The organism is Mycolicibacter minnesotensis, from assembly GCF_010731755.1.
Taxonomy (GTDB): Bacteria; Actinomycetota; Actinomycetes; order Mycobacteriales; family Mycobacteriaceae; genus Mycobacterium; species Mycobacterium minnesotense.
On sequence record NZ_AP022589.1, the window covers coordinates 2,741,786 to 2,797,253 of the forward strand.

Below are 55,468 nucleotides of genomic sequence, written 5' to 3' on the forward strand. Positions count from 1 at the left end.
GTGAGGCGGCCTCCAAGGCCGGTCTGCCCGAGGGCGCGACGGTGACGGCGTTCGACAAGCGACCCATTGGCAGCGCCGATGCTCTGGTGGCCGCGGTGCGCTCCAAGGCACCCGGTGATCAGGTGACGCTGACCTATCTCGATGCCGCCGGAGCGTCTAAGACCGCGCAGGTCACGCTGGGCAAAGCGCAGCAGTAGGCGGGTTGGTGAGTCCGGTGTCGCAATCCGGATATACGGTTGCACCCATGGAGCAGTCCCGAGAACTGGCCGGCCGCGCACTCGTGGTCGTCGTTGACGACCGCACCGCCCACGGCGATGAAGACCATAACGGCCCTTTGGTGACCGAACTGTTGGCCGAAGGCGGATTCATGGTCGACGGTGTGGTCGCCGTGGCCGCCGACGAGGTGGAGATCCGCAATGCGCTGAACACCGCCGTGATCGGCGGGGTCGACCTGGTGGTTTCGGTCGGCGGCACCGGGGTCACCCCGCGCGACGTCGCACCCGAGGCCACCCGCGAGATTCTGGACCGTGAGCTGCTCGGCATCGCCGAGGCGTTGCGGGCGTCCGGCTTATCGGCCGGGATCGCCGAAGCCGGCCTGTCACGCGGTCTGGCCGGGGTCTCCGGCAGCACCCTGGTGGTCAACCTGGCCGGGTCCCGCGCGGCGGTGCGTGACGGGATGGCGACGCTCAATCCACTGGCGGCGGCGATCATCGGCCAGCTGTCCAGCCTGGAGATCTAGGGCGAGCATGCCCGGCCTCGAAGAGCATCAGGCGTCGTCCGACGAGCGTGACCCGGACGAGGCCCGCGAGGCCGCCGAACGCGACCGGTGGCTGCGCGACAACGTGCCGCCACATCACGGTTGAGATTCAACTTCTCGAAATCCCTCGTACGCACCCGACGGCGGCTACTACGGTTCGCCGTGAGCGGCGTGGCGCCGCTTCGCAGTGCATCCGTACGGAAGGGGAGTTGCGGTGCTCAAGGGGTTCAAGAATTTCCTGATGCGTGATGACGTCATCACCGTTGCCATTGGTCTGGTCGTCGCGCTGGCGTTCTCCAACCTGGTCGAAGCCTTCACCAAATCGGTGATCAACCCGTTGGTCTCGGCCACTCAGCCGAATACCGGCGGGCTCGGATTGGGCTATCAGTTGGGGGAGGCCGGCAATGAGGCGACGTTCGTCGACCTCGGCGCGTTTATCTCGGCGATCATCTACTTCATCGTGTTCATGGCGACCATCTATTTCTTCATCGTGTTGCCCTACAAGCACATCCAAAAGCGGCGCGGAAAGTCGGTGTTCGGCGACGAGCCGCCGACCAAGGCCTGCCCGGAGTGCACGTCCGAGATCGCCGCTGAAGCGACCAAGTGCAAGTTCTGCGCCAGCTCGCAGCCAGCCGCCTGAGGCCGTTCAGCGCAGGGTGAGTGTGATGGCCTGACCCAGCGTGGCGCCGGCCACCGCCACCGCGGCGGTGGCCGGCAACGCCACCAGCACCACCCGGTCGTCGTGATTGTGTTTGTCGGACACCAGAACCACGATTCCGCCGCTGGCCAGCACCTGCGCGGGCGGGGATGCACCGGCCGAATCATCTGGTCCGGCCGTCACCACATCCACCACATCGCCGGGCCGCACCAAGTCGATCAGGGCGGCGTCGGCAGGGTGCACGCCCACGATGCGGGCCCCAGGCCCGGCGGTTGCCTCGGTGAGTCGACTACCCAGCAGGCGAACGTCGGTAAGGATCTCTCCACGGCGGGCCGGACCCGCCAAGGTGGCCTGCGCCACCGCGGCCACCTCGGTGACGGCGCCGTCGGGAACTGTTTGGGCAGAGCGGCTTTCGAGTAAGACGTCGTCGCGGGTCACGGTGGTGCCGGGTGCTATGTCGCGAGCCGCCACCACGACGTCGACCCGGTCGCTGTGCGGGTCGGAGCGCAGTGCCGCGACTCCGGCCAGGACCACCAGCGCTCCCGCTGTCACCCGGCGTGCCCGCACCGTACGGGTCCAGTCCGGGTGCAGAGCCTGCGTGACCCGGCTGATCAGGGTGGGGTTGAGCGAGCCGGCCATGGCCTCACGCTAAGCGGCCGGTCCGCCGCGGATCGTCGGTCCGGGCGCCGGCCTGTGGATAACGGGTCAGCTGGCGGTGGTGGCCGTGGCTGGGGTGGTGCTGGCCTTGGTGCTGTCGCCGGACTTGCTACCACCGTCGCCGGCCGGTTTGGCGCTGCTGTCGCTCGACCCGCTGCTGGAGTCACTGGAGGACGTGGAGGCGGCGGCACTGCTGCTGGTTCCCGAGCCGTTCGACGTCGACTTGCCCGCTTCCCGGCTGTCGTTGCGGTAGAAGCCGCTGCCCTTGAAGACCACGCCGACCTTGCCGAAGATCTTGCGCAGCCGACCGTTGCACTGCTCGCACGTGGTCAGTGCATCGTCGGTGAAGGCCTGGACCACGTCGAAGCGGTTGCTGCACTCGGTGCAGGCATAGCTGTAGGTGGGCACGTGAACCTCCGTGGATCGAACAATCGGATTAGCACTCTACCGTGCTAAGTGCCAGAACCACTATGTGGCCTTCCTCATTCCTGGCCTCATTCCCGGCCGCGCCGGCTCAGCCCAGGTCCACCAGGCCCAGCCCCGGCGTGAGGGCGTGCGTCATCGGCACGTCGTGGGCCTGCGCGGGCACGGTGTCGAGCAGTTCAGCGTCGCGCACGACGGCGACCAGCGGGATCTGCGGCCGGCGCCAGGGCAACGAGCGGTCGTAGAAGCCGGCGCCGCGGCCCAGCCGCATCCCCCGGCGGTCGACGGCCACCGCCGGCACCACGATCAGGTCCGCCTCGGCCAGCGTCTGCGGCGGCAGCCACGGGGCGGGTGGTTCGAGTAGGCCGAACCGGGCGCTGGTGAGCGAATCCGGCTCGAATCGGCCCCACCACAGAGCCAGGGGAGTGCCGTCGTCCTCCGTGCGGACCACCGGAACCAGCACCCGTACGCCACGACGTGCCAGCGCGGCAAGCATCACGGGGGAGCCTGGCTCACTGCCCACCGGCACATAAGCGCAGACCGTGTCGCCGTCGCGCGCCAGCGCTTCGAGGTGTCCGGCCAGCGCCGCGGCCTCGGCGGCGTGCGCCTGCGGGTGCAGTGCTCGTCTTTCGGCGAGCAGTCGTGCCCGCAACGCAGACTTGGCAGCCACCACCGCGTCGTCGGTCACGGCAACCAGAGTGTCAGCTACGGCTCGCCCACCGCCAGCCGACGTCAAGTTGATTGCGGTTATCGTGTGAGCAATGCCCACGCCGAAGGTCCCCATTCCCCGCACCGCCATTGTGCCGGCGGCCGGTTTGGGGACCCGTTTCCTGCCCGCCACCAAGACGGTGCCCAAAGAGCTGCTGCCTGTCGTCGACACCCCCGGTATCGAGCTGGTGGCCGCCGAGGCGGCCGAGGCCGGCGCCGAGCGGCTGGTGATCGTCACCTCCGAAGGTAAGGACGGCGTGGTCGCGCACTTCGTCGAAGACTTGGTGCTGGAAGGCACGCTGGAGGCGCGCGGCAAGAAGGCGATGCTGGCGAAGGTCCGTCGCGCCCCGGAACTCATCAAGGTCGAGTCGGTGGTGCAGGCCGAGCCGCTGGGCCTCGGCCATGCCATCAGCTGTGTCGAGCCCACCCTGTCCCCGGACGAGGACGCGGTCGCGGTGCTGCTGCCCGACGATCTCGTGCTGCCCACCGGTGTGCTGGAGACCATGTCCAAGGTCCGGGCCCGCCGGGGCGGCACCGTGCTGTGCGCCATCGAGGTCACCCCCGAGGAGGTCAGTGCCTACGGGGTCTTCGATGTCGAGGCGCTGCCCGACGCCGACAACCCCGACGTGATGCGGGTCAAAGGGATGGTCGAGAAGCCCAAGACCGGCGATGCGCCGTCGATGTATGCCGCCGCTGGCCGCTATGTGCTGGACCGGGCGGTGTTCGACGCCTTGCGGCGCATCGACCGCGGCGCGGGTGGCGAGGTACAGCTCACCGATGCGATCGCGCTGATGATCTCCGAGGGGCATCCGGTACACGTGGTGGTGCACCGGGGCTCGCGACACGATCTGGGAAATCCGGGCGGCTACCTCAAAGCTGCGGTTGACTTTGCCCTGGACCGCGATGACTACGGTCCGGATCTGCGTCGGTGGTTGGTCGCGCGACTGGGCCTGGCGGAGAACTGAGCTGACGTCAGCCCGCATTGGACCGACGCTGCAACGGAGAAAGGCACACCGTGCGTTCGGTTGAGGAGCAGCAGGCCCGGGTCGCGGCTGCCGCGGTGGCGCCCCGCCCGGTCCGGGTGGCGATCGCCGAGGCGCAGGGATTGATGTGCGCCGAAGAGGTGGTTGCCGAGCGGCCCATGCCCGCCTTCGATCAGGCCGCCATCGACGGGTATGCGGTGCGCAGTGTCGACGTGCTGGGCGCGGACGCGATCGGTGAGAGTGCGGGCGGGCGCGATGACGCGGTCGTCACACTGCCGGTACTGGGTGTCATCGAGGCAGGAGCGCGGACCCCCACCCGGCTACAGCCGAAGCTGGCCACCCGGATTCAGACCGGAGCGCCCATGCCGATCCTGGCCGATGCGGTGCTGCCCCTGCGCTGGACCGATGGCGGCACCTCTCGGGTGCGGGTGCTCCGCGGCGTCCGTCCGGGCGACTATGTGCGGCGCGTAGGCGATGACGTGCAGCCCGGTGATGTCGCGGTGCGTGCCGGTACGGTCGTGGGCGCCGCCCAGGTGGGCTTGTTGGCGGCGGTGGGGCGTGACCGCGTGCTTGTGCACCCGCGCCCGCGCCTGTCGGTGTTGGCGGTGGGCGGCGAACTGGTCGACGTCAACCGGACGCCCGGCAATGGGCAGGTCTACGACGTCGACTCCTACGCGCTGGCCGCTGCCGGCCGGGACGCCGGCGCGGAGGTGAACCGCGTCGGCATCGTCAGCAATGACCCCAAGAAGCTGCGTGAGGTGGTCGAGGGCCAGCTCACTCGGTCCGAGGTGGTGGTGATCGCCGGTGGGGTCGGCGGTGCGGCGGCCGACGAGGTGCGTGCGGTGCTCTCTGACCTGGGGGACATGGAGGTCGCCCGGATCGCCATGCATCCCGGTTCGGTGCAGGGATTCGGTCAGCTCGGCCCCGAGGGGGTGCCGACCTTCCTGCTGCCCACCAACCCGGTCAGTGCGCTGGTGGTGTTCGAGGTGATGATCCGTCCGCTGATCCGGCTGTCGCTGGGCAAGCGTGAGCCGATGCGCCGGATGGTGCGGGCCCGCACCCTGGGCCCGATCGCGTCGATGCCCGGGCGCAAGGGCTTCCTGCGGGGCCAGCTGATGCGCGACGAGGACAGCGGCGATTACCTGGTGCAGGTGCTCGGGGCCACCGGCGGCACCTCGTCGCACCTGTTGGCCACGCTGGCCGAGGCGAACTGCTTGGTGGTGGTTCCCGAGGAGGTCGAGCAGATCGAGGCCGGCGAGCTGGTGGACGTCGCTTTCCTGGCCCAGCGCGGCTGAGCCCGGTTCCATGTTGGTCAATCTGTGGCCGTTCAAGGCCGTTGAGCGCCCCGGCTGGCCGAGTGTGCTCGGGCCGCTGCGGGTGGCGGCCGGGGTGATCCGGCTGCGGCCGGTGCGGATGCGCGACGGGGTGGCGTGGAGTCGGATCCGGATGGCCGACCGCGGCTATCTGGAGCAATGGGAGCCCAGTGTGGAGGTTGACTGGGTGACCCGGCACGGCAGCGCCTCCTGGCCGCCGTTGTGCTCCAGCCTGCGCACCGAGGCCCGCTACGGGCGGATGCTGCCGTATGTCGTCGAACTCGACGGCCGGTTCTGCGGCCAGCTGACCGTGGGCAACATCGCCCATGGCGCGCTGCGGTCGGCCTGGATCGGCTACTGGGTCTCCAGCGCGGTGGCCGGCGGAGGTGTGGCGACCGGGGCGGTGGCGCTCGGGCTGGATCACTGCTTCGGGCCGGTGGGCCTGCACCGCGTGGAGGCCACGGTGCGGCCCGAGAACGGGGCCAGTCGAGCCGTGTTGGAGAAGGTGGGATTCCGCCAGGAAGGCCTGCTGAAGCGTTACCTCGACGTCGACGGCGCGTGGCGGGATCACCTGCTGGTGGCGATGACGGTCGAGGAGGTTGCCGGGTCGGTGACCTCTCGGCTGATCCAGTCCGGCCGGGCCGGCCGGGTCTGACGCATTTTCGGGCAATTGTTACGCGTGTGATAGTTGTGACTTACGAGGTCAACGAGTAAATTACATCTGTGTAATTGGTTCGGCGCGTCGTCCGAGGCCGTGTCGCTTGCACGCCTAGCCTTGGCTCGGAAAGGAGCAGGCCAACCATGCCCAGCATCCCCCAATCTTTGCTCTGGATCTCCCTGGTCGTCCTCTGGCTGTTCGTTCTGGTGCCGATGCTGGTCAGCAAGCGTGACGCAGTGCGGCGGACCAGCGACGTGGCGTTGGCGACCCGGGTGTTGACCAGTGGGTCCAGCGCCCGCCTGCTCAAGCGCGGCGGCCCGGCCGCCGGTCACCGCAGCGACCCCGACTGGCGCCACAGTGCCGACGACCTCGACGACATCGATGAGGTCGACGAAGCCGAGGGCGAGCACGCCGAGGGCGGCTCGCGGGTGTTCGTCGCCGCCGCCGCGGTGTTCGTCGCCACCACCGAAGCGCAGGTGGGTGAGCAGGCCGAGCTTGACTACCTCGACGTCGACGTCGTCGCCGAGGACTCCGGCGAGCTGCTGTTGTCGGACGCCGGGCTGGCTGCCGAGGCTCAGGCGGCCCAGGCCCGAGCGCGAGCTTTGGCTCAAGCGCAGGCGCATGCCGCTGCCGAGGCGGAAGCACTCGCCGCGCAGGAGGCCGCCATGGCGGCCGAGGCTTTGGCGGCCAAGGCGGAGCCCGAACCGGCGTCGGACGAGGACGAGTACGAGGCTGCCGGTGAGGAACCACTTGCCGAAACCGAAACCGAAACCGAAACCGAAGCCGACGGCGAGACCGAGGCCGAGGCCTACGAGTACGAATACGTCGAAGACAGCTCAGGCCTGGAGCCCGAGGCGGAGTCCAGCCGGTCTCGGGTCTCTGGCGTCTCGGCGCGGGGCCGACGCCCGCGTGCCGACACCGCGGCCGTGGTCAGCGCGCGCAAGTACGAGTTCCGCAAGCGGGTGCTGATGTCGCTGGCGGTGGTCCTGGTGCTCTCGACGCTCACCGCCTTTACCGTGGCGCCTTCGGCCTGGTGGATCTGTGCCGGCGCGGCCGGCGCGACGGTGCTCTACCTGGGTTATCTGCGGCGTCAGACTCGCATCGAGCAGCAGGTGCGGGCGCGCCGCGCCCGGCGGACCGAGCGGCCGCGCACGCAGCGGCCCAGTGCCCACTCCGACGCCTTCGAGGTCGTTCCCTCACGGCTGCGCCGTCCGGGCGTGGCGGTGCTGGAGATCGACGACGAGGACCCCGAATTCGAACACCTGGAGTACACCTCGAGTGCCGGCCGCTACGGCTGGCGGGACAACCTGGCGCGCGCCGCCGGTCAGTAGGTCTCGGTTTCAGAGGGCCGGCCGGGGGCTGGTAATCTCTTTCCGGTCAGGGGCTATAGCGCAGTTGGTAGCGCGTCTCGTTCGCATCGAGAAGGTCAGGGGTTCGATTCCCCTTAGCTCCACAGGATAAAACCCCCTCTCACCGGCGTTGGGTTAGGTGAGGGGGGGTTTCGCGTTTCCGGCGTAGCGGCGCCAAGGCCTCGCCGAGGCCACCGGGTAGCGTGGAATCTCCTGCTCGGTTACTACCCTCATCGCGTATGCAACCTGAGCAGATGGCAGTGCCGGATGACCACCGTCAACGTTGGGTAGAGGCGACCTACAAAATCCGCGCAAATTCGTTGCTCTTGAGCCGGATGGTCGACCCACTACCTGAAAGTGGCCTCGCTAGCGCGGATGCGCACTACCCGTGGGAGAAGGCATCGGCATGGGCCAGTTCGTACCTCGATGCAGGCTTCGAGCATCTCAATCTGTGGGCCGACCGCGTCGCACCCTACAAATTTGACGAAAGCACCGTGCACAACGTCGCCTACCGTCCGTATCTCCTGTTGGCCCGAGCAGGACTTGAATCCGCAGCTCACGGCTTGTGGCTGCTCGACGTACCGGACTCCGCCGAGTGCGTTGGGCGACACGTCCGAATGATGTACCGGGATCTCGGCTACTTCATCAAGGCGCGAAAAGCGGGCGAGATGGATAGGTCGAAGATCGAGGCGCAGCGGCAGACTCTGGTGGATCGTGCTAAGGCAAAGCTGCCTGACGTAACCATCACAGAGAAGCTGCCGGGATACGAGGACATTGTTAGGTACGCCGCGACTGCGCAGGACCAAGACCCTGATCGGTGGGCCTACTTGTGGAATCTGGCAAGTGGAGCGGGACATGGCCAGAACTGGTTCTCACTGGAAGGTTATTTGCTGGAACTCGGCGAAGAATATGAACCCGGCTATCACCGAGCTGTGCGATTGCCCGATGTAGTTCCGCTGACTGAGATGATCGAGGCAGCCACAGCTACGCTGCAATATGCAACCTTTCGGTGGGCATATCTTGCCGGATACCCATATCGGGAAATGTCTATCCAAGCGGTATGCGAGGTCTTTGAACGCATGCCAAAGATCACCGATCAGCCTCCATCTGCCGAAACGTGAATCTGTTCCAGCGCAGCAGCGCGATGGCGGTTCAGTACATCCGCGCGACTTTCCGATCGTCGGGGAAAGGTCGGCGTAGTTGTCGAGGTTCATCGCTGATGATGCATGGCCGAGCATGGTTTGCAACGCTTTGACCGCCGCGACACCGCGGCCCCTTTACGGTTGCTTGTGGCCCGATAGACTCGTGTGAACTCAAGGGGGCGTGATGACCAAGCAAAGCATGTCAGTGGCCGCCCGCCGCAGGTTCGTCTCGCGCTCCACCAAGGCTTCGGCTCGGCTAGAGCAGCGCGTTGTGCCGGCCGACCACGTTCGCTCGATCAAGGTTGAAGAGTTCCTGGCGTCGTTGAGCGTTAAGGGCTGATGGCCTTCCAGGCCGACTACGGTGAAACGCTCGCCACCGAAGAAGAGCGCGAAGCGCTGACCGCTCGAGCGCGCGAAGTGCTCGGTGAACCGATTCGCAAGGCCGATCTCTACGATCTCGAACAACAGATTCAGGATGAGATCGCTGATGATCTCATGGGAAAGGTCTTCGCCGGCTCCCTGACGGTGTCCGATTTGCTCACGGACCACTTCGTCCGTGACCTTCATCGACGGCTTTACGCCCTGGTCTGGATGTGGGGTGGGCGTCAGCGTTCGCGCGAGACCAACATCGGCATTGCGCCCGAACGTATCGCGGTTGAATTGCGTAGCTCACTTGAGTCCTTGCTCTATCGATTTCGGCACCAAGGTGACCTGACCCCACGTGCCCTGGGTATCGCCGCGCATGCCGCCATCGTGCACATCCATCCCTTCATCGATGGGAACGGGCGCGTGACGCGACTACTTGCCGACCTCGTGTTCGTGGCTGCTCAAGAAGACGGCCCCATGTTGGGCTATGACTGGGATGTCGACCGTGAGATCTACATTCGTCTGCTCAGGCAGTACGACCGGACGCTTGACCCGACTGACCTGGTCGAGTTCATCCCGGTCTTCGAGCCAACAGACGAACGTTAGGTGCCCCGTTTGTGGCGCTACGACATTCGCAGTGGAGCAATCCAGGGGTTCGATTCCCCTTAGCTCCACAGAGTTCGTCTAGTTCAGTCGCACGCGCCCGTCAGTTCAGCCGCGAGGATTTGCGGATATGTTGTTCCGCCAGCGTCGCCGCAATTTCGTACAGCCGCAGCCGGCTCTGCGGGCGTAGCTCGTTCTGGGTGTCGATGATCCCGCCTTTGGCCAGGTAGGGATCGTAGGGCATGTACTCGGCACGAATCTCGGCCTCGGTGAACAGATCGATGAGATAGCTTCGCGCCAGCGGATTGGTGTGGTTGCGGCTGTTGTTGAGGATGACCATCGACCGCGACAACAGTTCGTCGTAGGCCATGGAACGCAGCACATCGATGGAACGGGCGACCGGCATGGAACTGTCGCCGGTGAGCCCGGAGACAAAGATCAAGGCGTCGCAGGAGTTGAACACCGCTTTCATCACCGGATGATCCAGATTGTCCGATGTGTCGATCAGGACGATCTGGTGAGTGCGGCGCAGACGGGTGAGTGCCTCGGTCAGCATCGACGGCACCAGCGGACGAGGCTGGTCGGAGGTCTGATTACCCGACAGCACATCCAAGCCGATGTTGTTGTGGCCAAGATGCTCTCGGATGTCGGTGTAGCCCGCAACAGGGGTCTTGGCGATGATGTCGGCGTAGCCGTCGGGGGAGCCGGCGTCGATCCGGTCGGCCAACGTTCCGAAGCCCGGTGCGGCGTCGATCGCCACGACGTTGTCAGACCGGCATTCCCGAAAAATGCCGCCGATGCAGGTGGTCAGCGTGGTCTTGCCTACGCCACCTTTGCCGGAGACCACGCCGATGACCAAGTGCCGGTGCATGTGCTGACGGATCTGCTCGCGCAGTGAGCGGTAATGCTGTTCGATCCGGGATTCCCCGGCGTTGATGCCGTGGAATGAGGCCTCATAGACGAGTTTTCGCCAGCCGGAGGCCGGTGCGGGTTTGCGCGGTGCGGGTGGATCCGGAATATGCAGGATTTCAGAGATCGGGTAATACCTTTGGGAACGCCGACCTGCCTCGCTTCGATTCCGCCGGGTGCCTGACTGATTCGAATGCCGATGCGAACCCGGTTCCGTGCTGGGAGTGCTCCACTCGGGCGGCATCGGTGACGATCGGTGCAGGTCGGTCACGATGAATTAGTAGCACGGCTGGTCAATTTCTCAGCCGTGGTTTATGGCAGTAAGACACAACTGTATGCCGGCCGTTACGGTCCTGCGGCCGATCCGGTACCGAGGCGCTCGCGGCGGCGGGCCGCTACACCCGGTGCCGGATTCGCCCGTTCATCATCGTCAAGGTGACGCGAGCAGTGTGGATGTCATGCGGATCGATCTCCAGAATGTTCTTGTCCAACACGATCAGATCGGCCAGCTTGCCCACTTCCACCGAGCCGACTGTGTCATCGAGGCGGATCTGATAAGCCGCGCCCATGGTGTTGGCGTACACCGCCTCCGCCACCGACAGCACCTGGTCGGCCGGCGCCAGAACCGCGGCCTCCGGGTCGCCCACGAGCTGGCGCGTGACGGCGATCTGGATGGAATCCAGCGGTTTGTAGGTGGAGTAATAGCCGGCCGCGGGCCAGTCGGTGCCCAGCGAAACCCGGCCGCCGGACTTCAGAACGTTCTGGATGCGATACAGGAGGTCTTGACGCGGTGGCCCGTAGCGGGCGGCCATGTTCGTGACGGTGTCGGGATCGGCTGACATCCAGTTGGCGGAGAACTGGGCGATGACATCGAGTTCGCCGAAACGCTGACTGTCGGGGTCTTGCACGTAGACCAGATGGGCAACGGTGTGCCGGCGATCGCGCAGTGGGTTGGCGGCGATAGCGTCGCCGATCGCATCGAGTGCGGTGCGCGCTGCACGCTCTCCGCACGCGTGCACGTGGACATCGAAACCCGCGGCATCGACGTCACCGACCACCTGTCGCCATTGGTCGTCGGTGAACGGCGATGAGCCTGTGCTGTCCGGCTTGTCGGCATAGGGGTCGATGAGCCAGGCCGTGTAGCCGCCCTGGGTGCCGTCGCCGATCAGTTTGACCACGTTGACGGTGACCAACTTGGAGGAGATCCGCTCGCGCAGCGCCAGAAGATTTTGCACGACGTCATCGACCGGGGGTGATTTGACCAGGTAGGAGGCGACGACGCGGAACGGCAGGAGGCCCTGGTCGTCGAGGTGCGTGTAGATCGCAAGGAGGTGGGCCTGCTTGCCGCCGACCGGCGGAACGCCGGCGTCGAAGATCGAGGTGATGCCGGCTTCGGAGGCCCGCGGGAGCCAGCCCTCCAGGAGCCGCATCATGCCGACGGGATTGATCGGATCGATGGCGTTGACGAGGCTCAGCACCGCATCGGTCTCAAGGATGTATCCGGTGGGCTCGCCCGCGTCGTCTCGCGCGTAATAGCTGAAACCAGGTACCGGGTCTTTGGTCTCGCGGTTGACGCCGGCAAGTTCCAGCGCCCTGCTGTTGGCCCATAGGCTGTGGCCGTCGATGGCGAAGAAGAAGCCTGGGCGGTCGGGCAGGATGGCGTCGAGCTCGTAGCGGTTCGGCCCGTTTGGGCCGAACATGTCGATCCGCCAACCGAAGCCGCGAACGGGCCCGTACGGATTCGCCGCCGCGTATTCGCCGATCGCGGCGAGTGCGTCTGCGCCGGTGGGCAATTGAAGGTCGACGCCGTGGCTCAGAAATGCCCCGAGAAAGGGATGGATGTGTCCCTCGACGAAGCCGGGCATCAGTAGTTGGCCGTCGAGGTCGATCATCGTGGTGTCCGGCCCGGCAAGTGCCAACGCGCCGGCGGTGTCACCCACGTAGCTGATCGTATCGCCGGTTACGGCAACGGCTTCCGCCCACGGAGCGGAATCGGAGACGGTGTAGACCCGGCCATTGTGGAACACGTAGTCCACCGGCGAGGTCGGCGAGCTGGGGGAGGATTCTCCGTCGAGCGGGGCCGGACCTGGCGTCGAACATGCACTGGCCGTTGCCCCGGCGACCACCAGCGCTGCGGTGGCCCGCAACACGGTTCGGCGGGTGGTCACGGTGTCGTACTTGGCGAAATGCGGTGCCCACTCGCACGCGCTACACATGTTGTCTCTTCTGGTCGGGGGCCAGGTCGCGTTCCAGTGTCGCATCGGCGCTTGCCGTTGGACGGGTATCCGCGCCGAAGCTTCCGCCCCGCGCCACCCGTTGACATACCCGCCGCACTATTTAGATACTGATTATCAAAATTCGTATCAGAACTTTGGGGAGGCCTCATGCTTCAGTGCGGTGCCGCGGGGCCGGCGTGAACACCGAGCTACCGATCCCCGCCGGGCCAGACGACGTCACCGCGTCGTGGCTGTCAGCGGTGCTGGCCCGCCCTGTGTCTGCCGCCGATGTCGTCCCGGTCGGGACAGGTCAGACGGGCGCGACGTATCGGGTGACGCCGCGTTACAGCGGTCCCGCCGGCGACGCGCCCGCGACCGTCGTCGTGAAGCTGCCGTCCCAGGACCCGGACGTCCGCCAGCGCGTAGCGTTGGGTTACGCGGCCGAGCACGCCTTCTACGAACACGTCGCGAACACCGTCGCTGTGCCGCTGCCCACCGTGTATCACTGCGCTGTCGCCAACGGCGGAGCCGACTTTGTCCTGGTGATGGCCGACCAGGCCCCGGCGGTCCAAGGCGATCAGATGGCGGGGTGCGAGGTGGCCGCCGCACGTGTCGCGGTGCAGGCCCTGGCCGGCCTGCACGGGCCGCGGTGGTGTGATCCAGCGTGGCTGGACTTCCCCGCAGCAACCATGCCGATGGCCGATGCGGGCTTTGCAGCGGGCATGGGACAGATCGCACGATCGGCGTTCGACATCATGGTGCAGCGGCTCGGGCCGAGGCTGGACTCGGCAGACCGCGACACCCTGCGCAGCGTCGGCGACGTCGTCGAACCGTGGCTGCTCACCGCGACAGAACGCTACTGCCTCTTGCACGGCGATTATCGCTGCGACAACCTGCTGTTCGATCCCACGACCGGAGCAGTCACCGTCGTCGACTGGCAGACCCTGTCGGTCGGGCTGCCGGCCCGCGACCTGGCCTACTTCCTGGCGACCAGCCTGCTGCCGGAGTACCGACGCGAACACGAACGCGACCTGGTGGCGGCCTATCACGCGGCCCTGATATCGCATGGCGTTGCCGGCTATTCCTTCGCGCAGTGCTGGTCCGACTATCGGCTTGGCCTGCTGCAGGCTCCATTGCTGACCGCTCTCGGTTTCGCCTACGCAGCGGTCACCGAACGGGGCGACACCATGGTGCTGACCATGCTCGCTCGCGGCGCCCAGGCGATCCGTGACCACGACACCCTCCAACTGATCGGGGAGCTCAACTGATGCTTGAGCCGATCAGCGCCGCAGCCCCGCCCCGCTTGCTCGACGAACTCGGCTACTACCTGATGGCCGGAGCAGGTGGCGAGGGTCCGGCAACCCTGGTACACGAAGCGCAACGCGGCGAGCAGTTGGGCTTCGGCACCGCGTTCCTGTCCGAACGGTGGAACATCAAAGAGGCTTCGTCGCTCAGCGGTGCGGCGTGCGCGGTCACGTCGCGCATGCAGATCGCCACGGCGGCGACCAACCACAACACCCGCCACCCGCTCATCACCGCATCCTGGGCCACCACCATGCACCGGATGTCCGGCGGCCGGTTCACCCTCGGAATAGGCCGCGGAATCGGCCCCATCTATGCGGGATTCGGCATACCCAAGGTCACCACCGCCCAGCTGGAGGATTTCGGGACGGTCATGCGGCGGCTGTGGCGCGGCGAGCTCATCGTCAACCACGACGGTCCCATCGGTGCCTACCCGCTGCTGTTCCTCGACGGGGATTTCCGGGAAGACATCCGACTCGCGCTGGTCGCGTTCGGCCCCAAGACGCTGGCGTTGGGTGGGCGCGCCTTCGACGACGTCATCCTGCACACCTACTTCACCCCGCAGACCATGCAACGCAGTGTCCGCACGGTCAAAGAAGCCGCCGAGCGGGCCGGGCGGGATCCCGGCAGTGTGCGGGTCTGGTCATGTCTGGCCACCGTCGGCGACCATCTCCCCGAAGAGCTGCGCCTGAAGAAGACGGTCGCCCGGCTGGCGACCTACCTGCAGGGTTACGGTGACCTCATGGTCGCGACCAATGACTGGAACCCCGCAGTCCTGCAACGCTTTCGGCAGGATAGCGTCGTGCAGTCCATCGCCGGAGGTATCGACGCCAAAGCCACCGCAGCGCAGATCGAACACATCGCCACCCTTCTTCCCGACGAGTGGCTTGTGCCGGCCGCCACCGGAGCGCCGACCCGATGCGCCCAACGTATCCGCGACGAGTTGAGCTACGGCGCCGACCGCGTCATCTTGCACGGGGCCACGCCTGACGAATTGGAACCCATCGTGGCTGCCTACCGTGCGGGTTGACCGCGGCGCCTCCCGGCGCGGTCGGCCACGGCGGATCGGGACAGAGGCGATAACCCGAGCAGTTCTGGAGATCGGCCCCCAGGACGCCACCATCCGCCGCGTCGCCGAACACCTCGGCGTGAGCCTTCCCGGGCTCTATCACCACGTCAAGAATCAAGACGACCTGCTGAAACTCGTTGCCAGCCAATCCTTGCAGTCCGCGTCGCCGCCCCGCTTCGACGGCAATAAGGATTGGGCGCAGTGGTTGAGGCAGTACGCCATGTTCCTTCGCTCTGCGTTGGCGGCGGAACCCGCCCTATTGGAGAAGTTCATCAGCGGTGCCGCCGAATACGACGGCGAGTTGGACTACGTCGGCCATGCCCTCGACGCGCTGCGTGCCCAAGGATTGTCCGCACGCGATTGCCTGGACGTGTACTCCGCGGTGACCGACTTGGCGATGGGTGCGGTCAGCGAAGCGCATCGCGAGTACGTCCATGCGCGCCAGGGCAATCCATGGCGTGCCCGCCTGTACGCCGCCCTGGAGCGCTCCGATGCCGGCGAGCATGCGACGCTGCGGACCATCGCCGAGGCCGGACTTGATCCCTTCACTGCAGAAGCTTTCGAACGCCGGGTAGAGCTGCTCATCGAGGGCATCGCCGCTCGCTACCGTCTGCCGGCTCCCGCGTCGGGCGCGTCGCCGAGTGAGGCGGAAAGATGAGCGAGCCGTCGCAGGCCCGAGCACTGTGGCGCCTGTTGGAGCCGCTACACGCGGTGGTCTACTTCTCGCCGGAACCCCTGGCCGCACTCGACGCCGCCGGCTACCGCGGCTTCTGGATGGGATATTTCGCGGGTCGGGCCGCGCCGCTGGGTGCGGTCGGCGCCGACGTTGTGCACGCGGCGTTCTACAACTTCTCCTTCGAACGTGTTGCCAAAGCGGTGCCCGCCGCATGGGACTTCGCCCCGCCCGAAGTGGCGCTGCGGGCTCGAGAACACGGCGCCGTCGCAGCACTGCGGCGCCAGCTCGCGGACGCGGCGGACGGCCCCGCGGTGGAGCGTGCGGCCGAACTCGCGTCGCGGGTGGCGGCTGCGGTGCCCCTGGCCGGCCGGGTGTTGGGGGCTGCCAACCATGCACTGCCGCTGCCCGAACAGCCCCTGGCGAGGTTGTGGCATGCTGCCACGGTTCTGCGTGAACATCGCGGCGATGGCCATATCGCGGCGCTTCTGGCCGCCGGCATCGGCGGCCGTGAGTCGCATGTGTTTCATGCCGCGGCCTCGGGCGCCCCGCGCCGCACCTACGAGCTCGCGCGCGGGTTCACCGATGACGAGTGGGCCCGGCTCACCACCGCACTGCGCGACAGGGGGCTGGCCGGAGCAGAGGGACTCACCCCGCACGGTGTCCGGCTCAAGGCGCAGATCGAAGAACAGACCGATCGGCTCGCCGCCCCGGCGTATGACGCGTTGACCGCCGCCGAACGTGACGAGTTGGTCAGCGCATTGCGCCCGTTGACCCGCGCCGTGGTGGCGACCGGCGAGATCCCGCTGGATTCCCCGATGGGGCTGGATCTTCGCCAGGCCCTGAACGGGCAGTGATCGGTAGGATTTCCCCGTGGCGTCGTCTGGCCGGTCGGACATGTCCCGTTACGAGCGCAGGGAATGGGACGCGCTACTGGATGCGGCCGCCGCCCGCGAGACACCCGGATGGTTCGAGGGACTCAGTCAGGGCATCACGGATCGCGCCAAGCAGGTGGCGACCCAAGTTCGCTCGGGAGTCGAACAGGTCCCGGGCGCCACGGCCGCCATCGGCAAGGCCGACCAGCTCACCACCAAGGCCCTGGAAACGCTGCACGTCCTGCTCGTCGAGCGGGGACTCAATTCGGTCAAACCGGACACGGTCTTTGCCACGTTCGCTGACATTGGCGTCACGCTGCAGTCCTATGAGCAGGTCAAAGGGCTCGACATGTCGTACTGCGACCGCTCGATGCCACGCCGCAAGGAGCGCTATATCGCGTTGGCCGCGGCCGAGGGTGCGGCGTCGTCGCTGGCGGTGACGGGCTCGGCGGTGTCGAGCGTGGTCACAGGCGGCACGAGCATGACGGTGGCTGCCTCAGCCGTCATAGCCGACGTGACCGCGGTGCTGGTGGGCATGGGGCGGATCGTGGCTCTGGTTGCGGCGCACTACGGCTACGACGTCCGTGAGCCCGACGAGCAGGCGTTTGCCTCCGGCGTGATCGCCTATTCCGCTGCCGGCAACGCCGCGGAGAAGGCTGCGGCATTGGCGTCGCTCTCGCGACTGACCGAGCTGATGATGCGCCAGGAGTCGTGGCATGAACTCCAGCCGCAGCAGGCGGACAACGTGATCCAGCAGGTCTCCATGGCGTTGGGATTTCGGTTGGCGAAAAACAAGCTGGCGCAGGCGGTTCCGGTGCTGGGCGCGGTGGTCAACGGCGGGCTCAACGCCCGCATCGCACAGCGGACCTTCGAACGCTCCCAACAGGCTTATCGATTGCGGTTCCTCACCGAGAAACATGATCTGGATGCCGGTCGGTGGGCGCCGGCGGTGGAACCCGGCGAAGTTGTCGAGATCCCCCTGGTGGACCAGATCCTGGCGCGGTCCGGCGACGGCGCCGCGACGGACTGACCCGTCATCCCGTCGACGCCAGTCCGGCGATGAACACTGTCAGTAGCCGGGTAAGGGTCGAGGTGAAGTCGGTGACCATTGGCTGGATCGCATGCGGGTCGGTCCAGGCCCACGTTGTGCCGGTGAAGGCATGTACTGCCGCGGTCAGTGCGCGCAGCTGATCGTCAGACAGCGGCAGCGCCGGGCGAAGTGCCGCACCGAGGCGCTGCTGGGCGTCACTCGCCTGGGCCGTCAGCACGCTCAGCTCCGACCGGTCGAGCTGGGCGATCAGTGCGGGTGAGGCCGAAATGAGGTCGCACAGTACGGGGCGGGCGGCCAGGGTGCGGGCCAGGGCTGTCGGCGCGGCGGTACCGGGCAGTTCTTCGGTCAGCGCGTCGATCCAGTCCAGATGCTCCGCATGCATCACCTGCAGCAGCAGGGCCTCGCGTGAGCCGACGTAACGCAAGATGCCCGATTTCGCCAGGCCGGCCGCCATGGCCACATCGGTCAGCGTCAGCGCGGTCGCCCGCCTATGTGTCAGTAGCTCGCGTGTGACGGTGGTGATCTGGGACAAGCGGTCTTGACGTTGCGCAGCGTTGCGGGCTCGGGCGAACGGCAGGGGAGGCTGAACCGTCATCCTCTGATAATAGAACAAAGTTCTGTTATTCTGACGCTCATGGTTCGCCGATACGCGTGCGTAATCCAGAGACACAGCACGGCATCACCGCAGGCCCTGTTCGCCCTGGTTTCCGACGGGGCTCGGTGGTCGCATTGGGCCGGGCCCCTGATTCCCTACTCGACGTGGGAGTCCATGAGCCCTGCCGGCGATGCCGGCGTCGGTGCGATCCGGGCCGTTGGCAGACGCGCGCGGCCGACCCGCGAGCAGGTGACCATCCACGAACCACCCGTACGGCACGGCTACACCTTGCTGGCCGGCGGGCCGATCCACGACTACCGCGCTGAGGTCACATTCGTCGAGGAAGTCGGCGGCACGCGGGTAACTTGGCGCGGAAGATACGAGACGCGTTGGCGGGCAGTCGGAGTGGGCTACTGGTTGGTCCTGCGCGTTGTACTGGGGACGCTGACGCGCAACCTCGTCGCTGCCGCGGAACGCCAGGCGGTCTAGGCGGCTGAATCAGTGCAAGGTGTCAGGGCACAGCTCGTGCTGGGCGATGTCGATCACCGGGCGCAGGTTGACGGTCAGATCGTCGACCATGGACGGCCCACCGAAAGAGGGGCGCCGCACGTAGTCGTTGACCACCTGGTCTGGGGTGGACCCGGCACGCAGTTGGTTGCAGAACCGGTGCCCGGCTGACAGGCGGGCATTGGGCGGACCGGATCGGAAGACACCGGCGGCATCGAGCGCGGCGAGGTAGCTGGCGTCGTCGGCGTTCGCCGGCGCGCTGGCGAGCAGCGCCATGGCGGCGGTCCCGATCGACACGGCGGCACCCAGAATCCGATTCATACCGGCGATGCTAGGCGATAGGGGGACCAAAGCACGTTGACTCTGCGCCCACGGCGGAAAGTGCGAGAGCACCCCGCCATGGGCGCAGAGTCAATGAACGACTAAATCAGGCCCATCGCGGTCATGGCGTCCGCAACCTGGATGAAGCCGGCGATGTTGGCGCCCAGCACGTAGTTGCCGGGGGCGCCGTATTCGTCGGCGGTGACCAGGCAGCGGTGGTGAATGCTCTGCATGATCGCGGCCAGGCGCTGCTCGGTGTACTCGAAGCTCCACGAGTCGCGCGAGGCGTTCTGCTGCATCTCCAGCGCGCTGGTGGCCACACCACCGGCGTTGGCCGCCTTGCCCGGAGCCACCGTGACACCGGCCTCGCCGAACAGCTTGACGGCTTCCGGGGTACACGGCATGTTGGCGCCCTCGGCGACGATCTTGCAGCCGTTTTTGGCCAGCGTGGCGGCGTGGGTGCCGTCGAGCTCGTTCTGGGTGGCCGAGGGGATCGCGATCTGGCAGGGCACGTCCCAGATGGAGCCGTCACTGACGAACTGCGTCGCCCCACCGCGGGCCTTGGCGTAGGCCTCGATGCGGTCGCGCTTGACCTCTTTGATCTCCTTGAGCAGCTCCAGGTCGATGCCCTTCTCATCGACGATGTAGCCGCTGGAGTCCGAGGCGGCGATCACGGTGCCGCCGAGCTGGTGGATCTTCTCGATCGCGTAGATCGCCACGTTGCCCGAGCCGGAGACCACCGCGCGCTTGCCCTCGAAGGAATCCTTGGAGGTCTTGAGGATCTCGTCGGCGAAGAACACCGCGCCGTAGCCGGTCGCCTCGGTGCGTACCTGCGACCCACCCCAGCTCAGTCCCTTGCCGGTCAGCACGCCTGACTCGTAGCGGTTGGTGATGCGCTTGTACTGGCCGAACAGGTAGCCGATCTCGCGGCCGCCCACGCCGATGTCACCAGCCGGGACGTCGGTGTGCTCGCCCAGGTGGCGGTAGAGCTCGGTCATGAAGGACTGACAGAACCGCATGATCTCGTTGTCGGAGCGGCCCTTCGGGTCGAAGTCCGAGCCACCCTTGCCGCCGCCGATGGGCAGGCCGGTCAGGGAGTTCTTGAAGATCTGCTCGAACCCGAGGAACTTGATGATGCCCAGGTACACCGAAGGGTGGAAGCGCAGGCCGCCCTTGTAGGGGCCCAGGGCCGAGTTGAACTCCACCCGGAAACCCCGGTTGAGCTGCACGTTGCCGTTGTCGTCGAGCCACGGAACGCGGAAGATGATCTGGCGCTCGGGCTCGCACATCCGCCGGATAACGGCGCGGTCCACGTACTCGGGGTGCTTGACGACCACCGGGCCGAGGCTGCTGAGCACCTCCAAAACTGCCTGGTGGAACTCGGCTTCACCGGGGTTGCGCCGCAGCACCTCGTCGTAGATGTCCTGCAGCTTCGGGTTCAGTTGGGTCATATTCGGTGATCTCTTCCTCGCATGTCGCTGTCGCGGGCACAGGCTAGCGGCCCAGATCGCCCATACCGAATCCTGGCTGTTACGACAGTGTTAAATCATTAACATTAGTCGGCCTCCAGTTAACCTGGGGCGGCCGAGTCCGCCAGCTACCCTTGTAGGGCACACAAGGGCGGAGCACTCCATGGTGAACTCGCGGCGGGACCCGGAATCCACAGCGCTCGACGCCGCGCGGCCAGCCGCCGACCTGGGGGACATGGAGATCTTCGCCGGATGCTCAGCGGCTGACGTGGCGCCGCTGGCCGCCGGGTTGCGGCCGCTGCGGGCTGCCGCCGGTACCGATCTGATGCACCAAGGCGAACAGGCGCTCACCTTCCTGCTCATCTCATCGGGATCAGCAGTGGTGAAACATGTCGGCGACGATGGCGCCGTGGCGGTCAACGAGGTGACCGCCGGCATGGTGGTGGGCGAGATCGCACTGCTGCGCCAGGGTCTGCGGACGGCCACCGTCACCACCGTGACGGCGCTGACCGGCTGGATCGGCGACGAGCACACCTTCCACGACATGGTGCAGATCCCCGAGGTCATGGGCCGGCTGGTGCGGATCGCACGCCAACGGCTGGCCGCCTACATCTCCGCGGTGCCCATCCAGGCCCGCGACGGCACCCCGCTGTTGTTGCGTCCGGTGCTGCCCGGCGACAGTGCGCGGACCCTGCAGGGCCACGTCGAATTCTCCGGGGAGACGCTGTACCGGCGGTTCCAGACCACCCGAACCCCCAGCCCCGCGTTGATGCACTATCTGTTCGAGGTCGACTACGCCGACCACTTCGTGTGGGTGGTCACCGAGCTCGATGGTTCGTTCGTCGCCGATGGTCGATTCGTCCGAGATCCGGAGAACCCCACGTTCGCCGAGATCGCCTTCATCGTCGGCGACAGCTATCAGGGGCGCGGTATCGGCACGTTCCTGGTGGGAGCGGTATCGGTGATCGCCCGGTTGGAGGGGATCGAGAAGTTCACCGCGCGGGTGCTCTCGGAGAACGCGCCTATGCGCGCCATCCTCGATCGGCTAGGCGCTTACTGGGAGCGCGACGATCCCGGCGTCGTCACCACCGTTCTCGACGTCCCCACTCAGGACCAGCTGTCGTTCGACCGTGCGACCGCCGAGCAGATCAAAGAAGTTGGCCGCCAAGCGATCCAAGCGGTGGGGTGACCGCCGCCCGCAGCGCAGGTCGCGTTGGGTAAATTGGCTCCGATGTTGACCCTTCGCACGGTGCTGACCATCGGCTGTGTCGGCCTGCTCGCCGCCTGTAGCTCCGGGCCGGCAGAGGTCTCCGCCGACATCGCCAAGGTGGGCGAGGTCAGGTCGTCCTTCGGGCCGGAATTTCAGGTCAAGGTCGTCCCACGAACCGGGATCGACCCGAAGCTGTTGGCGGGCACCGCACTGCCCCCGGGCCTGAACTTTGATCCGGCCGACTGCTCGAAGTTCGCCGTCGGCCAGCAACTGCCGCAGGGCGTGCAGGGCAACATGTCCGCCGTTGCCGCCGAAGGCAAGGGCGGCCGGTTCATCACCATCGCCCTGGAGACCTCGGAGCCTGTTCCGGTCACCGAACCCGGGCGCACCTGCCGGCGGATCGGCTTCTCCGGTGCGCAGATGCGCGGACTGATCGAAACGATCGACGCACCGCACATCGACGGCGTCACCACCCTGGGTGTGCACCGGGTGATCGAGGCGGTGACCGGGGGCAAGTCTCGGGTGGGTGAGCTTTACAACTACTCGGCCTACTTCGGCCCGTACCAGGTGATCGTCACTGCCAACCCGCTGGTGGTGCCATCCAAGCCGGTGGTTCCGGTCGACACCGCACGGGCACGCGAGTTGCTGGTGTCAGCCGTGGCCGCGATCCGGAACTGACGGTTCTCTACCGCACACCCCGCGGGCGGAACTGAATGCTGATCCGCGGCCCGGTGGGGTTGGCCGTCTTCGGGATGGCGTGCTCCCAGGTCCGCTGACACGAGCCCCCCATCACCACCAGGTCGCCGTGGTGTTGCGCCAATCGCAGGGCGGGCCCGCCCGCGCGCGGCCGTAGGGCCAGGGTGCGGGTGGCGCCGACGCTGACGATCGCGACCATGGTGTCCTGGGTGGCGCCGCGGCCGAGGGTGTCGCCGTGCCAGGCCACGCTGTCGCCGCCGTGGCGGTAGAGGCACAGGCCCGCGGTGGTGAACGGCTCGCCGAGTTCCCCGGCGTAGATGTCGTTGAGCCGGCGGCGCAGCCTGCCGAGCACCGGGTGCGGGGCGTCCCCGGATGCGAGATCGTGGAAGCTCACCAGCCGGGGCACATCGAGAACCCGGTCATACATCCGGCGCCGTTCGGCCCGCCAAGCAATGGCCGCCTGCAGTTCGCCGAGCAGATCGGTGCCTTCGTCAGACAGCCAGCCGGGACGAACGTCGAGCCACGCCCCGTCGTCGAGCTGTCGTCGTTCGCTGAGGTTGAACAGCGAATCCTGTACCGGTATCGCCACAGCACGCAGCCTATCGCACATCAGTTCGATTCGTCGATATTGCGGCGGTGGCTGTGCCGCCCTGACGATCACAACCTTGGCGGCAGTCTCACGGCGGGGCGTCGCGCGAGTGCCTCGCGTGTTCGGGCGACGATGACGGCCGGGTGGTCCTCTTTGATCACCCTGATGACCCACCAGCCCAGGTCCCGGAGCATCTCGCTGCGGCGCACATCCCGCGCGTACTGCCTGCGGTCGGTCCGGTGCTGCTCGCCGTCGTACTCGATCGCCACCATCGCGGCCTCCCAACCCATGTCCAGGAATGCCACCGAGGTGTCGTCGCCGACGCGGATCTGCGTGGTGGGCGCCGGTAGTCCGCCATCGATCAACACCAGCCGTAGCCAGCTCTCCTTGGGTGACTCGGCGCCCGCATCCATCAGCTCAAGTGCGACCGTCGACCGGCGCAGCCCGCGCGACTTGGGACGACGGGCCGCCAGGGCTTCGCCGGCGGTGACGCCGGTCGCTCGGCTCAAGGCATCGAGATGCGCCACCGCGAGCCCGCGGGGCAGGTGGCGGCCCAGGTCCAGCGCGGTCCGGGCCGGATTGGTCACCAGCATCCCGGCGATCTCGACCAGTTCGTCGGCGTCGACGCGTTCGTTGCGCGCGATGATGCCCCGGGGCGGGCGCCCGTTGCGCCAAATCAGCTCGATCGGCGTGGCGGCATCGACCCAGCGCGCACCGTGGAGGGCGGCCGCTGCGCGCCCGGCGATCACTGCTTTGCGGCCCGACCACAGCCAGGCGCCGACGGTGCGGAGCCGCACGGTCGGCAGCGCGTGCTTGCTGGCGTAGACGTCGGGAAAGATCGCAGTGTAGTTCCATCGCAGCGTGCCGCGGCTCATGCCGCCGAGGCGCATCACCTCGCTCCCTTTGAACGGCTCGCGCATAGCTCGATGGTGCTCAGCGAGATCGACAGGGGCGTGCCACTGAGCCCAGGGCTGTGGATAACCTGCGTCAGCAACCGTGGGTGCAATCTCGAGGGGGAGAAAGCGAGAAGCGAGAACGAAGCGGGTTTACGCCCAGCTGGGCAGCCAGATCTCCATGTTCCAGGTGGCCGGTGCGATGGGCACCCCGGTCAAGATCGGATACAGCCAGGCGAAGTTGGTCAGCACCAGCGCCACGTAACACGACACCGCCAATAGCCCCAGCGCCCAGCGCTCCAGGGTGCCGGTGCGTCCGGCATTCACGATGTCGACGCAGATCAGCGCCACCAGCATCGCCAAGAACGGCGCCATGGGCACCGCGTAGAAGAAGTACATCTGCCGACCGATATCGGCGAACCAGGGCAGCCAGCCGGCGCAGTAGCCGACCAGCGCCGCGGCGTAGCGCCAGTCGTGGCGCACCAGGGAACGCCACAATGCGTAACCCAGCACCGGCACCGCCACCCACCACAGTGCCGGCGTGCCCACCAGCATCACCGCCTTGACGCAGGACTGGGCGCCGCAGCCGGGAACGTCGTGCTGGTCCATCGCGTAGAGCACCGGGCGCAGCGACATCGGCCACGTCCACGGTTTGGATTCCCACGGGTGGTGGTTGCCCGCGGCGTTCGTCAGGCCGGCATGGAAGTGATAGGCCTGGTAGGTGTAGTGCCACAGCGAGCGCAGCGCATCCGGTATCGGCAATCGGCTCTCCAGCCCGATCGACTGGCCGGCCTCGTGCCGGTCCACGCCGGTCTCGGAAGCGAACCACGGCGCATACGAGGCCAGGTACACCCCGAACGGAATCAGTGCCAGGGCGTAGGCGGTGGGCGTCACGTCACGGCGCAGGGTGCCCAGCCATGGTCGCCGCACCCGGTACTGCCGTCGCGCGGCCACGTCGAATGCCAGCGACATCGCACCGAAGAACACCACGAAATACAGCCCCGACCACTTGGTGGCACAGGCCAGTCCGAGCAGCACCCCCGCGCCGAAGCGCCACCAGCGCACCCCCAGCCTCGGGCCCCACGGGGTCGCGCCGACGCGGCCCTCGGTCAACACGGAGTGCATGCGCATGCGCACCTGGTCACGGTCGACGATCAGCGCGCCGAACGCGGCCACCACGAAGAAGGTCAGAAAGCCGTCCAGCAGCGCGGTGCGCGCCGCGACGAAGCTGACGCCGTCGGCCACCAGCAGCAGCCCGGCGATTCCCCCAGCCAGCGTCGAGCGCGTCATCCGCCGCACGATCCGAACCAGCAGCGCGATCGCGAGCACTCCGAGCAGTGCACTGCTGAACCGCCATCCCAGCCCGTTGTAGCCGAACAAAGCCTCGCCGATCGCGATCAATTGCTTGCCCACCGGCGGGTGCACCACCAGGCCGTAGCCGGGGTTGTCCTCGACTCCGTGGTTGTGCAGCATCTGCCAGGCCTGCGGGGCGTAGTGCTTCTCGTCGAAGATCGGGGTGCCCGCGTCGGTCGGCGAGTAGAGGTTGGAGAACCGGGTCACCGCGGCCAGCAGTGTCACCGCCGCGGTCACCGCCCAGCCCCGGGCCCGGTCGGTAGGCCCAAAATCGGCCACCGGCACCAATAGTCCCGGGCTGATCATCGGAACAGTGCGCTCCAACCCGGCCGTGGGCCTGGTGGTGGTCGGAGCGCTCATGCGCACGATCGTAGGCTGTGCGCCATGTCCGATGGTCGATTGCTGCTGGGTGCCACCCCGCTGGGGCAGCCCGCCGATGCCTCGGCGCGGTTGGTCCACGCGCTGCGCACCGCCGATGTGGTGGCCGCCGAAGACACCCGCCGAGTGCGGATACTGGCCAAGGCGCTCGACGTGCAGATCGCCGGACGGGTGGTCAGTCTGTTCGACGCCAACGAGGCGACGCGGGTGCCGACGCTGCTGGCCGACCTCGAAGCCGGTGCCACTGTTCTGGTGGTCAGTGACGCCGGAATGCCGCTGATCAGCGACCCGGGCTATCGCCTGGTGTCGGCGTGCGCCGAGGCTTCAGTACCGGTCACCTGCCTGCCCGGCCCGTCGGCGGTGACCACGGCGCTGGCGGTGTCGGGACTGGCTTCGGAGCGGTTCTGCTTCGAGGGCTTCGCGCCACGCAAGCAGGCGGCACGACGGGCGTGGCTGGCGTCGTTGGCCGACGAGCGGCGCACGTGTGTGTTCTTCGAGTCGCCGCGGCGGCTGGCCGACTGCCTGCGCGACGCGGTCGACGAGCTCGGCGGTGACCGGCGCGCGGTGGTGTGCCGGGAGCTGACCAAGACCCACGAAGAGGTGCGGCGCGCGACACTGGCCGAGTTGGCCGAATGGGCCCTCGACACCGTGCTGGGGGAGATCACCGTGGTGCTCGCCGGGGCCAGTCCGCGCGCCGATCTGCCGACGTTGGTCGATGAGGTCAACCGGCTGACCGAAGAGGGCATGCGGGTCAAAGATGCGTGTGCGCAGGTGATCGCCGCCGCGCCTGCAGCGGTGTCGCGGCGCGAACTCTACGACGCGGTGCTGCGTTCCCGGGACTGATGCGCGGCCACGATCGGGGCCGCCTTGTGCAGGCACTCCTGCCACTCGGCGTCGACGTCGGAGTCCGCGGTGATCCCGCCGCCGACACCGAGCACCGCGCCGCCGGCGGCGTCGAACTCCACGGTGCGGATCGCGACGTTGAGTTCGCAGCCAGCCACCGGCGACGCCAAACCGACCGTGCCGCAATAGATGCCGCGACGTGACGGCTCCCACTCTGAGAGCAGCTGACGGGCGCGGTGTTTGGGCGTTCCGGTCACCGACGCGGGCGGGAACGTCGCTTCCAGCAGGTCCGCCATCGGCAACTGTTCCGGGACCTCGGCGCAGACCGTCGAGACGAGATGCCACACGCCGGGTGCGGGCCGTACCGCCAACAGTTCGGGCACGGTGACGGTGCCGGTGATCGCCACCCGGCCCAGGTCGTTGCGGACCAGATCCACGATCATGATGTTCTCCGCGACATCTTTGACCGAGGTCTGCAGCGCCGACGGGCGGGCGTAGAGCGGCAAGGTGCCCTTGATCGGGCTGGAGGCCACGGCCTGTCCGCGGCGGCGCAGGAACAGCTCCGGTGACAGTGATGCGACCGCACCCCAGGAGCCTCCGAGGTAGGCGGCGCGTGCGGGCGCGGTGCGCGTCACGGCGTCGGCGAAGAAGTCCAGGGGGGCACCCGTGACGGTGCCGGTGAAGCGGGTGCACACGCAGGCTTGATAGACCTCACCGGAACGGATGGCCTCCAGGCAGGCCAGCACCCCGGCACGGTGTGCCTGCCGATCCGGCGTCTCCCAGTAGATCCGGCAGGCGCGGGCGGGCGTGGGAGAGGTCAGGCCTTTGGCCAGCCAACCCGGCATCGGTGCGCCCGACAGGCTCTCGAACCACCACTGCCCGTCGGCGTCGCGACGCAGCACACAGTCGGTCCAGCCGCCGGCGGCTTCGGGAATGCGGGGTCCGGTGCCGTCTGCGCCGGCGTCGGGATAGGACAGATATCCGATCCAGCCGCCGCCCACCGCCCCGGGCGGAGCGCCGGGAACGGGTTCGGTCAGCTCGAACACGGCGCCGGGGCGGACCGGCTCGGCGAGCACGCTGGGTGCGATCACCGCGGTGGCGCCGAACCATTCGCCGGTCAGCGCGGCCGGCGGCGGCAGCCCGCACCGGTCGGTGGCGTCGCCGACGGCGCGCAGCACCTCCGGTGCCGCCCCCAGGTCGCCGAGCCGCTCGATCCGCACGGCACTAGCTTGTCAGACGTCGGCGCCGCGAGTGATCTCGCGGGCGGCCGCCACCGCCGCCAGCTTGTCCGGGTTGCGCATCGCATAGAAGTTCGTGATCAGGCCGTCGACGATCTCGAAGGTGAAGACGCCCTCCAGATGGTCGGCGCTGTACAGCAGCACCGCGGGCGCAGAGTTGCACACGCCCAGTTCCACCCGGATATCGGGCAGCTGCGCGCCCTGTCGCAGCAACCCGATCACCGTCCGGGCCACCTTGTCGGCGCCCACGATGGGGCGTCGCGCGGCGCTGGCCTTGCCGCCGCTGTCGGCGGTCCACACCACATCGGGCGCCAGCATCGACAACACGGTCGTCAGATCGCCGCCGGCTGCCGCGGTCATGAACTCCGCGGTGATCCGCGCACTCTCGGCCGGGGCCACCGGGGTGTAGCGCGGGCGCCGGGCCTGGACGTGGCCGCGGGCCCGGTGCGCTACCTGACGGGCCGCGGCCTCGGTCTTGCCGATCGCGGCCGCGATCTCGTCGTAGTCGAACCCGAACACATCGCGCAGCACGAACACCGCCCGCTCGTCTGGGCCCAGCGTCTCCAACACCACCAGCATGGCCATCGACACCGACTCCGCCAGCACGACATCGGACGAAGCATCCTGCTCGGTGAGCAGCAGTGGCTCGGGCAACCACGGACCGATGTATTCCTCCCGGCGCCGGGCCCCGGCCCGCAGCGCGTTGAGTGCCTGGCGGGTGACCAGGCTGGCGAGGTAGGACTTGACGTCTCGAACCTGCGTCAGATCCACCTGCGCCCAGCGCAGATAGCTGTCCTGCAACACGTCGTCGGATTCGGTCGCCGAGCCCAGGATCTCGTAGGCGATGGTGAACAGCAGCGGCCGCAGCTCGCTGAACCGTTGGGCGTGCTCGTCTGTCACACCGCCGCCTCTCGTTCACCCTGCCCCTGAGCCAGCTGGGTGGCCCGGGCCCCGCTCTTCATCCAACGGTACGAGCCCGGATTGGCCGCCTCGCCCCGAATCCATTTCACCGTGTACCGGCAGACCGTCTCCTTGACCACGGCACCCAGCCGGCCCCCCACGAACGCCTTGATCGGGGTGTCGTCGCGGCGCGACACCTGCACGGTCGCCGCATCACGGCCCACACTGATGCACTGCGCGGCGAATGCCTGGTCCAGTGCCGCCGGCGAGGTGCCGGCGATCCGGGCCAGCACGGTGTTGGCGGCCTGGGCGCCCAGTGGCAGGGCGGCCTGGCAGCTCATCCGCAGCGGCCTGCCCGAGGGTGCGACGGCATCCCCGGCCGCCATGATCCACGGGTTATCGATACTGGTCAGGGTCTCGTCGGTCAGCAGCCGGCCGAGCGCGTCGGTGGCCAGCCCACTGGCCGCGGCCAGATCCGGCACTCCGAATCCCGCTGTCCAGACCGTCACCGCGCTGGGCAGCACCGTGCCGTCGTCCAGCACGAGCGCATCGGACCGCACCTGCGCCACTACCGCAGATTCGCGCACCGTCACCCCCAGCTTGCGCAGGGCTTTGGCCACCGAGCGGCGGCCCGCCGCATGCAGGGACGGCCCCAGGCTCTCGCCGCAGACCAGGGTCACCCTTCGGCCCTGCACGGCCAGTTCCGATGCCGCCTCGATACCGGTCAGTCCGCCGCCGACCACGCTCACCGGCGCGTCCGGTGCTACCTCGCCGAGCCGGGCCAGCAGCTGCGCCGCGGACTCGAATTCGCTAATCGAGTAGGCGAATTCGGCGGCGCCGGGAACGGCCGGGGTGATCGCGCCGGTGCTGCCCACCGCGTAGATCAGGTAGTCGTAGCGCAGGACCGTGCCCGACGCCAACCGGATGCGCCGGTCGGCGGCGTCGATGCTGGTGGCCGCGTCGACCAGCAGCCGGATCCCGTCACCGAGTAGCTCGGAGTAGTCGACGGTGGCCGACCCGGTGCCCGCGACGTACTGGTGCAATCGGATCCGCTCGACGAAGGACGGGCGCGGGTTGACCAGGGTGACGTCGACCGCGGGGTTCTGGCGTAGGCGATTGGCGGCCAGGGTGCCGGCGTAGCCGCCGCCGAGGATGACGACCTGGATGCGATTCATGGCGTGCTCCTGTCTCCGTGAGGTGCTGATGCCCTCAAGACACCGCGCGAGGGCCGGCTGTGACGCACTGTGATCTGTTTCACTGCGCGCTAGGCTGGCCGCATGGCTTTCGGAGGCGCGGGGCGAGCACTGGTGCGTGCGTTCAACAGGGTCGCCACCGAGTTGATCACCGCGCCCATGCTCGGTCAGCTGTTCGGCCGGCGCCTGACCACGATCAGTTACGTGGGCCGGCGCTCCGGGAAGGTGTTCAGCCTCCCGGTGGCCTACTGGCGCGAGGGCGACCAGGTCAGAATCGGCGTCGCCATGCCGGAGGCCAAGGCCTGGTGGCGCAATTTCTTGGGCGACGGCCATCCGTTGACCATCCTGCTTGACGGTGCCGGCCGCACCGGTCAGGCCGTCGCGCAGCGCGATGAGCAGGGCCGGGTGACGGTGGCCGTGCAACTGGACGCGCGCTGAGCCTCATAACGCCCAGATGTGCCCCGGATCAGGGCTGGTAGCGAGGGAAGACCCCCGACGGCGCCGGCAGCGTCAGCCCCGATGTCAGCCGGTCTGGCACGGCGGTGAACATGCGTTGTTCGGGGGATTGGCCCAGCAGGTCCAACAGCTTGGCCGCCGAGTCGGGCATCACCGGTTGCAGCAGCAGCGCCGCGATCCGCACCGCCTCCAGCGTGGTGTAGAGCACCGTGCCGAAGCGGGCCTGATCGGCAGCTGATTCGCTCTTGGCCAGCTTCCACGGCTCGTTGGCGGAGAAGTACCGGTTGGCCGCACCCAGCATCTGCCAGATCGCCTCCAGGCCCAGGTGCATGGACTGCGTGCCGAACGCGGCCCGCATCTTCTCCAGCAGGGCGTCGGCCAGCGCCAGCAGCTCGTCGTCGTCGGCGGCCTGCGCGGTCGGCTCGGGCACCACCCCGTCGAGGTTGCGGGCCACCATCGACAGCGAGCGCTGTGCCAGGTTGCCCAGCTCGTTGGCCAGATCGGCGTTGATGCGCCCGATCATCGCCTCGTCGGAGATGCTGCCGTCCTGGCCGAAGGGGATCTCACGCAGCAGGAAAAACCGGACCGGGTCGACACCGTATTTGTCGACGAACTCGACCGGGTCGATCACGTTGCCCACCGACTTGCTCATCTTCTCGCCGCTGTTGAGCAGAAACCCGTGCGCGAACACCCGGCGCGGCAGTTCGATCCCGGCCGACATCAGAAACGCCGGCCAGTAGACGGTGTGGAACCGGATGATGTCCTTGCCGATCATGTGCAGATCGGCCGGCCAGTACCGGCGGAAGGTCTCGGAGTCGGTGTCGGGGTAGCCGACCCCGGTCAGATAGTTGGTGAGCGCGTCCACCCAGACGTACATGACGTGGTCGGGATGCCCGGGCACCGGCACGCCCCAGTCGAAGGACGTGCGCGAGATCGACAGGTCCCGCAGACCTCCGGAGACAAAGCTGACCACTTCGTTGCGGCGCACATCGGGGGCGATGAAGTCCGGGTTGGCCTGGTAGTGCGCCAGTAGCCGGTCGGCATAGGCCGAGAGCCGGAAGAAATAGGTCTGCTCCTCGGTCCAGGTGACCGGTGCGCCGGTTTCGTTGGCCACCCGTGACCCGTCATCGGTCAGCCGGGTCTCGCCCTCGGTGAAGAACCGCTCGTCGCGCACCGAGTACCAGCCGGAGTAGGCGTCTAGGTAGATGTCGCCGGCGTCGACCATGCGCTGCCAGATTGCCTTGGAGGCTTCCAGGTGATCGGGGTCGGTGGTCCGGATGAACCGGTCGAAGGAGATGTTGAGCTTGCGCTGCAGGCGCTCGAAGACGTCGGAGTTGCGTCGCGCCAGATCGGCGGTCGGAATCCCTTCGGCGGCGGCGGTCTCGGCCATCTTGAGTCCGTGCTCGTCGGTGCCGGTCAGATACCGCACGTCGAAGCCGTCGAGCCGGTGAAACCGGGCGATGGCGTCGGTGGCGATGTACTCGTAGGCGTGCCCGATGTGCGGGTCACCGTTGGGATAGGTGATCGCGGTGGTGACGTAGAAAGGCTTCATCACCGTTCACCCTATTGTGTGCGGGTGAGCTCGAAACGATCAGCCAAAACTCCGCCGCCCGCGCCGCAGGAGCTGAGTCCGCTGGTCGACGCCCACACTCACCTCGACGCCTGTGGCGGGTCCGACGCCGCATCGGTGCGCGCGATCATGGACCGGGCCGCCGCGGTCGGCGTGCAGGCGGCGGTGACCGTCGCCGACGACCTGGCCTCAGCGCGCTGGGTGACCCAAGCTGCCGACGCCGACGAGCGGGTCTACGCCGCGGTGGCACTGCATCCCACCCGGGCCGGCACCCTGACCGCGACGGCCCGCGACGAGATCGAGGCATTGGCCGCCCACCCGAGGGTGGTGGCGATCGGGGAGACCGGTCTGGACCTGTACTGGCCCGGGCGCCTGGAGGGCTGCGCCGATCTGCCGACCCAGCGTGAGGCGTTCGCCTGGCACATCGACCTGGCCAAACGCACCGGCAAACCCCTGATGATCCACAATCGCGACGCCGATGCCGCCGTGCTCGACGTGCTGCACGCGGAGGGGGCACCGGAGACGGTGATCTTCCACTGCTTCTCGTCGGGTCCGGAGATGGCTCACACCTGCGTCGACGCCGGCTGGATCCTGAGCCTGTCCGGCACGGTCAGCTTCAAGAACGCCCGTGACCTGCGCGAAGCGGTGGCTGTGATTCCGCAGGAGCAGCTGTTGGTGGAGACTGACGCGCCGTTTCTGACTCCGCATCCGTACCGCGGTTCACCGAACGAGCCCTACTGTCTGCCATACACTGTCAGAGCGCTGGCTGAGCTGTTGGAAACATCGGCGGCTGAACTGGCGCGGGTGACGAACCGCAATGCCCGTCGCGTGTACGGGTTGGGTTGAGGGTCGAGCCGGTCACACTCGGTTGCCGACGCCGGTGGCGTTCGTTACCGTTCCGTTATAGAACTGGGGTCGCGAGGCCCCATTACCCTTGTCGTGAGGTTGTGTCGTGAATGCTCTGACCAAGCTGCACCAGGCGCCTTCGCCGATGCTGCGGCTTCTGGTTGCAGCGTTTCTGCTGGTACTCACCTTCGCGGGCGGCTTTGCGGTCGCCAGTGTCAAGACGGTGACGCTGGACGTGGACGGCACCCCGGTCACCGTCACCACCATGCGCTCGCGGGTTGTCGACGTCGTCACCGAGAACGGCTTCGGCCTCGGTGAGCGTGACGATGTGAGTCCCGCCCGCAACGCGCGGGTGCACGACGCGGACACCATCGAAGTTCGACGCGGTCGGCCGCTGCAGGTTTCCCTGGACGGACGCGAACCGCAGCAGGTATGGACGACGGCCCTCTCGGTGGACGAGGCGCTGGCCCAGCTGTCGATGACCGACACCGCCCCGGCCGCGGCATCGCGCGGTACCCGAGTCCCGCTGGCCGGGATGGCCCTGCCGGTGGTGAGCGCCAAGACCGTCACGATCGACGACGGTGGTCTGGTGCGCACCGTGCACCTGGCCGCGCCCAACGTCGCCGAGCTGCTGGCCGCCGACGGAGCGCCGCTGGAGCAGGCCGACAAGGTGACGCCCGCGGCGTCGACACCGGTCACCGAAGGTATGCAGATTCAGGTGACCCGGATCCGGCTCAAGCAGGTCACCGAGCGCGTGCCGCTTCCGCCGCCCGCCCGCCGGATCGAAGACCCGACCATGAACGTCAGCCGCCAGGTGGTCGAGGACCCGGGCACACCGGGTACCCAGGACGTGACCTATTCGGTGGCCACCATCAACGGCGCCGAGACCGGCCGACTTCCGGTGGCCAATGCGGTGGTGGCCCCGGCCCGCGACTCGGTACTGCGGGTGGGCGCCAAACCCGGCACCGAGGTGCCGCCGTCGGTGTACGGCGCCGCCTGGGACCGCATCGCCAACTGTGAGTCGCACGGCAACTGGGCGATCAACACCGGCAACGGTTTCTACGGCGGCGTTCAGTTCGACTACGGCACCTGGGTGGCCAACGGCGGGCTGAAATACGCGCCGCGCGCGGACATGGCCACTCGCGAAGAGCAGATCGCGATCGCCGAGGTCACCCAGGCCAGGCAGGGCTGGGGTGCCTGGCCGGTGTGCAGCGGGAGGCGCTGACCATCGGGCTACTCGGGGCCGGTGACATCAGGGCCCTGGCGAACGAACTGGACTTGCGGCCCCGCAAATCACTGGGGCAGAACTTCGTTCACGACGCCAACACTGTTCGCCGGATCGTGGACGGCGCGGGCATCACCGCCGCGGATCATGTCCTTGAAGTCGGGCCCGGCCTCGGCTCGCTGACTCTTGCTCTGCTGGAGCACGGCCCGACGGTGATCGCGGTCGAGAAGGATCCGGTGCTGGCCGCTCGGCTGCCTCAGACCATCGCCGAACACGCGCCCGCGCACGCCGAACGCCTGACGGTGCTCGGCCGCGACGTCTTGACGCTGCGCCGCGACGAAGTGGCCGTGGCCCCCACGGCGGTGGTGGCCAATCTGCCCTACAACGTGGCGGTGCCGGCGTTGCTGCACCTGCTCTGCGAGTTCGACTCCATCCGCACCGTCACCGTCATGGTGCAGCTGGAGGTGGCGGAGCGGCTGGCCGCCGAGCCCGGCGGCAAGGACTACGGGGTGCCCAGCGCCAAGGCGCGGTTCTTCGGCTCGGTGCGCCGCTGTGGCACGGTGCCGCCGAGTGTCTTTTGGCCGGTGCCGAGGGTGAACTCCGGGCTGGTGCGCATCGACCGCTACGACCAACCGCCGTGGCCGGTGCACGACGAGTTCCGCCGGGGTGTCTTCGCGCTGATCGACATCGCCTTCGCGCAGCGCCGCAAGACGTCGCGCAACGCGTTCGCCGACTGGGCGGGATCAGGCCCGCAGTCCGCGGAGCTGCTGGAGGCCGCGGGCATCGATCCGATGCGCCGCGGTGAGACGCTGGCGATCGCGGACTTTGTTCGGCTGCTTCAGCTCTCGGAGGGCGTGACGGGCCCGGCATATGACAGCAGTGCGCGGGCCAGCTCGTCGACGAAGCCGGTACAGGACTCGTAGCGGCGCGCCGGGTATTTCGCCAGGGCCCGCTGCACCACCACGTCGGCCGCCCGGGCTTCCGGTCCGAGGGTGTCCGACACCGGTGGGGGCAGCAGTCGCAGGTGTGCCTCGGCCAACTCGGCCGCGCTGTGGGCGGGAAACGGCGGAGCCCCGGTCAGCAGCTCCACGGCCGTGCAGGCCAAGGCGTATTCGTCGGTGGCGGCCGTGGGCGCCCTGCCCTGCAGGATCTCCGGCGCCGTGTAGGGCAGTGAGACTTCGGGGTTGCCCGGCTGGCCGGGGCGGTGCCCCACGTCTTCGACGACGGCGTGCGCCACGCCGAAGTCGGTCAGGATCGCACCGGACCGGCCGAAGTCCGCGGCAATCAGGATGTTGGCGGGTTTGACGTCGCAGTGCACGATGCCGCGGCGGTGCGCATAGTCCAGCGCGGCGGCCACCTGAGCCAGTGCTGCCAATCGGTCGGGCAGCGTGCGCAACCCGGTCGCCTTGCCGCCGTCGACGTACTGCATGGCCAGCCAGAACGGTCCGTGCCGGTACACCGTGACGATGTTGGGATGCTCTAGGGCGCTCGCGAACGCGAACTCGCGGTCCAGCCGGCTCTGCTCGGCGGCCGATCGGTGCGATTCATCGAGGACCTTCAGCGCCACCGGCGTGCCGGGCGTGTCGCGGTGGTGAGCCCGGTACACCCGGGCGTGCCCGCCTTGGCCGACCTCGCACTCGATCAGGTAGCCGCCGTAGTGGACCCCGGCTGCGTTCATGGTCTCAGGTTAGGGCGCGTACAGCTACCTCGCAGAAAACTGAGAGCAGCATGATCGAATAGCAAAAAATTGATGACATTTCACTGGTATGACGTCATAATCGACGCGATACATCACCATCCGGGAGGCCGCCATGACAACACAGTCCCACCGCAACCTGCGTTCGGTCGGTGCGGTCCCGTTGACTCTGGCCGCCATCACCGCCCTCGGTGTCGCCCCGGCGGTGGTGCCGGACCTGACCGCGTCCGTCAAGACGTTGATCGCTCAGACGACCCTGCTCGACACCGAATCGTGGATCATGGGCGGCAGCGGGCTCCCGATCCCTTCCCCGCAGTATCTGGCCGCCCTCACCGATCGGTTCATCTCGCCCGCGACGCCTAAGTTCGAGGGCCAGCCCACCTTCCAGGTGGATGCCACCAATCCGCTGTTCACCCCGGAGGGCCTCTACCCGCTGACCGGCGTCAAGACGCTTCCGCTGGACACCTCGCTGGCTCAGGGCTCCACCATCCTGTTCCAGACCATCATGAGCGAGATCGACAAGGGCAATGACCTTGTCGTGCTGGGGTATTCCCAGAGCGGTGTCATCAACGGGCTGGTGATGGACCAGTTGCTGGCCCTGCCCGAAGAAGACCGCCCGACTTCTGACGAGCTGTCCTTCGTGACGCTGGGCAGCCCGGCGAATCCCAACGGTGGTCTGCTGGCCCGCTTCGATGTTCCCGGTTCCCCGCTGAGCCTGGCCAGCCTCGGAGTCACGTTCAGCGGCGGTGCGCCGTCTGAGACGCCTTGGGAGACAGCCAATTACATTCAGGAATACGACGGTTTCGCGGACTTCCCGAAGTATCCGCTGAACCTGCTCGCCGACATCAACGCCTTCCTGGGCATCATGTTCATTCACGGCACCTACCCGAGATTGACCGATGAGCAGCTGGCGTCGGCGATCGAGCTGAACGTGTCTGAGGGCTACACCGGCAGCAACCAGTACTTCATGATTCCCACCGAGAATCTGCCCATCCTGGAGCTGTTGCGCGGCAATGCATTCGGTGACGCATTCGCCGACCTGCTGCAGCCGGCGCTGCGGGTGCTGATCAACCTCGGATACGGCAACATCGAGAACGGCTGGGACCAGGGGCCCGCGGACATCTCCACCCCGTTCGGACTGTTCCCGGACGTCAACCCGATGGACGTGCTGACCGCCCTGGTCAACGGCGCCGAGGAGGGCTGGAACGACTTCGTCGCGGCGCTGCAGAACATCTTCTCCGGCAGCCCGGCCGAGATCGCGGCCGACATGTTCGGCCTGGGCGGCGGCACCGCGGACTTCAGCCTGCCCAGCCTGATGGACATCGTGAACACCTTCAGCGGTGCCGCGTCGACGTTGTACTCGACCCTGCTGCCCACTGCGGACATCATCAACGCGATGCTCACCTCGCTGCCCGCCTACAACGCGAGCCTGTTCTTCAACGAGCTCATGGACGGCGATCTGGTGGGCGCGCTCGGGATGCCGCTGGCGGCCACCACCGGGCTGGTCACCATGGCGGGCGGGTTCGAGTTGGAGGTCCTGCTCAACGCGTTCAACTCGGTCTCGCAGGACTTCGCTGACCTGTTCTCCTGATCGCGGTGCGGCGCAGCGCCGCCACGGACCGTTAGTCTCATCGGCGTGACCGCATCCGACGGCAATACCGCCACCGAGTGGTCCCCGACCGGTTCGGTCACCGTGCGGGTACCGGGCAAACTCAACCTCTACCTGGCCGTGGGCGACCGCCGTGAAGACGGTTACCACGAGCTGACCACCGTCTTCCATGCGGTGTCGTTGGTCGACGAGGTGACCGTCCGGGACGCAGACATCTTGTCGTTGCGCTTCAGCGGCGAGGGTGCCGACGTACTGCCCACCGATGAGCGCAACCTCGCATGGCAGGCCGCCGAGCTGATGGCCGAGTATGTCGGGCGCGCTCCGGACGTGGCGATCTCCATCGACAAGTCCATCCCGGTAGCCGGTGGCATGGCCGGGGGTAGTGCCGATGCCGCGGCGGTGCTGGTGGGCATGAATGCGCTCTGGGAGCTCGGCGTGCCGCGCCGGGACCTGCACTCGCTGGCCGCCCGGTTGGGCAGTGACGTGCCGTTCGCACTGCATGGTGGGACCGCGTTGGGCACCGGCCGCGGCGAGGAACTGGCGACGGTGCTCACCCGGGAGACCTTTCACTGGGTGCTGGTCTTCGCCGATCGGGGCCTGTCCACGCCGGCGGTCTTCAACGAACTGGACCGGCTGCGTGACACCGGGCGCACACTGCCGGAATCGGGCGAGCCCGAGCCGGTGCTGGCGGCCTTGGCTGCCGGTGATCCGCAGCGGTTGGCCGGCTTGCTCGGCAATGACCTGCAGGCGGCCGCGGTGAGCCTCAACCCGGCCCTGCGGCGCACCCTGCGCGCCGGCGTGGAAGCGGGGGCCCTGGCCGGTGTGGTGTCCGGTTCCGGCCCGACGTGTGCGTTCCTGTGCCTCTCGGCCGAGTCGGCGGCCGACGTCGCCGTCGAACTGTCGGCGCTGGGTGCGGGGCGTGCGGTGCGGGTGGCCAGCGGACCGGTGTACGGCGCCCGGGTGGTTCCGTCGTCGGTCACCGGGGCGTGATCGCCGCCACGATCCGCGGATAGATTTGCCCGGGGATTAAGAGGAGTTTAAGATAGCCCGCGGTGACTCAATGCGGCCAGGACAACCTTGCCGGCCAGACACACGCAGAACTGGCGGGTCGCGCATTACGGTATCGAGATCCAACCGCCGCCGATTTGTGCGCGTGTGCATCTCGCGAAGTGATCCCAAGCAGGTGGAACATGAAATCTGAGCCCGTATGGACAGTACTGGTGCCGGCTAGGAGGCCGTGGTGAGCAGGTTTACCGACAACATGTTCCGCAGTGCCCGGGAATCATCCAAGGGCATGGTCACCGGCGAACCGCACGAACCGGTTCGCCACACCTGGGCCGAGGTCCACGAACGTGCCCGCCGGATCGCCGGCGGACTGGCCGCGGCCGGCGTCGGCCCTGGTGATGCCGTCGGTGTGCTCGCCGGTGCCCCGGTTGAGATCGCCCCCACCGCCCAGGGCGTGTGGATGCGTGCCGCCAGCCTCACCATGCTGCACCAGCCCACCCCGCGCACCGACCTGGCTGTCTGGGCCGAGGACACCATGACCGTCGTCGACATGATCGACGCGAAGGCCGTCATCATCTCCGACCCCTTCATGGCGGCAGAGCCGGTGTTGACCGCCAAGGGCCTCAAGGTCGTCACCGTCGCCGACCTGCTGACCGCCGAGCCGATCGACCCGGAAGAGGCCGGCGAGGACGACCTGGCGTTGATGCAGTTGACGTCGGGTTCGACGGGGTCTCCGAAGGCCGTGCAGATCACCCACCGCAACATCTACTCCAATGCCGAGGCGATGTTCATCAGCGCTGAGTACGACGTCGAGAAGGACGTCATGGTCAGCTGGCTGCCGTGCTTCCATGACATGGGCATGATCGGATTCCTCACCGTGCCGATGTACTTCGGTGCCGAGCTGGTCAAGATCACCCCGATGGACTTCCTGCGCGACACGCTGCTGTGGGCCAAGCTGATCGACAAGTACAAGGGCACCATGACCGCGGCCCCGAACTTCGCCTATGCGCTGTTCGCCAAGCGGCTGCGCAAGCAGGCCACACCGGGCCAGTTCGACCTGTCCACCCTGCGTTTCGCACTCTCGGGTGCCGAGCCGGTGGAACCCGCGGACGTCGAGGACCTGATCGACGCCGGTAAGCCGTTTGGGCTGAACCCGACGGCCATTCTGCCCGCCTACGGCATGGCCGAGACGGTGCTGGCGGTGTCATTCTCCAAGTGCGGCGCGGGCCTGGTGGTCGACGAGGTCGACGCCGACCTGCTGGCGGCGTTGCGCCAGGCAGTGCCGGCCACCAAGGGCAACACCCGGCGGCTGGCCTCATTGGGCCCGCTGCTCGAAGGTATCGAGATCCGGATCGTCGACGAGAACGGCACCTCATTGCCGGCGCGCGGAGTCGGCGTGATCCAGCTGCGCGGGGAGCCGGTGACCCCGGGCTACCTCACGATGGCGGGCTTCCTGCCGGCCCAGGACGAGCACGGCTGGTATGACACCGGCGACCTGGGCTACCAGATGGAGGACGGCCACGTCGTGGTGTGCGGCCGGGTCAAGGACGTCATCATCATGGCGGGCCGCAACATCTACCCGACCGACATCGAGCGTGCCGCGGGCCGGGTCGAGGGTGTGCGCCCGGGCTGCGCCGTCGCGGTGCGCCTGGACGCAGGTCATTCCCGCGAGACGTTCGCCGTGGCGGTGGAGTCCAACGCCTGGCAGGACCCGGTCGAGGTGCGCCGGATCGAGCATCAGGTGGCCCATGAGGTGGTGACCGAGGTCGACATGCGGCCCCGCAACGTGGTGGTGCTCGGGCCGGGCAGCATTCCCAAGACCCCGTCGGGCAAGCTGCGCCGGGCCAACTCCGTCGCGCTGGTCACCTAGGGGCTCGGCCCGGTTAACCCCAGGCGTGGACCAGGTTCTGCGCGGGTTCCAACCCCAGCTCGATCAACAATTCGGTGGCGTCACCGGCCTGCTCGCACACGGTCGGCAGCTCAGCGCGCTCGCCGGTGTTGAACGCCTGCAGCACGAACGCCGCCGGATCCTGACGGCCCGGCGGTCGGCCGATGCCGAGGCGGACTCGCTGAAAGTCCTTGCTGCCCAACACCGTGGCGATCGATCGCAGTCCGTTGTGGCCACCCTCGCCACCGCCCTGCTTGAGCCTGATCCGGCCGAAGTCCAAGTCGAGGTCGTCGTGGATCACCACGACTTCGCTGGTGGGTACGGAGTAGAACGCGGCCAGCGGCCCCACTTGGCGGCCCGACTCGTTCATGTAGCAGCGTGGCCGGGCCAGCACCACCGAGCGCCCTTTCAGGCGCCCGGTGGCCACGTCGGCCCCCGACTTCTTGTGCAGCTTGAACGCCGACCCGATGCGCTCGGCGAGCAGGTCGATCACCATGAAGCCCACGTTGTGCCGGGTACGGGCGTAGTTCGGGCCCGGATTGCCCAGGCCGACCACCAGCACCGGCGGTGACTCGGCCACGCGATGCTCGGCTTACTCGGACTCGGAGGCCGCGTTCCCTGCAGCGGCCCCCGAGTCCGCGGCGTCGGCAGGCTCTTCGCCCGAAGGCGATTCGATCACATTGACCAGCAGCAGCTCCGGGTCGGAGATCAGGCTCACACCCTTGGGCAGTTCCAGGCCGCCGGCGGTGAACTGGGTGCCGGCCTCGGCGCCCTCGATGGAGAGGATCAGCTGCTCGGGGATCGACATTGCCTCAGCCTCGATCTCGAGGGCGTTGGTCTCCTGGGTGACCAGGGTGCCGGAAGCGGGGTCGCCTTCGATGACGACGTTGACCTCGACGGTGACCTTCTCGCCGCGGCGCACCACCAGCAGGTCGGCGTGCTGGATGGTGCGACGGATCGGGTGGATGTCGAGAGCCTTGGTCAGCGCCAGCTGCTCCTTGCCCTCGATGTCGAGGGTGAGCACGGCGTTGGTGCCAGAGTGGCGCAGCACGGCCGCCAGCTCGCGGGCCGGCAGGTTCAGGTGCTGCGGGTCGGTGCCGTGACCGTAGAGGACTGCGGGGACATTGCCGTCGCGGCGGGCCCGGCGTGAGGCGCCCTTGCCCGTCTCGGTCCGCACCGAAGCGGTCAGCTGGTTGGTGGTGGGGGTCTTGGCCATGAGGAACTCCTTGGTTGCGGCGGCTGTGTCAGGCACGGCCAGATCGCGACAACCCTTTGCGGAGGTCCTCGTCGATAACGGCGGCCGCATGGGGCCGCCCTCGCCGTGACGCCTGGTCAGGCTAGCGCATCAGCAGCTCAGAGCGGAAATTGAACCCCGGTGAGCTGCGCGGACAGCTCCCACAATCCGGCGGCGGTGGAGCCCCGCTTGGCCAGTAGGCTGCGGCCCACCGAGCCGCTGGGCCCGACGACGCCGAAGCGCGGCCCGACGAAGGTGTTGCCCGACAGGTCCGCTGATGCCGCGTAGAGCGTCTGGCGCGCCCCGAAATCGGCGCTGGTGGCCAACAGGCCATTGCCCAAGGTGCGCATCACGAGGTCACTGACCCGATTTCCGGTGCGGCCCTGCAGGTTGGTGCTCGAATAGCCGGGGTGGGCGGCCAGTGCGCGCACCGGTGAACCCGCCGAGACGAGCCGGCGCTGCAGTTCACTGGTGAACAGCAGATTGGCCAGCTTGGACTGGCCGTAGGCCAGCCACGCCGAGTACCGGCGCGACTGCCAGTTCAGGTCTTTCAGGCTGATGTAGCCGATCCGGTGCATGGCCGACGAGACCGTCACCACCCGATCGACGATCCTGGGCAGCAGCAGGTTCGTCAGCGCGAAATGGCCCAGGTGGTTGGTGCCGATCTGGCTTTCGAAGCCGTCGACGGTGGGGGCGTAGGGCACCGCCATGATCCCGGCGTTGTTGATCAGCACGTCCACCTGCGTGGTCTCCTCGGCGAAACGCAGCACGGAGGACAGGTCGGCCAAATCCAGGGCGCGAACGGTCACGTCGCCGGGCATGTGCGCCGCGGCGGCCTGGCCCTTGGCGGTGTCGCGGACCGCCAGGGTGACGGCGGCGCCCACGCGGGCCAGCTCGCGGGCCGTGACGGCTCCCAAACCGCTGTTGGCGCCGGTGACGATCACAGACCGGCCGGCGAACGACGGCAGATCACTGGCGGTCCAGGAGCTCATGGCTGACACTCTAACGAGGCGCCGGGACTGGCGCTGGAATGCTGATCAGACGGGAAACGACGTGAAGCACTGGACCACCCTGGGAGTGATTGTCGTGATGCTGGCCATGGTCAGCGGATGCGGCACCAGGCAGCAGGCCGAACCCGCCGACACGGCACTGACCCCCGCCGATCAGGTGCGCGAGATCGCGAAGGAGGCCTACGTCTACGGCTTCCCGATGGTCGACTCCTACCGCATCCAGCACGCCTTCTTCGTCGGCAAGGCGGGTCCGCAGGACAAGGGCGCGTGGAACCAGGCGCTGAGCACCGCGAGGGTCTTCACGCCCGCCGACACCACTGTGCAGACCCCGAACGCCGACACGCCCTACACGATGCTCGGTGCGGATCTGCGCGCCGAGCCGTTGGTGCTGACGGTGCCGCCGATCGAGGCCGGCCGCTACTACTCGCTGCAGTTCATCGACGCCTATACCTACGACTTCGATTACGTGGGCAGTCGCACCACCGGCAATGGCGGCGGTAAATACCTGCTGGCCGGACCCGGCTGGAAGGGAGAAAAGCCCGAGGACGTCGATCAGGTGATCCGCTCGGAGACGGACTTCGCGCTGGTGATCTACCGCACCCAATTGTTCGATCCGGCCGACATCGACAACGTCAAGAAGGTCCAGGCCGGCTACACCGTGCAGCCGCTGTCGGCCTACCTCGGCCAGCCCGCCCTCAGCGCCCCGCCGGTGGATTTCATCGCGCCACTGACCCCGGAGGAGCAGAAGACCTCCCTGCGCTTCTTCGAGATCCTGAGCTTCGTGCTCAAGTACGCGCCGGTGTTGCCGGCCGAACAGGATCTGCGGGCCCGGTTCGCCAGCCTCGGTATCGGCCCCGACGGCGCCTTCAACGCAGACAACCTCGACACCGAGACCCGCGACGCGGTGCAGGCCGGGATGGCTGACGCCTGGGCTGAGCTCGATGCGTTCAAGAAGGACGAGCTCGACACCGGCCAGGTGACCTCCGGACAGTTGTTCGGCACCAGGGAGTTCCTCGACGGCAACTACCTGTACCGGATGGCCGGTGCGGTACTCGGGATCTACGGCAACGCCCGGGACGAGGCGATCTATCCGGTGCTGGCCGTGGATTCCGCCGGCGACCCACTGACCGGGGCGCATCGCTACACGCTGCGGTTCGCCCCCGATGCACTGCCGCCGGTCAACTCGTTCTGGTCGCTGACCATGTACAAGATGCCCGAAAGCCTGCTGGTGGCCAACCCGATCAACCGGTACCTGATCAACTCGCCGATGCTGCCGGACCTGATCCGCGACCCCGACGGGGGAATCACCGTCAACGTCTCGCACCAGTCGCCGGGGGCGGACCGGGAAGCGAACTGGTTGCCCGCGCCGGACGGGCCGTTCCAGCTGATCCTGCGGTTGTACTGGCCGAAAGAGGAAGCGCTCAACGGCAGCTGGGAAGTGCCCAAGGCCGTCAAGGGCTAGCCAGAAAACGCCCTAGTTGCAGTTGTTGGCGTGCACCCACCGGCCGTTGTAGCCCACGCAGGTGCTGACCGGCGGGGGCGGTGGGGGTGGCGGCGGCGGCACGTCTTCGGGGAGCGGCGCGTAATAGGCCGGCGGCGGTACGGGGTCCGCGCACCCGCTGACGTAGACACGGCGGCCCACGCCGACGCAGCCCGCGGAGGCGGTGCCGGCCGGTGTGAACACGACCACCGCACCCGGCAGGGTGCTCAGCGTTACTGCCGCCACGGCCCAGATCCGGCGCCTCATCACTGGTCCAGCAGTGGGCGCTCGGGCTGGGGCAGACCGCAGCGGGCGCGGAAGTCGGTCAGCGGTTGACGAAGCCCCAGCAGGTCGTCGTGGGCCTGCGGGTGGTCGGCGAAGAAGCTGCGGACCGCCTCGGGGATCTCGTCGTCGGGGCGGCTGCGGAGACCGGTGTAGAACTCGTTGACGTCGGGATGGGCGTAGAGATAGCCCGAGGTTGAAGCGGCGACCCCGGTGGCCACATTGGCCATGTCGGCCGCGGTGCAGCCGGGCTGCGGGTCGGCCAGCGCCGTGGCCGCGGTGAGCAGACCGGTGGCGACGCCGACGATGCCGAGGCTCAGCGATGACAGGCGGATGAGGGACATTTTCCGAACTCCCTTCAACGGGTGTGACGCACTCTAACAAGCTCCGGTGGCAAACGCGGCGGACTTTGCGCTCACTTTGCGGCGACGGTGAATCCGTTCATGATCGCCTCGACATCGGTGGCGTACTTGGGTGCGTCATCGGCCGGGGCGGTGACCGCCAACTGCACCAGATAACGCTGCTCGGCGGGCTTGGAGCCGGTGGCGATCACCATCCGGAACCAGCTGTGCAGTCGCTGCCCGTCCATGTCATAGGTGCCCTGAACCATCGACGACGGAAATCCTTGGTAGTCCTCGTTGGAGGCATCGAGCAGCCGGAAATTCGGGGACAGCTGCGCGTCGACAACCCCGTGGCGGATGGCCTCGTGGGAGTCGAAGTTGCCGGTCAGCTTGACCACGCTCAATATGGCGCGCGGAAATTTCTCGCCTTTGCCCAGGACCAGGGTGGTCGCCGGCAGCATCGGATTCTGTTTCCTGGTCCAACCCGGCGGGGTGGGGATCGTCACGGTCAGGTCGGTCGGCGCGTTGGGGGCGACCGCTTCGGCCACCACTCCCTGGTCCTCCAGGTATCGGCCCACGGTGACCGGGGCCTCGGGCTCCGATGAGGTGGTGGTCGTACTACCGTTGCCCCAAATCGATTGATAGTCAGGAGTTTTGGTCCCGCAGCCCGATGTGGTGTTGATCAGGGCCGTACACGCCAAGGCCGCGGCGGCCACGCGCAGCGCGGTCACAGGATCTCGCGGACCGCGTCAATCGGGCGGGCCAGCCGGGTGCCGTTTCCGGTGACCACGAAGGGGCGCTGGATCAGGATCGGGTTCGCGGCCATTGCATCGAGCAGTTCGTCATCGGTCGCATCTGCCAGGTTCAGCTCGGCGTAGACCGCCTCACCGTTGCGGACCGCGTCGCGTACACCGATCCCGGCGGCGCTGATCATCTCCGCCAGCTCCGCACGCGACGGCGGAGTCTTGAGGTACTGCACGACTGTCGGCTCGATGCCGTTGTCGCGCAGCAGTTCCAGCGTCTTGCGTGAGGTCGAGCAACGCGGGTTGTGGTAGACGACCGCGTCGGCCATGTCAGGCGTCTCCGTCGAAAAGCCCGGTGACAGAGCCATTGTCGAACACGGCCCGGATGGTGCTGGCCAGCAGAGGAGCTATAGACAGCACGGTCAGTTGCGGGAACTGCTTGTCCTCGGTGATCGGCAGGGTGTTGGTGACGATCACCTCGCTGGCGCCGCAGGCCGCCAACCGCTCGGATGCCGGGCTGGACAGCACACCGTGGGTGGCGGCGATCACCACTTCGACTGCCCCCGCTTCGCGCAGCAGGCCGACCGCCCCGGCGATGGTGCCGCCGGTGTCGATCATGTCGTCGGTGATCACACAGGTCTTGCCGGTGACCTCGCCGACTACGCGATTGGCCTTGACCTGGTTGGGCACCCGCGGATCACGGGTCTTGTGAATGAAGGCCAGCGGCACGCCGCCCAGCGAGTCGGCCCACTTCTCGGCAACCCGCACCCGGCCGGAGTCGGGGGAGACCACAACGACGTCCTTGCCGTTGTTGAGGTAGTTGTCCCGGATGTAGCCGCACAGCAGCGGCTGGGCCCGCATGTGGTCCACCGGGCCGTCGAAGAAGCCCTGGATCTGGTCGGTGTGCAGGTCCACCGTGACGATCCGGTCGGCGCCGGCCGTCTTGAGCAGGTCGGCCACCAGGCGAGCCGAGATCGGCTCACGGCCGCGGTGCTTCTTGTCCTGGCGCGCGTAGGGATAGAACGGCAGGATCGCGGTGATCCGCTTGGCGCTGCCGCGCTTGAGCGCGTCGATCATGATCAGCTGTTCCATCAGGTGCTGGTTCAGCGGTGCGGGGTGCGACTGCAGCACGAAGGCGTCGCAGCCGCGCACGGACTCGTCGAATCGCACGAAGATCTCGCCGTTGGCAAAGTCCCGCGCGGTCTGCGCGGTAACCGGTACGTCCAGTTCCTTTGCGACCTGATCAGCCAGCTCCGGGTGCGCACGACCAGCGAAGAGCATCAGGTTCTTGCGATTGTCTGTCCAATCGTGGCTCACGTGCTGCCCCCGCCATAGAAGATTGTGGATTTCGGTCGAGTTAACTCGGGCCTTATGGTACGTAGCCCGGTGCGCGATTTCGCCTCGGGCTGCCTCAACGCGATCAAGCTCACGATGACAGATCAGGTGAAGTCTGGCCGGCTTCTTCGGCGCAGTTCGCGGCATCGGCCGCCGCCGCGGCCGCGCTGCCGGGCCGCTTGCGCTGTACCCAGTTCTCGATGTTGCGCTGCGGGCCGGCCGAGACGGCCAGCGCGCCCGGGGGCACATCGTGGCGTACCACGGTCCCGGCGCCGGTGTAGGCACCGTCGCCGATATTGACCGGCGCGACGAACATGGTGTCCGAGCCGGTCCGCACGTGCGAGCCGACGGTGGTACGCCGTTTGGTCTGGCCGTCGTAATTGACGAACACGCTGGAGGCGCCGATGTTGCTGTGGTCGCCGATGTCGGCGTCGCCGACGTAGGTCAGGTGCGGCACCTTGGTTCCGGTGCCGATGGTGGAGTTCTTGGTCTCGACGAACGCACCCAGTTTGGCTTCGGCGCCCAGCACGGTGCCGGGCCGCAGATAGCTGAACGGCCCGACGGCGGCGCCCGCGCCGACCGCCGAGGACGTGGCGTGACTGCGGATCACCGACGCACCGTCGCCCACTGTGACGTCGGCCAGGGTGGTGTCGGGCCCGATCGTGCAGTGCGTGCCGATCGCGGTCCGGCCCAGCAGCTGGGTTCCGGGTGCCACGGTGGTGTCTTGGCCGATGGTCACGTCGACGTCGATCCAGGTGTTGGCCGGGTCGATGATGGTGACCCCCGCGCGCTGATGGGCGGCCACCACGCGGCGGTTGAGCGCGCCGGCCAGCTCGGACAGTTGTACGCGGTCGTTGACCCCGGCCACCAGCGCCGAGTCATCGACGTGACGGGCGTGCACCACCTGGCCGTCGCCGCGGACGATACCGATCACGTCGGTCAGATAGAGCTCGTGCTGGGCGTTGTCCGAACCCAGGCGGCCCAGCGCGGACCGCAGCGCCGCGATGTCGAAGGCGTACACCCCGGCATTGACCTCGCGGATCTCGCGCTGGGATTCGGTGGCGTCGGCCTGTTCGACGATCGCGGTGACTTCACCGTCCTGGGTGTGCAAGATGCGGCCGTAGCCGGTGGGGTCGGCCAGGGTGGTGGTCAGCACCGTGACCGCGGCCGGGGCGGTACGGTGCGCCTCGATCAAGGCCTGCAGTGTCACGGTGTCCAGCAGCGGAATGTCGCCGGAGGTGACCACCACGGTGCCGGTGAAGTCGTCGGGCAGCGCCGCCAGGCCGCACAGCACCGCGTGACCGGTGCCGAGCTGCTGGTCTTGGCGGGCCACTTCGATGTCGCAGTCCAGGGCCTGCGCCAGCTCGGCGACCGGCCCGATGATGCGGTCGTGGGCGTGGCCCAGCACCACCACCAGGTGCCGCGGCGTGACGCCGGCGGCCGCTGTCAGACAGTGCGACAGCATGCTGCGCCCGCCCAGCTCATGCAGCACTTTGGGGGTGTCGGAGACCATTCGGGTGCCGGCTCCGGCCGCCAGGACGATGACGGCGTGCTGGCCGGCATCCGGGGACGCGGGAGTGAGGTTGGGCGTCGACACGGCGTCTAGCCTGTCACTCCGCGCGCGTTCGCGGCAAAAGTGCGCGCAAATCCGTGAGCTCCGTCGCCAGGACTCGAACCTGAACTATCTGAACCAAAATCAGAGGTGCTGCCGATTACACCACGACGGATCGGTGCTGCCCAGTGACTCTAGTCCAACGGACTACCCTGGTCGCGTGGCTGGTCTGGACAAGGACGGTCGGGCGCCGCGAGCCCGGATGACAGGTAGCGAGCGCCGGCACCAACTGATCGATGTGGCCCGCTCATTGTTCGCCGAGCGGGGGTATGAGGGCACCTCGATCGAGGAGATCGCGCAACGCGCGAATGTGTCCAAGCCGGTGGTCTATGAGCACTTCGGCGGCAAAGAGGGCCTGTACGCGGTGGTGGTCGACCGTGAGATGTCGGCGTTGCTGGACGGCATCACCACGTCGCTGACCAAGGCCACCAACAACCAGTCCCGGCTGCGGGTGGAGCGGGTCGCGTTGGCCTTGCTGACCTACGTCGACGAGCACACCGACGGGTTCCGCATTCTGATCCGCGACTCGCCGGCGTCGATCAGTTCGGGCACCTATTCGACTCTGCTCAATGACGCCATTGGTCAGGTGTCGTCGATCCTGGCCGGCGACTTCGCCAAGCGTGGTCTGGACCCCGAGACCGCACCGCTGTACGCCCAGGCGCTGGTGGGTTCGGTGTCGATGACGGCCCAGTGGTGGCTCGATGTCCGCGAACCCAAGAAGGAAGTGGTGGCCGCCCACCTGGTCAACCTGTGTTGGAACGGCTTGACGCACCTGGAGTCCGACCCGACGCTGCACGACGAATAGGGCATGCACCCAACGCATATCGGTGGCCCGCTGCGCACCGCTTAGAATTGCCCGCATCATGACCGCACCGGGGTACCAGACTGTCCACACCCCGATCGCGGGGCTCGTAGGCCAGGCGCTCACCGCGCCGGCCTTCGCCGAACTCATCGAGCGCGCGGGCGAGTCGCCCGCCGAACTCAGCCTGATCGGCCCGGTCGGTGCGCGGCCGTTCACCGCCGCCGCCCTGGCCCGCAACGCGCCGCTGCTGGTGGTCACCGCCACCGGCCACGAGGCCGACGACCTGACCGCGGAGCTGCGTGGTGTCTACGGCGACGCGGTGGCGCTGTTCCCGTCGTGGGAGACGCTGCCGCACGAGCGTCTCTCACCCGGAGTGGACACCGTCGGCGCCCGCCTGCTGCTGCTGCGCCGGCTGGCCTACCCCGACGACGCACGCCTGGGCCCGCCGCTGCGGGTGGTGGTGACCACCGCCCGGTCGCTGCTGCAGCCGATGACCGGCCAGCTGGACGCCGTCGAGCCGGTACTGCTGGCTGTCGGTGACGAGACTTCGTTCGAGGCGGTGATCGCCCGGCTGGTCGAGTTGGCCTATACCCGGGTGGACTTGGTGGGCAAGCGCGGTGAGTTCGCTGTGCGCGGCGGCATCCTCGATCTGTTCCCGCCGACTGCCGAACATCCGGCGCGCATTGAGTTCTGGGGCGACGAGATCACCGAGATCCGGCCGTTCTCGGTGGCCGATCAGCGCTCGATCCCCGAGGTCGAGGTGGGCACGGTGGTGGCGATGCCCTGCCGGGAGCTGTTGCTCACCGATGACGTGCGGGCCCGCGCCGCGGAACTGGCGGGCGCGCAACCGCAGACCGACAATGCTGTCATCGGAACCGTCGGTGAGATGCTGGCCAAGCTGGCCGAGGGCATCCCGGTCGACGGCATGGAGGCGCTGGGGCCGGTACTGCGGCCCGGCCCGCAGGCGCTGTTGACCGATCAGCTGCGCGCCGGCACCCCGGTGCTGCTCTGCGATCCGGAGAAGATCCGGGCCCGCGCCGCCGACCTGATCAAGACCGGCCGCGAGTTTCTCGAGGCCTCCTGGTCGGTCGCGGCGATCGGAGGCGATGCACCGATCGACATCGAAGAGCTCGGTGGATCGGGATTCCGTGACCTCGCCGAGGTGAAGAAGGTGGCGCTGGACACCGGGCATCCCTGGTGGACGCTGAGCCAGCTGCCCGACCCCGAGGCGACCGAACTCGATGTGCGCCCCTCGCCGTCGGCCCGGGGCCGCCAACGCGACATCGACGAGATCTTCGCCATGTTGCGGGCGCACACCGCGACGGGCGGACGTGCGGCGGTGGTCGCCCCCGGTGTGGGCACCGCCCGGCGGCTCGTCGAGCAGCTGGCCGAATCCGAGACCGCGGCGACACTGTTGGAGGCCGGCGCGGCCCCGCAGCCCGGGGTGGTCGGGGTGTTGCAGGGTCCGCTGCACGAGGGGCTGGTGATCCCCGGCGCGAATCTGGTGGTGGTCACCGAGGCCGACCTGACCGGCAACCGGGTCAGCGGACCGGAAGGCAAGCGGTTGGCGGCCAAACGCCGCAACGCCGTCGACCCGCTGGCGCTGACGGCCGGGGATCTGGTGGTCCACGACCAGCACGGCATCGGCAAGTTCGTGGAGATGACCGAGCGCACCGTCGGCGGCGCGCGCCGCGAATACCTCGTGTTGGAGTATGCGTCGGGCAAGCGTGGCGCCAACGGAACCGACAAGCTCTACGTCCCGATGGACTCCCTGGACCAGCTGTCCCGCTACGTCGGCGGGCAGGCCCCGGCACTGAGCCGCCTGGGCGGTAGCGACTGGAGCCAGACCAAGACCAAAGCGCGCAAAGCGGTTCGGGAGATCGCCGACGAACTCGTCGCCCTCTACGCCAAGCGCCAAGCGGCACCCGGGCACGCCTTCGCCCCGGACAGTCCGTGGCAGGCCGAGATGGAGGATGCGTTCGGGTTTACCGAGACCATGGACCAGCTCACCGCGATCAGCGAGGTCAAGGCCGACATGGAAAAGCCGGTCCCGATGGACCGGGTGATCTGCGGCGACGTCGGCTACGGCAAGACCGAGATCGCGGTCCGGGCAGCCTTCAAGGCAGTTCAGGACGGCAAGCAGGTCGCGGTATTGGTGCCCACCACGCTGCTGGCCGATCAGCACCTGCAGACCTTCAGCACCCGGATGGCCGGATTCCCGGTCACCGTCAAGGGACTGTCGCGCTTCACCGACGCGGCCGAGTCCAAGACCACCATCGCCGGTCTGGCGGACGGCTCGGTGGACGTGGTGATCGGCACCCATCGGCTGCTGCAGACCGGGGTGCGCTGGAAGGACCTCGGCCTGGTGATCGTCGACGAGGAGCAGCGGTTCGGCGTCGAGCACAAAGAGCACATCAAGGCGTTGCGCACCCATGTCGACGTGCTCACCATGAGCGCCACCCCGATCCCGCGCACCCTGGAGATGAGCCTGGCCGGCATCCGGGAGATGTCGACCATCCTCACTCCGCCCGAAGACCGCTACCCGGTGCTCACCTATGTCGGCGCACACGACGACAAGCAGGTGGCGGCCGCGCTGCGCCGCGAGCTGCTGCGCGACGGCCAGGTGTTCTACGTGCACAACCGGGTCAGCTCGATCGACGCCGCCGCGGCCCGGGTGCGGGGTCTGATACCCGAAGCCCGGGTGGTCGTCGCGCACGGCCAGATGCCCGAGGAGATGCTGGAGACCACGGTGCAGGGCTTCTGGAACCGGGAGTACGACATCCTGGTGTGCACCACGATCATCGAGACCGGCCTGGACATCTCCAACGCCAACACCCTGATCGTCGAACGCGCCGACACCTTCGGCCTGTCGCAGCTGCATCAGTTGCGGGGCCGGGTGGGCCGCAGCCGGGAACGCGGCTACGCCTACTTCCTCTACCCGCGCGAGACTCCGCTGACCGAGACCGCCCACGACCGGCTGGCCACCATCGCCCAGAACAACGAACTGGGCGCCGGCATGGCGGTGGCCATGAAAGACCTGGAGATCCGAGGCGCCGGCAACGTGCTGGGGGTGGAGCAGTCCGGGCACGTCGCCGGGGTCGGCTTCGACCTGTACGTGCGGCTGGTCGGCGAGGCCGTCGAGGCGTATCGGGCGGCGTTCAACGGTGAGACGGTCACCACCGAGGAGGTCAAGGACGTCCGGATCGACCTGCCGGTGGACGCTCATCTGCCGCCGGAGTACATCAACTCCGACCGCCTGCGGTTGGAGGCGTACCGCCGCCTGGCGGCCGCCCCCGACGAAGCCGCGATCGGGGCGGTGATCGAAGAACTGACCGATCGCTACGGACCGCTGCCCGAACCGGCGGATCGACTGGTGGCGGTGGCGCGACTGCGGCTGCTGTGCCGCGCGGCCGGAGTCACCGAAGTGTCGGCGGCGTCGGCGACCACGCTGCGGCTGGCTCCCCTCACCCTGCCGGACTCGGCCCAGTTGCGGCTCAAGCGGATGCATCCCTCGGCCAGCTACCGTGCCACCACGGCCACTGTGCAGGTTCCGATACCGCGGGCCGGCGGCGCGGGCGCCTCCGTCGGCGCGCCACGTCTGCGCGACATCGAGCTCGTCCAGATGGTGGCCGACCTGATTTCGGCGCTGGACGGCAAACCGCAGGGCCAGGTGGACGTCACCGGCGCGGTGCCCGCAGTACGGTAGGCCACGATGACCGTCGTCCTGGTCGACCCCCGCCGGCCCTCACTGGTTCCGGTCGAAGCGCTGGCGCTGCTGGCCGGGGAGGTCGCCTACACCGAGGAACTGCCGATCGTGGTGCCGTGGTCGTTGCCGGCGGCGCGATCGGTGCTCTGCGGCGACTCGCAGGTGCAGGCTCCGGTGTTGCTGTCCTCGGACCGCAACCATCCCGACGTCGTTGCCCGGCTGGCCGCCGGTGACGCACTGATCGCGGCGCCGGATGCAGCACCCGGCGAGCGGCTGATCGATGCGGTCGCCGTGATGGACCGACTGCGCAGCACCGGCCCGTGGGAGAGCGAGCAGACCCACGATTCGCTGCGCCGGTTCCTGCTGGAGGAGACCTACGAACTGTTCGACGCGGTCCGCGGCGGCGACCCCGAGGAGCTGTGCGCCGAGCTCGGTGACGTGCTGCTGCAGGTGTTGTTCCATGCCCGCATCGCCGAGGATGCGTCGGAGAACCCGTTTTCCATCGACGATGTAGCCGAGTCGCTGCTGCGCAAGCTGGGCAATCGGGCACCGGCGGTGCTGGCCGGCGAGGAGATCTCGGTGGCCGACCAGGTGGCGCAGTGGGAAGAGCGCAAGGCTCTGGAAAAGCAGTCGCGTGACTCGATCCTTGACGACCTGCCGACAGCTCAACCGGCCCTGGCGCTGGCCAGCAAGGTGCTGCAGCGGCTCGCCCGTGCCGGCGTGCCCGCAGATCTGATTCCCGCAGCGGTCACCAGCGTCACCGTCGCCGCCGGGGGTGATGCCGAGAATGAGCTGCGCAGCGCGGTCTTGGACTTCATGGACACCGTGCGGTCCGTGGAAAAGGTGATCGACGGGGAGCCCACCGAAGACCAGTGGCGCGCCCACTGGCCGCAGGGGTAGCCGCCACGCCCCTGCGCTCTGGCTCGATCAGTGCGAGTGCTCGCCCCAACTGCCCGGAAGCATCGGGATCCGCGGCTCGGTGTCGAGTGCGTCACCGGTCAGCACGGCGATCCCGGCCGCCTGCCGGCCGGTCCCGGTCGCCGTCCCGGAAAAGCCCAGCGAGCCGGCGCCGGAATCCGAGACGCGTGGCGCGCTCGGGGGTCCATCCCACTCCGGCCTGACGTCGATGAACATGTCCAGGTATTCGTCGCCGAAGCCGCGCTGCTGGGCGCGCCGCCGCTGCCGGCGCTTGGCGGCCAGGCCCGTTGCCGTGGATTCATCGGGGGCGCCCTCGCCCGCCGACGCCTCTTCGCCGGCTGTGCGGGAACGCCGCGCAGCACTGGGGCTACGGGCCGACGTGGCGGCACTGCTCACCAGGTACAGGCAGGATGTCGGCCCGAATCCGACTCCCGGGCCCCCGCCCGCCGCGCCGCCGCCGGCCGGCAGGCCAGCACTGGCGGTGCTCGGCGCTGTCGGACCCGCCGAGGAGATCGGGTCCGCGCAGGCACACGCCTCGGCGCCGGCCGGCACGGGGATGCTGGCGGGGAGCGACGGGCTGACGCTGCCCATCGGGATCGGCGGGGTCGGTTCTGGCGCCTGGTCGGCGCCGGCGGCCCCGATCGCCCCGAGCGCGCCGAGGCCGGCGGCGGCGGCGAGCGCGGGCGCCGCGGCCAGCATGATCGGGATCGCCAGCTGAACGGCGATCTGACCCATCGGCCACACCAGCATCAGCGTGTGGAAGGTGGTCCATCCCAGCGCCCCGGCCAGAATCGGCGTCATCCCTGGGATCTGCAGCAGCATCTGGGTGACCGAGCTGGCGAACGGAAACGCCTCGATCGGATATCCGTCGACGCCCAGTTGCGACCACAGCCAGCGGGCGATCGGGTCCGCGAAGCCCATGTTGTACTGCTTGAGCAGGTCGGCGATCTGCTGTTCCAGGCTCGGAGCGGCGGCCTGCGCAGTGCCCGGGGTCACGATCGGCGGCGCGGAAGCCGCCGCTGGAACCGAGGTCAGAGCCGTTGTCGCGACGGCGTGATAGACGGTCATCATCTCCGCGGCCTGAATCCACATCCGGACGTAGTCGGCTTCGTTCACCGCGATCGGGATGGCATTGATGCCGAAGAAGTTCGTGGCGACCAGCGTCGCGTGTACGGCGTGGTTGGCGCCCAACTCGGCCAGCGTGGGCATGCCTGCCAGCGCGGCGGTGTAGGCCGCGGCGGCGGTCTGATGCAGGCTTGCCGCGCTTGCGGTCTGGGCGGAGCTCTCGATCAGCCAGCTCAGGTAGGGCAGGTGTGCGGCCGCGTACTGCTGGGCGCTGGGCCCCTGCCAGCTACCGGCCCGCACTCCGGCCAGGACCGCGTCGAGTTCGGCGGCCACCTCGGCGTATTCGGCGCTGATCGCCAAGTACGCCGACGCCGTCTCCAGCAGCGGGCCGGCGCCTGGCCCCGCGCTGAGCAGCGCAGAGTGCACCTCCGGAGGTGACGCCAGCCAGACCGGTGCGGTCATGGGGCACCGGCCTCCCCGACGGTGTATGGCGTTGTTCGCACAGTTAGTAGTCGCGTCCCGATCCGGGTTGGTTCCATCCCGGAGAATCTTTGTGCCGGGGCGCGGAATGAGCGACGATGTCGGCATGCGGTGCGAGGTGGTGCGCGAGACACTGTCGTCGCTGCTCGACGGTGAGCAGCAGGAGTTGCCTGCCCAGCAGGTGGACGCGCACCTCGCGTCGTGCCGCGGCTGCCGGCGGTGGCTGGTGGGCGCGGCGGCCCAAGCCCGCCGCCTCACCGAGATCGAC

Annotated in this window: 56 protein-coding genes, 2 tRNA genes and 1 pseudogene (2 of these 59 cut by a window edge); 32 read left to right on the top strand and 27 right to left on the bottom strand. The window is 67.9% G+C overall.

Annotation, left to right across the window (positions count from 1 at the left end; genetic code table 11):
- The 3 genes from G6N09_RS12735 to G6N09_RS12745 all read left to right on the top strand — a co-directional run.
- A protein-coding gene (locus G6N09_RS12735) for a S1C family serine protease (protein WP_083025809.1) crosses the window boundary here: on the top strand, positions 1 to 197 show its 3' portion. The gene continues 1,213 nt to the left of window position 1, outside the view; 197 of the gene's 1,410 nt are visible here — the last part of the coding sequence; its start codon lies off the left edge, out of view; the stop codon is at positions 195 to 197.
- Between the two features lie 47 nt (positions 198 to 244).
- Entirely contained in the window at positions 245 to 739 is a 495-nt protein-coding gene (locus G6N09_RS12740; protein WP_083025806.1) for a MogA/MoaB family molybdenum cofactor biosynthesis protein, read from the top strand.
- A gap of 259 nt (positions 740 to 998) precedes the next feature.
- The gene (locus G6N09_RS12745; RefSeq protein ID WP_234807004.1) at positions 999 to 1,397 is read left to right on the top strand and encodes a large conductance mechanosensitive channel protein MscL; all 399 of its coding nucleotides are present in this window, start codon (positions 999 to 1,001) and stop codon (positions 1,395 to 1,397) included.
- Positions 1,398 to 1,403: 6 nt separating this feature from the next.
- Here G6N09_RS12745 and G6N09_RS12750 read toward each other — a convergent pair whose 3' ends face one another.
- The 3 genes from G6N09_RS12750 to G6N09_RS12760 all read right to left on the bottom strand — a co-directional run bounded on the left by G6N09_RS12750 (position 1,404) and on the right by G6N09_RS12760 (position 3,183).
- Entirely contained in the window at positions 1,404 to 2,054 is a 651-nt protein-coding gene (locus G6N09_RS12750; protein ID WP_083025801.1) for an SAF domain-containing protein, read from the bottom strand.
- Between the two features lie 66 nt (positions 2,055 to 2,120).
- The gene (locus tag G6N09_RS12755; RefSeq protein WP_083025799.1) at positions 2,121 to 2,480 is read right to left on the bottom strand and encodes an FmdB family zinc ribbon protein; all 360 of its coding nucleotides are present in this window, start codon (positions 2,478 to 2,480) and stop codon (positions 2,121 to 2,123) included.
- A gap of 106 nt (positions 2,481 to 2,586) precedes the next feature.
- Positions 2,587 to 3,183 (bottom strand): 5-formyltetrahydrofolate cyclo-ligase, encoded by a 597-nt coding sequence (locus G6N09_RS12760; protein ID WP_234807003.1) that lies wholly within the window; start codon positions 3,181 to 3,183, stop codon positions 2,587 to 2,589.
- A 73-nt stretch (positions 3,184 to 3,256) separates the two neighbouring features.
- On the opposite strand from G6N09_RS12760, the gene G6N09_RS12765 reads away from it, so the two are divergent.
- From G6N09_RS12765 to G6N09_RS12795, 8 genes are all read left to right on the top strand, one after another.
- A complete protein-coding gene (locus G6N09_RS12765) occupies positions 3,257 to 4,168 on the top strand; it encodes a UTP--glucose-1-phosphate uridylyltransferase (protein ID WP_083025797.1) in 912 nt (303 codons plus the stop codon).
- A 50-nt stretch (positions 4,169 to 4,218) separates the two neighbouring features.
- Positions 4,219 to 5,481 carry a molybdotransferase-like divisome protein Glp gene (gene glp / locus G6N09_RS12770; RefSeq protein ID WP_083025794.1) on the top strand — a complete coding sequence of 421 codons (1,263 nt, stop codon included), beginning with the start codon at positions 4,219 to 4,221 and terminating at the stop codon, positions 5,479 to 5,481.
- 10 nt (positions 5,482 to 5,491) lie between these two features.
- Positions 5,492 to 6,154 (top strand): GNAT family N-acetyltransferase, encoded by a 663-nt coding sequence (locus G6N09_RS12775; RefSeq protein WP_083025792.1) that lies wholly within the window; start codon positions 5,492 to 5,494, stop codon positions 6,152 to 6,154.
- Positions 6,155 to 6,300: 146 nt separating this feature from the next.
- On the top strand, positions 6,301 to 7,488 hold the full coding sequence (gene sepX / locus G6N09_RS12780) for a divisome protein SepX/GlpR (RefSeq protein WP_083025789.1): 1,188 nt from the start codon (positions 6,301 to 6,303) through the stop codon (positions 7,486 to 7,488).
- 49 nt (positions 7,489 to 7,537) lie between these two features.
- Positions 7,538 to 7,610 (top strand) — tRNA-Ala (locus tag G6N09_RS12785).
- Positions 7,611 to 7,745: 135 nt separating this feature from the next.
- Positions 7,746 to 8,627, top strand: a complete 882-nt coding sequence (locus G6N09_RS12790) for a hypothetical protein (RefSeq protein ID WP_083025786.1) — start codon at positions 7,746 to 7,748, stop codon at positions 8,625 to 8,627.
- A gap of 205 nt (positions 8,628 to 8,832) precedes the next feature.
- Positions 8,833 to 8,988, top strand: a complete 156-nt coding sequence (locus G6N09_RS19520) for a hypothetical protein (RefSeq protein ID WP_165756583.1) — start codon at positions 8,833 to 8,835, stop codon at positions 8,986 to 8,988.
- Positions 8,988 to 9,620 carry a Fic family protein gene (locus G6N09_RS12795; RefSeq protein WP_083025784.1) on the top strand — a complete coding sequence of 211 codons (633 nt, stop codon included), beginning with the start codon at positions 8,988 to 8,990 and terminating at the stop codon, positions 9,618 to 9,620. The genes G6N09_RS19520 and G6N09_RS12795 overlap by 1 nt, the downstream gene beginning before the upstream one ends.
- Positions 9,621 to 9,720: 100 nt before the next feature.
- Here the strand turns inward: G6N09_RS12795 and G6N09_RS12800 are convergent, their stop codons facing one another.
- Together G6N09_RS12800 and G6N09_RS12805 are read right to left on the bottom strand one after the other, a co-directional pair.
- A complete protein-coding gene (locus tag G6N09_RS12800; protein WP_244959508.1) occupies positions 9,721 to 10,488 on the bottom strand; it encodes a MinD/ParA family ATP-binding protein in 768 nt (255 codons plus the stop codon).
- A gap of 433 nt (positions 10,489 to 10,921) precedes the next feature.
- Positions 10,922 to 12,742, bottom strand: a complete 1,821-nt coding sequence (locus G6N09_RS12805) for an amidohydrolase (protein WP_083025781.1) — start codon at positions 12,740 to 12,742, stop codon at positions 10,922 to 10,924.
- A gap of 197 nt (positions 12,743 to 12,939) precedes the next feature.
- On the opposite strand from G6N09_RS12805, the gene G6N09_RS12810 reads away from it, so the two are divergent.
- Genes G6N09_RS12810 through G6N09_RS12830 form a run of 5 tightly spaced genes read left to right on the top strand, consistent with a single transcriptional unit; the run spans position 12,940 to position 17,691 of the window.
- Positions 12,940 to 14,010, top strand: coding sequence for a phosphotransferase family protein (locus G6N09_RS12810; protein ID WP_083025779.1), 1,071 nt, complete (start codon positions 12,940 to 12,942; stop codon positions 14,008 to 14,010).
- Positions 14,010 to 15,074, top strand: coding sequence for a TIGR03857 family LLM class F420-dependent oxidoreductase (locus G6N09_RS12815; protein WP_083025776.1), 1,065 nt, complete (start codon positions 14,010 to 14,012; stop codon positions 15,072 to 15,074). The genes G6N09_RS12810 and G6N09_RS12815 overlap by 1 nt, the downstream gene beginning before the upstream one ends.
- A complete protein-coding gene (locus G6N09_RS12820; protein ID WP_083025775.1) occupies positions 15,064 to 15,771 on the top strand; it encodes a TetR/AcrR family transcriptional regulator C-terminal domain-containing protein in 708 nt (235 codons plus the stop codon). The genes G6N09_RS12815 and G6N09_RS12820 overlap by 11 nt, the downstream gene beginning before the upstream one ends.
- Positions 15,768 to 16,643, top strand: a complete 876-nt coding sequence (locus G6N09_RS12825; protein ID WP_083025773.1) for an SCO6745 family protein — start codon at positions 15,768 to 15,770, stop codon at positions 16,641 to 16,643. The genes G6N09_RS12820 and G6N09_RS12825 overlap by 4 nt, the downstream gene beginning before the upstream one ends.
- Positions 16,644 to 16,659: 16 nt before the next feature.
- Positions 16,660 to 17,691 (top strand): EcsC family protein, encoded by a 1,032-nt coding sequence (locus tag G6N09_RS12830; RefSeq protein ID WP_133053091.1) that lies wholly within the window; start codon positions 16,660 to 16,662, stop codon positions 17,689 to 17,691.
- 4 nt (positions 17,692 to 17,695) lie between these two features.
- Here G6N09_RS12830 and G6N09_RS12835 read toward each other — a convergent pair whose 3' ends face one another.
- The gene (locus tag G6N09_RS12835) at positions 17,696 to 18,307 is read right to left on the bottom strand and encodes a TetR/AcrR family transcriptional regulator (protein WP_083025768.1); all 612 of its coding nucleotides are present in this window, start codon (positions 18,305 to 18,307) and stop codon (positions 17,696 to 17,698) included.
- 39 nt (positions 18,308 to 18,346) lie between these two features.
- Here G6N09_RS12835 and G6N09_RS12840 point away from each other — a divergent pair, with 39 nt between their 5' ends.
- Entirely contained in the window at positions 18,347 to 18,796 is a 450-nt protein-coding gene (locus tag G6N09_RS12840) for an SRPBCC family protein (protein WP_083025765.1), read from the top strand.
- Positions 18,797 to 18,805: 9 nt separating this feature from the next.
- On the opposite strand, the gene G6N09_RS12845 is transcribed toward G6N09_RS12840, so the two are convergent.
- Entirely contained in the window at positions 18,806 to 19,135 is a 330-nt protein-coding gene (locus G6N09_RS12845) for a DUF732 domain-containing protein (RefSeq protein WP_234807001.1), read from the bottom strand.
- A gap of 101 nt (positions 19,136 to 19,236) precedes the next feature.
- Positions 19,237 to 20,586, bottom strand: coding sequence for an NADP-specific glutamate dehydrogenase (gene gdhA, locus G6N09_RS12850; protein ID WP_083025762.1), 1,350 nt, complete (start codon positions 20,584 to 20,586; stop codon positions 19,237 to 19,239).
- 181 nt (positions 20,587 to 20,767) lie between these two features.
- Here gdhA and G6N09_RS12855 point away from each other — a divergent pair, with 181 nt between their 5' ends.
- Both G6N09_RS12855 and G6N09_RS12860 read left to right on the top strand, forming a co-directional pair.
- On the top strand, positions 20,768 to 21,793 hold the full coding sequence (locus G6N09_RS12855) for an acetyltransferase Pat (RefSeq protein WP_083025760.1): 1,026 nt from the start codon (positions 20,768 to 20,770) through the stop codon (positions 21,791 to 21,793).
- Positions 21,794 to 21,835: 42 nt separating this feature from the next.
- A complete protein-coding gene (locus G6N09_RS12860; RefSeq protein WP_083025757.1) occupies positions 21,836 to 22,492 on the top strand; it encodes a DUF5642 family protein in 657 nt (218 codons plus the stop codon).
- Positions 22,493 to 22,499: 7 nt separating this feature from the next.
- Here G6N09_RS12860 and G6N09_RS12865 read toward each other — a convergent pair whose 3' ends face one another.
- From G6N09_RS12865 to G6N09_RS12875, 3 genes are all read right to left on the bottom strand, one after another.
- A complete protein-coding gene (locus G6N09_RS12865) occupies positions 22,500 to 23,099 on the bottom strand; it encodes an alpha-ketoglutarate-dependent dioxygenase AlkB (protein WP_179959830.1) in 600 nt (199 codons plus the stop codon).
- A 68-nt stretch (positions 23,100 to 23,167) separates the two neighbouring features.
- On the bottom strand, positions 23,168 to 24,019 hold the full coding sequence (locus tag G6N09_RS12870) for an endonuclease domain-containing protein (RefSeq protein ID WP_083025753.1): 852 nt from the start codon (positions 24,017 to 24,019) through the stop codon (positions 23,168 to 23,170).
- A 126-nt stretch (positions 24,020 to 24,145) separates the two neighbouring features.
- Positions 24,146 to 25,705: a dolichyl-phosphate-mannose--protein mannosyltransferase gene (locus tag G6N09_RS12875; RefSeq protein ID WP_083025751.1), complete on the bottom strand. Its 1,560-nt coding sequence runs from the start codon at positions 25,703 to 25,705 to the stop codon at positions 24,146 to 24,148.
- Between the two features lie 24 nt (positions 25,706 to 25,729).
- On the opposite strand from G6N09_RS12875, the gene rsmI reads away from it, so the two are divergent.
- Positions 25,730 to 26,566, top strand: a complete 837-nt coding sequence (rsmI, locus tag G6N09_RS12880; protein ID WP_083025749.1) for a 16S rRNA (cytidine(1402)-2'-O)-methyltransferase — start codon at positions 25,730 to 25,732, stop codon at positions 26,564 to 26,566.
- Here rsmI and G6N09_RS12885 read toward each other — a convergent pair.
- The 3 genes from G6N09_RS12885 to G6N09_RS12895 are packed head-to-tail and all read right to left on the bottom strand — an operon-like array spanning position 26,536 to position 29,879.
- Complete coding sequence (locus tag G6N09_RS12885) at positions 26,536 to 27,786, bottom strand: aminodeoxychorismate synthase component I (protein ID WP_083025746.1); 1,251 nt, start codon at positions 27,784 to 27,786, stop codon at positions 26,536 to 26,538. The two genes, rsmI and G6N09_RS12885, sit on opposite strands and share 31 nt — an antisense overlap.
- A gap of 12 nt (positions 27,787 to 27,798) precedes the next feature.
- Positions 27,799 to 28,704, bottom strand: coding sequence for an RNA polymerase sigma-70 factor (locus tag G6N09_RS12890; protein ID WP_083025744.1), 906 nt, complete (start codon positions 28,702 to 28,704; stop codon positions 27,799 to 27,801).
- Positions 28,701 to 29,879, bottom strand: a complete 1,179-nt coding sequence (locus G6N09_RS12895; RefSeq protein WP_083025741.1) for an NAD(P)/FAD-dependent oxidoreductase — start codon at positions 29,877 to 29,879, stop codon at positions 28,701 to 28,703. Before G6N09_RS12895 ends, G6N09_RS12890 begins: the two co-directional genes overlap by 4 nt.
- A 102-nt stretch (positions 29,880 to 29,981) precedes the next feature.
- On the opposite strand from G6N09_RS12895, the gene G6N09_RS12900 reads away from it, so the two are divergent.
- Positions 29,982 to 30,335 carry a hypothetical protein gene (locus G6N09_RS12900; protein ID WP_083025738.1) on the top strand — a complete coding sequence of 118 codons (354 nt, stop codon included), beginning with the start codon at positions 29,982 to 29,984 and terminating at the stop codon, positions 30,333 to 30,335.
- A gap of 28 nt (positions 30,336 to 30,363) precedes the next feature.
- On the opposite strand, the gene metG is transcribed toward G6N09_RS12900, so the two are convergent.
- The gene (metG, locus tag G6N09_RS12905) at positions 30,364 to 31,905 is read right to left on the bottom strand and encodes a methionine--tRNA ligase (protein ID WP_083025736.1); all 1,542 of its coding nucleotides are present in this window, start codon (positions 31,903 to 31,905) and stop codon (positions 30,364 to 30,366) included.
- Positions 31,906 to 31,923: 18 nt separating this feature from the next.
- Between metG and G6N09_RS12910 the strand changes: the two genes are divergently transcribed.
- From G6N09_RS12910 to rsmA, 3 genes are all read left to right on the top strand, one after another.
- Complete coding sequence (locus G6N09_RS12910) at positions 31,924 to 32,769, top strand: TatD family hydrolase (RefSeq protein WP_179959831.1); 846 nt, start codon at positions 31,924 to 31,926, stop codon at positions 32,767 to 32,769.
- 106 nt (positions 32,770 to 32,875) lie between these two features.
- Positions 32,876 to 33,994, top strand: a complete 1,119-nt coding sequence (locus G6N09_RS12915; protein ID WP_109558916.1) for a resuscitation-promoting factor — start codon at positions 32,876 to 32,878, stop codon at positions 33,992 to 33,994.
- Positions 33,967 to 34,917, top strand: coding sequence for a 16S rRNA (adenine(1518)-N(6)/adenine(1519)-N(6))-dimethyltransferase RsmA (rsmA, locus tag G6N09_RS12920; protein ID WP_083025731.1), 951 nt, complete (start codon positions 33,967 to 33,969; stop codon positions 34,915 to 34,917). Before G6N09_RS12915 ends, rsmA begins: the two co-directional genes overlap by 28 nt.
- Here rsmA and G6N09_RS12925 read toward each other — a convergent pair.
- Complete coding sequence (locus tag G6N09_RS12925; protein ID WP_083025729.1) at positions 34,833 to 35,672, bottom strand: serine/threonine-protein kinase; 840 nt, start codon at positions 35,670 to 35,672, stop codon at positions 34,833 to 34,835. The two genes, rsmA and G6N09_RS12925, sit on opposite strands and share 85 nt — an antisense overlap.
- Positions 35,673 to 35,805: 133 nt before the next feature.
- On the opposite strand from G6N09_RS12925, the gene G6N09_RS12930 reads away from it, so the two are divergent.
- The 3 genes from G6N09_RS12930 (at position 35,806) to G6N09_RS12940 (ending at position 40,174) form a co-directional block, all read left to right on the top strand.
- On the top strand, positions 35,806 to 37,281 hold the full coding sequence (locus G6N09_RS12930) for a PE-PPE domain-containing protein (protein ID WP_083025727.1): 1,476 nt from the start codon (positions 35,806 to 35,808) through the stop codon (positions 37,279 to 37,281).
- Between the two features lie 45 nt (positions 37,282 to 37,326).
- Positions 37,327 to 38,289, top strand: a complete 963-nt coding sequence (locus tag G6N09_RS12935; protein ID WP_083025725.1) for a 4-(cytidine 5'-diphospho)-2-C-methyl-D-erythritol kinase — start codon at positions 37,327 to 37,329, stop codon at positions 38,287 to 38,289.
- A 250-nt stretch (positions 38,290 to 38,539) separates the two neighbouring features.
- Entirely contained in the window at positions 38,540 to 40,174 is a 1,635-nt protein-coding gene (locus tag G6N09_RS12940) for a fatty acyl-AMP ligase (RefSeq protein WP_083025932.1), read from the top strand.
- A gap of 13 nt (positions 40,175 to 40,187) precedes the next feature.
- On the opposite strand, the gene pth is transcribed toward G6N09_RS12940, so the two are convergent.
- From pth to G6N09_RS12955, 3 genes are all read right to left on the bottom strand, one after another.
- On the bottom strand, positions 40,188 to 40,772 hold the full coding sequence (gene pth, locus G6N09_RS12945; RefSeq protein WP_083025723.1) for an aminoacyl-tRNA hydrolase: 585 nt from the start codon (positions 40,770 to 40,772) through the stop codon (positions 40,188 to 40,190).
- A 12-nt stretch (positions 40,773 to 40,784) separates the two neighbouring features.
- A complete protein-coding gene (locus G6N09_RS12950; RefSeq protein ID WP_083025930.1) occupies positions 40,785 to 41,408 on the bottom strand; it encodes a 50S ribosomal protein L25/general stress protein Ctc in 624 nt (207 codons plus the stop codon).
- Between the two features lie 137 nt (positions 41,409 to 41,545).
- Positions 41,546 to 42,418 carry an oxidoreductase gene (locus G6N09_RS12955; protein ID WP_083025721.1) on the bottom strand — a complete coding sequence of 291 codons (873 nt, stop codon included), beginning with the start codon at positions 42,416 to 42,418 and terminating at the stop codon, positions 41,546 to 41,548.
- A gap of 97 nt (positions 42,419 to 42,515) precedes the next feature.
- Here G6N09_RS12955 and G6N09_RS12960 point away from each other — a divergent pair, with 97 nt between their 5' ends.
- Positions 42,516 to 43,898: a DUF1254 domain-containing protein gene (locus G6N09_RS12960; protein ID WP_083025928.1), complete on the top strand. Its 1,383-nt coding sequence runs from the start codon at positions 42,516 to 42,518 to the stop codon at positions 43,896 to 43,898.
- A 12-nt stretch (positions 43,899 to 43,910) separates the two neighbouring features.
- On the opposite strand, the gene G6N09_RS12965 is transcribed toward G6N09_RS12960, so the two are convergent.
- The 7 genes from G6N09_RS12965 to G6N09_RS12995 form a co-directional block, all read right to left on the bottom strand.
- The gene (locus G6N09_RS12965) at positions 43,911 to 44,183 is read right to left on the bottom strand and encodes a hypothetical protein (RefSeq protein ID WP_083025720.1); all 273 of its coding nucleotides are present in this window, start codon (positions 44,181 to 44,183) and stop codon (positions 43,911 to 43,913) included.
- Positions 44,183 to 44,542 (bottom strand): heme-binding protein, encoded by a 360-nt coding sequence (locus tag G6N09_RS12970; RefSeq protein WP_083025717.1) that lies wholly within the window; start codon positions 44,540 to 44,542, stop codon positions 44,183 to 44,185. Before G6N09_RS12970 ends, G6N09_RS12965 begins: the two co-directional genes overlap by 1 nt.
- Positions 44,543 to 44,613: 71 nt before the next feature.
- A complete protein-coding gene (locus G6N09_RS12975; protein ID WP_083025715.1) occupies positions 44,614 to 45,270 on the bottom strand; it encodes an LpqN/LpqT family lipoprotein in 657 nt (218 codons plus the stop codon).
- Positions 45,267 to 45,611 carry an arsenate reductase (glutaredoxin) gene (gene arsC, locus G6N09_RS12980; RefSeq protein ID WP_083025712.1) on the bottom strand — a complete coding sequence of 115 codons (345 nt, stop codon included), beginning with the start codon at positions 45,609 to 45,611 and terminating at the stop codon, positions 45,267 to 45,269. Before arsC ends, G6N09_RS12975 begins: the two co-directional genes overlap by 4 nt.
- 1 nt (position 45,612) lies before the next feature.
- A complete protein-coding gene (locus tag G6N09_RS12985; RefSeq protein ID WP_083025709.1) occupies positions 45,613 to 46,599 on the bottom strand; it encodes a ribose-phosphate diphosphokinase in 987 nt (328 codons plus the stop codon).
- Between the two features lie 109 nt (positions 46,600 to 46,708).
- Entirely contained in the window at positions 46,709 to 48,130 is a 1,422-nt protein-coding gene (glmU, locus tag G6N09_RS12990; protein ID WP_109558918.1) for a bifunctional UDP-N-acetylglucosamine diphosphorylase/glucosamine-1-phosphate N-acetyltransferase GlmU, read from the bottom strand.
- A gap of 142 nt (positions 48,131 to 48,272) precedes the next feature.
- Positions 48,273 to 48,344: transfer RNA gene (locus G6N09_RS12995), tRNA-Gln, on the bottom strand.
- Between the two features lie 87 nt (positions 48,345 to 48,431).
- Between G6N09_RS12995 and G6N09_RS13000 the strand changes: the two genes are divergently transcribed.
- From G6N09_RS13000 to G6N09_RS13010, 3 genes are read left to right on the top strand one after another with little or no spacing between them, the layout of a single operon-like run.
- Positions 48,432 to 49,034, top strand: coding sequence for a TetR/AcrR family transcriptional regulator (locus G6N09_RS13000; protein ID WP_024442510.1), 603 nt, complete (start codon positions 48,432 to 48,434; stop codon positions 49,032 to 49,034).
- 58 nt (positions 49,035 to 49,092) lie between these two features.
- Positions 49,093 to 52,737, top strand: coding sequence for a transcription-repair coupling factor (mfd, locus tag G6N09_RS13005; RefSeq protein WP_083025707.1), 3,645 nt, complete (start codon positions 49,093 to 49,095; stop codon positions 52,735 to 52,737).
- A 6-nt stretch (positions 52,738 to 52,743) separates the two neighbouring features.
- Positions 52,744 to 53,637, top strand: a complete 894-nt coding sequence (locus G6N09_RS13010; protein WP_083025704.1) for a nucleoside triphosphate pyrophosphohydrolase — start codon at positions 52,744 to 52,746, stop codon at positions 53,635 to 53,637.
- Between the two features lie 27 nt (positions 53,638 to 53,664).
- Here G6N09_RS13010 and G6N09_RS13015 read toward each other — a convergent pair whose 3' ends face one another.
- Positions 53,665 to 55,182, bottom strand: coding sequence for a PPE family protein (locus tag G6N09_RS13015; protein ID WP_083025701.1), 1,518 nt, complete (start codon positions 55,180 to 55,182; stop codon positions 53,665 to 53,667).
- Between the two features lie 124 nt (positions 55,183 to 55,306).
- Between G6N09_RS13015 and G6N09_RS20075 the strand changes: the two are divergent.
- A pseudogene (locus tag G6N09_RS20075) lies at positions 55,307 to 55,468 on the top strand (DUF2275 domain-containing protein); its annotated part runs 423 nt beyond the window's last position; the annotation flags it as partial.

Coding starts and splice junctions, on each gene's coding strand:
- G6N09_RS12740 (WP_083025806.1), top strand. CDS start 245: ATGGAGCAGTCCCGAGAACTGGCCGGCCGCGCACTCGTGGTCGTCGTT.
- G6N09_RS12745 (WP_234807004.1), top strand. CDS start 999: ATGCGTGATGACGTCATCACCGTTGCCATTGGTCTGGTCGTCGCGCTG.
- G6N09_RS12750 (WP_083025801.1), bottom strand. CDS start 2,054: ATGGCCGGCTCGCTCAACCCCACCCTGATCAGCCGGGTCACGCAGGCT.
- G6N09_RS12765 (WP_083025797.1), top strand. CDS start 3,257: ATGCCCACGCCGAAGGTCCCCATTCCCCGCACCGCCATTGTGCCGGCG.
- G6N09_RS12775 (WP_083025792.1), top strand. CDS start 5,492: ATGTTGGTCAATCTGTGGCCGTTCAAGGCCGTTGAGCGCCCCGGCTGG.
- sepX (WP_083025789.1), top strand. CDS start 6,301: ATGCCCAGCATCCCCCAATCTTTGCTCTGGATCTCCCTGGTCGTCCTC.
- G6N09_RS12790 (WP_083025786.1), top strand. CDS start 7,746: ATGCAACCTGAGCAGATGGCAGTGCCGGATGACCACCGTCAACGTTGG.
- G6N09_RS19520 (WP_165756583.1), top strand. CDS start 8,833: ATGACCAAGCAAAGCATGTCAGTGGCCGCCCGCCGCAGGTTCGTCTCG.
- G6N09_RS12795 (WP_083025784.1), top strand. CDS start 8,988: ATGGCCTTCCAGGCCGACTACGGTGAAACGCTCGCCACCGAAGAAGAG.
- G6N09_RS12800 (WP_244959508.1), bottom strand. CDS start 10,488: ATGCACCGGCACTTGGTCATCGGCGTGGTCTCCGGCAAAGGTGGCGTA.
- G6N09_RS12805 (WP_083025781.1), bottom strand. CDS start 12,742: ATGTGTAGCGCGTGCGAGTGGGCACCGCATTTCGCCAAGTACGACACC.
- G6N09_RS12815 (WP_083025776.1), top strand. CDS start 14,010: ATGCTTGAGCCGATCAGCGCCGCAGCCCCGCCCCGCTTGCTCGACGAA.
- G6N09_RS12825 (WP_083025773.1), top strand. CDS start 15,768: ATGAGCGAGCCGTCGCAGGCCCGAGCACTGTGGCGCCTGTTGGAGCCG.
- G6N09_RS12835 (WP_083025768.1), bottom strand. CDS start 18,307: ATGACGGTTCAGCCTCCCCTGCCGTTCGCCCGAGCCCGCAACGCTGCG.
- G6N09_RS12840 (WP_083025765.1), top strand. CDS start 18,347: ATGGTTCGCCGATACGCGTGCGTAATCCAGAGACACAGCACGGCATCA.
- G6N09_RS12845 (WP_234807001.1), bottom strand. CDS start 19,135: ATGAATCGGATTCTGGGTGCCGCCGTGTCGATCGGGACCGCCGCCATG.
- gdhA (WP_083025762.1), bottom strand. CDS start 20,586: ATGACCCAACTGAACCCGAAGCTGCAGGACATCTACGACGAGGTGCTG.
- G6N09_RS12855 (WP_083025760.1), top strand. CDS start 20,768: ATGGTGAACTCGCGGCGGGACCCGGAATCCACAGCGCTCGACGCCGCG.
- G6N09_RS12860 (WP_083025757.1), top strand. CDS start 21,836: ATGTTGACCCTTCGCACGGTGCTGACCATCGGCTGTGTCGGCCTGCTC.
- G6N09_RS12870 (WP_083025753.1), bottom strand. CDS start 24,019: ATGCGCGAGCCGTTCAAAGGGAGCGAGGTGATGCGCCTCGGCGGCATG.
- G6N09_RS12875 (WP_083025751.1), bottom strand. CDS start 25,705: ATGAGCGCTCCGACCACCACCAGGCCCACGGCCGGGTTGGAGCGCACT.
- rsmI (WP_083025749.1), top strand. CDS start 25,730: ATGTCCGATGGTCGATTGCTGCTGGGTGCCACCCCGCTGGGGCAGCCC.
- G6N09_RS12895 (WP_083025741.1), bottom strand. CDS start 29,879: ATGAATCGCATCCAGGTCGTCATCCTCGGCGGCGGCTACGCCGGCACC.
- G6N09_RS12900 (WP_083025738.1), top strand. CDS start 29,982: ATGGCTTTCGGAGGCGCGGGGCGAGCACTGGTGCGTGCGTTCAACAGG.
- metG (WP_083025736.1), bottom strand. CDS start 31,905: ATGAAGCCTTTCTACGTCACCACCGCGATCACCTATCCCAACGGTGAC.
- G6N09_RS12925 (WP_083025729.1), bottom strand. CDS start 35,672: ATGAACGCAGCCGGGGTCCACTACGGCGGCTACCTGATCGAGTGCGAG.
- G6N09_RS12930 (WP_083025727.1), top strand. CDS start 35,806: ATGACAACACAGTCCCACCGCAACCTGCGTTCGGTCGGTGCGGTCCCG.
- G6N09_RS12950 (WP_083025930.1), bottom strand. CDS start 41,408: ATGGCCAAGACCCCCACCACCAACCAGCTGACCGCTTCGGTGCGGACC.
- G6N09_RS12955 (WP_083025721.1), bottom strand. CDS start 42,418: ATGAGCTCCTGGACCGCCAGTGATCTGCCGTCGTTCGCCGGCCGGTCT.
- G6N09_RS12960 (WP_083025928.1), top strand. CDS start 42,516: ATGCTGGCCATGGTCAGCGGATGCGGCACCAGGCAGCAGGCCGAACCC.
- G6N09_RS12965 (WP_083025720.1), bottom strand. CDS start 44,183: ATGAGGCGCCGGATCTGGGCCGTGGCGGCAGTAACGCTGAGCACCCTG.
- G6N09_RS12970 (WP_083025717.1), bottom strand. CDS start 44,542: ATGTCCCTCATCCGCCTGTCATCGCTGAGCCTCGGCATCGTCGGCGTC.
- arsC (WP_083025712.1), bottom strand. CDS start 45,611: ATGGCCGACGCGGTCGTCTACCACAACCCGCGTTGCTCGACCTCACGC.
- glmU (WP_109558918.1), bottom strand. CDS start 48,130: ATGGTCTCCGACACCCCCAAAGTGCTGCATGAGCTGGGCGGGCGCAGC.
- G6N09_RS13000 (WP_024442510.1), top strand. CDS start 48,432: ATGACAGGTAGCGAGCGCCGGCACCAACTGATCGATGTGGCCCGCTCA.
- mfd (WP_083025707.1), top strand. CDS start 49,093: ATGACCGCACCGGGGTACCAGACTGTCCACACCCCGATCGCGGGGCTC.
- G6N09_RS13010 (WP_083025704.1), top strand. CDS start 52,744: ATGACCGTCGTCCTGGTCGACCCCCGCCGGCCCTCACTGGTTCCGGTC.
- G6N09_RS13015 (WP_083025701.1), bottom strand. CDS start 55,182: ATGACCGCACCGGTCTGGCTGGCGTCACCTCCGGAGGTGCACTCTGCG.